A 42565-nucleotide genomic window follows, 5' to 3' on the forward strand; every position below is an offset into this window, starting at 1 on the left:
ATAAATCTGGAAAAAGGATAAGAAAAAATATCCAATTCCCCGGAAATTCTATCTACTCTAAACTTGAGCCAACCGCTAGGATTAACCTCCAGCACCTCCATCAAATCACCATCTTTATCAATCCCCTGCCACCCCGGCCCAAAATCCGGCCCTAATTTCTGTTTTAGCTCACTAAGTAATTCATCACCACCAGCCTTATTAACTACTGTATTAACTTTATTAACCTTATTAACTTCATCATCAATAACATCAGCCCCTTTCTCTTTGTCAGACTTTATCAAATCCCCCTGCCCCAAATCATTCACCAGCACCGTATGCACCCTCTGCCCTGCCGGCAAATTCACGTTCTTCGCCTCTGTCTCCGCCTCGGCTTTTACATCATCAAGCGAGATAATTTTATTTTTAAAAGCCCTCAGCAATCCCTGGTAAGCAAACGAGTTTCTGATGCTCTCTAATATTTCGGGCGTAAAATCCGCCATAGTCACTTTCTTGGACTTTTCGCCTGGCGCTAGGCCCATCTTTCTATTAAGACGGTTTAAATTCTCTTCAGCTATCTTAAAATTTGAGTCAATTTTTAAAGCCGCCTCATAGGCCTCCTGTGCCTTTTCTAATTCGCCCTGGTTTTCAAAAATCACGCCAACATTATTTTTAGCGTCAGCGATTTTATCTATTTTTTGATAACACAAAATCGCCTGGTCAATATTGCCCTCTGCTTGATAAGCCACGCCCAGATTAAAAATAACTGTCTGATCAAGAGGCGCCAATTTCAAAGCTTGCTCATATAATTTTTGAGCTCTTTTATAATCTTGCTGACCAAACGCCTTGTTGCCGCGGTCAATTAATTTTGAGATGTCTTTTGACACAATTTATTATTTATTATTCCAGCCAGAGGGTGCCTGCCCGCCTTTGGAGGGGTCAGCCTTTGGCTGATATTATTCTTTTTTATTAATTTGTTGCGCTTCGCCCTGAACCAGAGGTTCTCGGTTCTGGGCTTCGCTTTTATTGATTTATTAACTTTACCTGTGGTGAGTCGCATCGAACCGTTAACTGTCAACAATTATCAATTAATATCAACTAATTTCTATCAATATCTATAAATTTCTACCATGCACGCCAACACAGTCGTGATATCAGTAGATATTAGTATCTCAATTTCTTCGTTATTAACTTTATTAACTATCATTAGCCATACCCTTTATTTTCCTGGCCTGAGTTTGTCGAATGGCTTTATTTCTCTATTTCTTGCTTTAATGTTTTTTTGCTTTAATGTTTTTTTGCTTTAATGTTTTTTTGCTTTAATGTTTTTTTGCTTTCTTGCTTTAATGTTTTCTTGCTTTAATGTTTTCTTGCTTTAATGTTTTCTTGCTTTCTTGCTTTAATGTTTTCTTGCTTTCTTGCTTTAATGATTACTCTTCCATTATAATTATACCACATCTCACCTTTACAAGCTACATGTGGACAAAAATTAAGCAATATGCTATGGTGTATTTATCCTGGGGTCGTAGCTCAGCTTGGTTAGAGCGTCTGCCTGTCACGCAGAAGGTCGAGGGTTCGAGTCCCTTCGGCCCCGCCACACTTCGCTCCACTAAAGTGGAGCTTCGTGTGGCTTTCAGCCATCACTTCTAAAAGCAAAATTGTTAATGTTTTGAAAGCGAAGCGTGTCACCCGACCTGTCCCCCGAAGCGCTCCGTCGCGCTCCGTCGCCAGAGCTTTGGAGCGTCGGTGACCAGAGCTTTGGAGCGTCGGTGACTTTAGCGAAGGGGGAAGCTTTAGTAAAGGGTGACAACGAAGGGTGACAGTATATCTAATATATTTTGTTATGTATTTTGTTTATTTGCTAAAATTAGTAAATAGAAAAATTTATACTGGATCAACTCCTGACATCAAACATAGAATTAAAGAACATAAACTAGGAAAATGTAAAGCGACAAAAGACTTTCGTCCAGTAAAATTAATTTGGTGCTGTATTTTTCCTAAGAGACTTCAAGCAAGACGCTTTGAAAATTATTTAAAAACTGGATCAGGCCAAGCATTCCGAAATAAAAGACTGATTTGCAACTAAAAACGCCTGTGTATATCTCTCCTTGCCTAAAATCCCCTAAAACGCTATAATAAACAAAGAAACCAAGAAATAAAGAAATATAGAAATAAAAAGAAATAACTAAAAAAACTCCAATGACTAGTCTTCATTTCTTAATTTCTTTATTTCTTAATTTCTTTTTCCCTAAAATCCTCTCACTAATAATAAAAAATAAGCTGTTTTTAATCCCCACCAGGCATTAAATAATTTAAATATTAACATTTTAATTTTAAGAAAAACTATGGCAGAAGACACATTAGTCGTAGGCTCAAAAGTTAAGGCCTACATCAAATCAAAGGGTTGCCATACATCTAGTGACGCACTCGGGGCTCTGAACGAAAAAGTTCATGAAATCCTCGATAAGGCCACCGCAAGATGTCAAGGCAACAAACGTTCAACAGTGAAGCCGCAGGATATGTAAGTTTGAGCGCGGATTCGAGGTCCTCCTATGTTTTGAGGACCTAACTAAAAAATCCTCTTTTTTATGAGGATTTTTTGGTTGGCTAATATTAGCCAATTTATCCTTTAAAAAAACAGATATCCATTATTTTTAAACCTCCACCCTTGACTTTTTAAAAAATCTATGCTATATTTAAACAATTATAAATCGTACTTCCCTAGGCCCTATTTGGGGTAAACAGGGATGTTTGACAACCGAAAAACTTCAATAATAAGGAGGCATGAAATGGCAAAGGAAAAAACTGGAACAATGGCCGGTGCTGCTGTGATAGCCGGAGCAGGCATTGAAGCTGGCAAGGGAATAATCCGTGACCTTGCTAAAAATGTGGGGGAACATCTAACCAGCCAGTTCAAAGAAAGCATTGGCGGACTCGGCGTAAAAGATGAAGGCAACTACAATGCCGTCATCAACGCCTGGGCCACTGCCACGGGAAAAAAGGAAAATGATCAGGGTGAAAAAATTGAAGTCCTGGTATTTTCTGATGGCGTAACTAACGCCAAAAAGCTGGAAACATGGATGAAGAAAAAGTTAACCTCACGGCAACAACGCTGGTTCATAAGAGTCATCGCCAATATGCTGGCCGATGAACTTGCAGTTCGGGAAAAGGGCACTGAAAAAAAAGATGCCTTATCTGTCACCGAAGCCGCGATTGTTATCGCCCGTGAACTTAATAGCCTAGTAAAGGATTATCCTGACGAAAATGAATGGATAACCGCTCTCTACGCGCGACGGCTTATCAAGCAGGACTATCTTGATGAGGGCTACCAGCTTTTCAAGCAATACCTCATTGCCGCGGGAGAGGTGTGGGAGGAAGTTATTGAAAAGATGCGGGACCGAACCAAAGAAGCCGAGCAAAGATATCAAGTTTTTATGTTAGAACTTGCTGGAGCCGAGATAATTGACGATTGGCTCGACTCTTCCGATGGATCCGCATCAAAATCCTTTCGAACAAGTATCGGCTCTATGACTCGGGAAAAGGCCATAAAAACCCTAGGGCAGTTAGTCGCCTTGCCTAACGATAAACAACGCACGAAAATGGCAAGTGTCCGAGGGTTAATGAAAGTTAATACTCTCGCCGCAAGAATGCGAGCCCGCGCTAAAAAGGTGAGGCAGGAAACCAAGCGCCTCAAGAAAAAATAACGGAACAGAAAAAACGGTTAAGCAAAGGTAAAAAAGGGGGTTTATGATGCCTGACAAAGATGGAGTGGAAGGAACGATCGATAAGGTGGCCGAAGAAACAAAAGCCTTCTTCCAAAAGCTGGAAGATTGGCTAAAAGAGGGAAAGGTGCCATTGCTGGCCTTTATCCTCGCGGCCATTTATGTGGTAGGGAGAAAATGGGGCGATGAGATTGTTGAATGGCTTGAAGGATTTATGGACATTGCGGGCGCCTACAGCGAGCGTCTCGCTCTTCATGGAAAAAGGATAATCAGAAGAGTAAGAGACAGGGCCAAGCGATATAGTATAATCTATCGCTGGGCGGCCTTGATTCTCTTGGGCGTTGCTATTATATTCCTTCTGATCGGTTCTGGCTGGCCAGGATATTGGGCAGGCGGGACTGTTGTGGGAATATTCCTGATAGTTCTTGCAATCCTCTACCCAGTATTAATAGGTGTAATCCTTGGTTCCGTTGCCAATGGTTTAAGTAAAATCAATAAAAAATGGACTGCCCTTCAACTGGCAATCAGATGGGTCAACGGACTCATGCTTGCTGTCTTGCTTTTTCTGACTCTCTGGGCAATTCATTTGGATATTGGCAGGGACTTCTATGGCCTGGCAGTACTGGCAGTTTGCACAGCACTGGCGGTTACAATCTTTGCTGTTATTGTTGGTAAATCTGGCAATCTGCTTTACTACCTAGCCATAATTACGCTGGTGGCTAGCGTGATAGGTTATGCCTTTTTCTATGGTTTCTTTGAGGCCGGCAAAACAGAGGCCGACTTGGCAAACATCATACAAGCGGGTGGCGCTAACATTTATGGCCAACCCCGAACTAGCCAAGTTCAACTGCCCCTTCACAAGCGGGAAGGCAAGAATAGAATTGCCTCCACTGTCTTGAAAGACAGCACTGATGTCGGAGAGTTCATGGTGTTTGACCAAGAGGGCTTTAAGCCAAACGGGAAAGGAGAGCTCCTAATTGGGATAATTCGTAAAACTCCCAAGGGTTACTTAGGAAGGGAACAAGATAAGTATTATGTTCCCAGTCGACTAGTAACCCTCTATCGATTAGGAGGCCCGAAAAGGGAGGTTACAAAGCCCCCTCCGCCTGACGATGACTCCACGAGCGCCCAGGAGGAGCGCGGTGATGTCGAACCAAGACCGACTCCTGCCACGACTCCGTCGACTTACGCCTCTGGCACCCCGGTTCACCTCGAACCCCATGAAGTCAAATTCTTTGGCTTGAGGGTCCGGGCGAACCAGTTAATAACGTTTAGGACCAATGTGGCTGACTGGTGGTTATTAGACAGCAACGGAGACATCCATTTTGCCAAAACCCGAGTTCGTTGGCGAGTTGACACTCCAGGTGAAATAACCGTGAAGGGGGGCAACCGTCCTATGACACTCTGGGTAGATCTTTAAACCCAAAATAAGGGGCGTTCGATAATAAAAAAATCGAACGCCCTCTTTTTATTATTCTCTCTATACAAAATATTCTATTTTGCCCCCACAAAAGCCTTAAACACGAATGTCAAAATCGCATAACTAGTAAAAATAATTAACAATCCCAAAGTTGACCAGACCAAAATATCTTTGCCTTTTTTTATTCTTTGCTCATTCCCGCCGGAAAGCATCCACATAAATCCGCCATAAATAAACATTACTAAAGCTAATGAGCCCACAACACCTAACAAGGTTTGAATAAAATTACCAATACATTCCTGAACTGAATCGCATTGCAGGGGATTTGAGATCCCATTCCCCGATTCTTCGTGTCCTGCGGCCTGCTCCTCTGCCCCCGCAAAACCAAAACTTCCGAAAAAGAGGACGAGGCAGAGAAGGCAAGCAATGGATAATTTTAATAAAAAGGTTTTTTTGGTTTGCATGGGGGTCTAATAATTGATAATTGATAATTGATAATTTTTTCTGTGTTTTTATTATAGCATGGGTCATGAAAACATAAAAATATAAGCTACAGGCGTATAAGTTACAGGCTGAGCAATGAGAGGAATCTTCTATAAAGATCCTTTTTACCCCGATGATCTATTTTAGTAATCAAGATGCTTAAGCCTTTCCACTTGAAAATAATTCGAAAATCGCCGATTCGGAAACGGTAAAAGCCACCGCCAAGGGGTTTAGTAAAACGCAAAGGTTCTTCCCGAGTGCAGTAGTCTTCGATTTTATTGACAATCCTTTTCTGAATATCAACCGGCAGTTTACTCAAACGTTTATCAACTTTTTTGGCGAAGTTATAACCAATCATAGGCCGAGCCTTTTCTTAACTTCTTCGCCAGAGACTACACCCGAGGCAATAGATTCTTCCATTTCTTTTTGAAACTCCGGAGAAGCGGCTTCAATGTCTTCTAAAAGCTCATCTAATTCTTCTAAGGATTTAGCGCCAATAAAAAAGCCGCAAGTCAAACCTTTATCATCAACAAATTTAACTAGCCCTTTGGAATTTTTCCAAGGTAAAGACTCAAGCATTGACACAGGAGCAGTTTTAGTTTTAAATGAGGCCGGAAGAGCCATAAAAATAAAATTAAAGATGATACAGACTTTTCTTTGTTTTTATTATAGCATGAATCATTAAAGCATAAAAACATAAAAACAATATAGCAGTACAACAATTAAATCCTTATTCCCCTGTTTTTGCAAAAGTTTTTAACTTCTATAAGCAGGACTTTCTTAACTTTTGACCAAGTGGCGGTTTTATCAAATAACTTTATTCTTGTATCTCTTCCTTCTCCATCAGCATCTTGAAAATAAATCAAGGCTCGCAAGCAAGTATAAATATCATACTCTGGATGTTTCTCCTGAACAAACTCTAAAATCTGACCCAATGTATATCTTTTCAAAAGATAGTAAATGTCAAAAAAATCTCTTTGCCTGCCCCGCTGAACTATAGCAATTATTTTCATGGCGGTGATATCTTCAACACTCGCCAAATTGATATCTGAAAACTTAACAAAATCTCTAATCAGAGGATACGGATAATAAAAAGCAGTAAGATCAACATTCCTGATGACAGTTCTAAAATCAGAGGATGTGGCTTCGGTAATTTTTATTTTAGTGTTTATAAAATTTTTCTTGAACTCTGATAATAAAATAAGCGGTCTTATTTTTGTTTCTTTATAAAAATCAAAATCCACTGAAGTCCGATGCCCAATCTGCAAAGCTAAAGCCGTGCCACCAGCCAGATAAAATTTATACTTCTTAAAAAAAGAGAGTGTCTCTAAAATTTCTTTCTGACTTTTGGATAATATTTCTGGATATAATTTATCGATAGTCATGACTTTAAAACTTTGGATTAATATCTAAAATCGCCTCCTGGTATTTTTGAGTCGGTACTTTGACATCTAAAATTCTAGTCCAAAAATTTAATGACCGCGGATACCAAGTGCCTCTTCGTGGTTCTTTTAAAACTCGCTTGATTTCACGAGGTTGATAGATTTGGAACAGCCATTTGACCTGTTCTTCCGTGCCACAATTCAAAACCTGCATGATAATTTCTTTTTTATCACGAGGATTATCAATCCGCATCTTGGAAATATTATTTGACCAAAGCGCTGACTGCAAAAATTTTGGCGGTTTTTTATTTTTTCTCATATTTTATCTTCTCTAAATAATCAGAGACATAGCCCAAAAATTCCTCAAAATCGCCCAGGTTATTTTGCATTTTATCATGCAATTCTTCTTCAGTAACATGATAATAATCGTGAACCAGGCGATTACGATAACTTGCCATTTTTCGAAAAACTACTGCTCTGTCATCTGGGATAATGCCTAACTTTGACAAACTCAAAAATATTGAACCATAATCTTTTTGAATACCTTCACCGGGTGTCTTTGCCAAAATATGCGTACCCAAACTAATCATGCCTTCAATGGCTCGCTGGAGCCGATAAGCAACCTGGTCAATTGCTGTTTGGTTCTTTTGAAATTCTGCCAATGACAAATCCTGATACTTTTTAAGAATATCAATAGACTTTTCAATATCATTCATTAATGTTTTAACCTTTTCTATGTCTAGGTTAAGCTCCATAGTTTTGAAGTGAATGTCTTTTAATTGTTTCCTCGGTAAACATTCTCAAAATTGGTTTAAAATCTAAGTACCGTAGGGCAGTCTGTTCTTCATAATCAGTGGCTTTATTATAATTATCAACATAGATCATTTTGCTTTGATTGATTGCCCTAAATTGCAAAGCAATCGGTGCTTGATGCAAAAATACAATATCAGCCTTACTCCCTTTGCCAGCAACTTCTTTGGCAAAAATTTCCTCAAAATCAGCATACGCTAAATCTTTATCTTTTGGATAGCCCTTTTTAAATAAAAAACCAAAATCATAATCACTGCCAGGATGAGCGGTTTTGTCTGTTTGCGAACCAAAAAGGTACACTGCTTGAACGCCGTGTTTTTTTAGTAATTTTATGACTCTTGAAGAAGTTATCTTATGCATTGTCTATATTATATCACAAAGCAAGAAATCATGAAAGTCGGTGAACAAAATTTAAATTGCTATAGGCTAAATTGTTACGATTTTGACAAGCTTTCTTAACAATTTAGCAATTTAACAATATAATAATATAACAATGAAACAATAAGACAATCCTATCCACCATGAGCTAACTCTCTACCCCGAGCGATCTTCCACGCCATCAGCCCCGCCCCCGCCAAAACCAACACCCCGCTGGTCCAATGGCCTAAACGTAAACCTAAAATAATTGGTTGGACGTCTAAGCGCAAGAACTCCAGAAAAAATCGGCTTAATGAGTATGAAGTGAGATAAGTGAGAAAGATGGTGCCAGGTATTGATAATTGATAATTAATAATTGATAATTCTTTTGTTTGATTGCTTGATTGTTTGATTGTTTGATTGCTTTTTATCCTTCTTGCATGCATCCAAATCAACACTCCAAAAATTATAAAATTCAACAAGCTCTGGTATAAAAATGTTGGATGGAAAAATTCAAAGCCTTGATAAATCTCGGGCCGGGCTAAAGCATTGATTGGAATGCCCCAGGGCAAGCTGGTTGGCAAGCCAAAAATCTCTCCATTAAAATAATTACCCCACCGGCCAAAGGCTTGGCCAAGGATAAGGGCTGGAGCCAAGATGTCAGCTAAGAGCCAAAAGGTGTTATTAACTGATAATTGATAATTGATAATTGATAATTTTTGATTGCCCTCTTTCGCCTTCTCCGCCCCCTTCGCCTTCTTAAGCCTTCTTAAGCCTTCTTCTCCTTTCTTACTATAAAACCAAATCACCAAAACGCCCATTATCACCGCGCCGTAAATCCCCAGTCCCCCGTTCCAAACCTTAACAATATCTATGGGATTGCTAAAATAATGCTGCCATTCGCATAACACATGATAAATCCGCGCGCCAATCAAACCAAAAATAATCAACCAAAAATATAAATCTACAATCTGGTCTTTTTTTATTTTATATCTCTCGGCCAGCCTCAAACTTACCAAAAAACCAAAAATCACGCCGCAGGTAATAATAAAACCATACCAATGAATAGAAATTGGACCTAAGGAAAACATAATAGGTTGGGGGTGGTAAGTGTGGAGAAACATAAATAAAGTTAATACAGTAGTTAATAAGGTTAATAAAGAAACTGCTATGTTTTACAAGCTTATTAACTCTATTAACTTTATTAACAATTTATTAACTATAGATTTTTAAGATGATAAATGAAAATATAACAAACGAGTCCTAGTATCAAACAATGACACCAAGACTCGCATTATCAGTCAAAAAATCAATAAAAATCATTTCAATAACTCTTCAATCACTGCCCTAAACTCTGCTTCTTCGGCAACCAAGTCTTGCTGGGACTCATAGCCATTGCCGATGCGCCAATATTTGCAGCCGAAAACAAAAGTCGGCACATAGCCTTCGGGATTAAATTTTCTATAGATAGCCAGTTCAGCAGTTGGCACACTGGTCTCCGGGGTTTGCGTAAGGGTGTTATCATTCATATCCAATTCCCAATGATAAGCAATGATTTTGCCGCGGGTCATATACTCCCGCATGAGCTCATCAAATGTTTCTTTAATCCAAGTACAATGCGGACAACTTGTTGTTGAAAAAAGCCGAATCACAGGCTTGCCGCTTTCTTTGCAGGCTGGCTCGCCGCTATCCATAAAAGTATCAATCCCGGCCGCGCCAGAAGGCAAAGCTTGAACCTGGGGCGCTGGAGGTTGTTGTTGGGCGCTCTCACTCCCCTCGGCAGTCTGCTCGGTAACCACGGCCGGAGCTTCGCCTGCTTGCTCATCCTTAAACATAGAATAAAGCATCACAAAACCAACCAAGCCAAATATAACTAGACCCGCTGCTAAACCCAAAGCAAAGCTAGTTTTTGCTGAGATGCTTTTCTTTTTTTCTTTTTGCTCATTCTCCATTATTTTATTAATTTATTGGTTTATTGATTTATTAACTTTATTAACTACTATATTAACCCTATTAACAAGTTTAGTTACACTCCCCGCCGCTATCCGCTCCTTCACCTCCAAAACCAAATCCCGGGCTGGGCGTGGTGGTTGAAAGCTCCCCGCTGCAAGCTTGGGGCGCTTCGTTAAAAGCCGAGCAGATTACTGTGAGCAAAGCGGCTGGCGAACGGCCAGAAGCGACTTTAGTGCTGTTAACAACTAATCCTGGGGAACCCTGGATTTGGTACTGGGCAACTGCTCCTTTGTCAACTTCAAAAACTGGAAATTGTCCATTCATCCAAGTGGCTTTATCATTAAATTTTTCTGTCACTTGAAACTCTTTATCCGTAGCCGCCACGCATTGATTTAAATTAGTTTGATTGATTCCTAATTGCTGAACACATTTAGCTGACTGGTTGGAGTCATCAACCTCCAGAAAACATTCTAAATAATCAGGTAATTTCTGGGGCTCATTCTTTTGGATGCAATACTGCCTCATTTGTTCATTAAGCTCTTTTTGGCCATGCATGGCATAATCGCAAAATTTTAATTCAAAATCAATCGCCTCGCCTAAAGCTTCCACCACCGGTAAAATGCCTTTTTCTATCTGCGTGCCATACGGGCAATGGCTCATCACAAAGAGCTCTATTTTTGGCTTGTCGCTTTTCACGACATCCGCTGGCTGAACTGTATCCCCGCCTTCTTGAGCTTGGTTCTTCCCTTCAATCTCTTCAATATCCATCACCTGTGGAAAAAATTTCTTGCCGTCTTTGGTCATAAAAGAATCTATGATCTGGCCGTTGCCAAGATTAATAGCCAGCTTATAAAGACCCCCCTCTTCTGTAACCTCTTGAACAGCGGCCGTAGTGCCGGGTTGCATCAAATTTTCATTAATAAATTTTTCTGCTTTTGTTTTCACTTCCTCCGGGCTAAGGATAGCGCTGGTTTTTGACAAGCTGCAGCCCGTCAAAACAGCTAACAACACTAGACTAAGAATAACTGCTTTTTTCATAATTTATTGAATTAATAATAAAATGCTAATATAAAAGTCTTATGTCATTGCGAGCGTCGTTCTTTGCTGTCATTGCGAGCGGAACGGAGCGACCCGCAGGGAGCGGAGTGGAGCGTGGCAATCCCGTTTTCCACGCTGTCATTGCGAGCGACTCTTTGTCTGTGCCAAGTAATACTGGCCAGGGCAATGAAGAATAGGGTGGGCAGTAAGGGTGGGGGGAGCGAAGCAATCCCGTTGATTACCTGTGGACGGCGTTCCACGCATTCCTGTATGGCTGCGTCTACAGGATTTACCACGGGATTGCTTCGCTCTTTTTATCTTTAACTGTCTGCGCCTTGTCCTTCTTTTGACAAAGCTGCTCTGGCTTGGCAAGTCCTACAGTCGCTCGCAATGACAAGGAAAAAGAATGTCATTCCGGAATGACAGCTATTACAACACCGGTCGCTGCTCTCCCCACGCTGTCGCCTTTTCATAATGCCAGGCCGCTCGCAGAATCGCGGCTTCATCAAAGTGCTTGCCAATAAGCTGCAGTCCGACTGGCAGACTGTCCACCCCGTTAGATAATTTTTTACCCTCGTTATTATTTCCAATTTTATCTTTATCTTTTAAAGTAGTGCTTTCTTTTTTTAAAGAATATCTAACGGGGTCAATAAACCCGCAAGGAACAGAAATCCCTGGCCCGCCATAAAGATTAAGAGAAACCGTATAAATATCCGCTAAATACATCTGTAGGGGATCATCTGCGCGCTCGCCTAATTTAAAAGCGGTGGTTGGTGAAGTCGGTGTTAATATTACATCAACTTTTTCAAAAGCATTCTCAAAATCTCTTTTAATCAAAGTCCGAACTTTTTGAGCCTGAAGATAATAAGCATCATAATACCCGGCAGACAAAGTATAAGCACCCAGCATAATCCGACGTTTGGCTTCAGCCCCAAAACCTTGGGCTCGCGATTTTAAATATACATCTAATAAATCTTTAGTATCTTTAGCTGAATGGCCATATTTAATGCCATCATAACGAGCTAGGTTAGAAGAAACTTCTGCGGGTTGAATTATATAATAGCAAGCAACCGCATACTCTGTCAAGGGCAAGGAAATATCAATAATTTCCGCGCCAAGTTCTTTAAATTTTTTGATTGCTTCCTCAACCCGCTCCTTGACTTGGGCATCAATCCCAGTAATAAAATATTCCCCGGGAACACCGATTTTTAGGCCGGCAATACTTTTCTTTAAATCCTCCAAACAATCAGCAACTGGAATTTCTGGGGTAGTGGCATCATTTTCATCATGGCCGGCAATATATTTTAAAACAATCGCCGCGTCTTCAACAGTTTTTGTTAAATGACCAATCGTATCCAGCGAAGACGCCATGGCAATCACGCCATAGCGCGAAGTCCGGCCATAGGTTGGCTTGAGGCCAACGACACCACAGAAACTCGCTGGCTGCCGGATGGAACCGCCAGTATCAGTACCCAAAGCATAAACACATTCATCTGCGGCCACGGCTGCGGCTGAACCGCCAGAAGAGCCCCCAGGCACTCGTCCGAGATCCCAAGGATTATATGTTGGCCCAAAACCGGAATTTTCCGTTGAAGAGCCCATGGCAAATTCATCCAAATTAGTTTTGCCAATAATGACAGCATCTTGGGCTAGCAGTCTTTGAGTAGTAGTTGACTCGTAGGGCGGCAAATAGTTCTCTAAAATTTTTGAGCCAGCCGTAGTTTTAATGCCTTGGGTACAAAATAAATCTTTAACCCCAACCGGAATGCCGGCCAAGATGCCCAGCTCTTCTCCCCTACTAATCTTTTTATCAACTTTTTGCGCCTGTTTTCGCGCTTCTTTCTCACTGACTGTAATAAAAGCCTTGACCCGAACATCAACTTTCTTAATGCGCTCCAAATACAAATCTAAAAGCTCGGCTGCGGAGACTTCCTTATTAACTAAAAACTCGTGGGTTTTGGAAATTGTTAAATTATTTAACTGCATTTTTCCCCTCTATTGTTATATTGCTATATTGTTATATTGTTTTTTTATTTACTTAATTTTTCATTTGTAAACCTGATGAGATGATGGACTTCTTGCGGTAATTTTTGAAGTTCTTGAAAAATATGATTATATTGTTCATTTGTCAACAATCCTCGTCTTTTGGCTTTCTCGTTCCAATCTAAAGATTCGCCGATTGAACCGAAATTATAGCGATAAAATTGAACTTTTTCTTTCTTGAAATATCTAAAGAATCCTTCAGCGATATTTGCAGATATCGAATCTACTGCCCTAGTAAATTGTGAACCAAAGCTTTTTTTAACAAACCAATCCCACTTGGCTACAACATCCCAAACATAATTTGATAGTTGAAAGGCAATTACGTATGCTCTAACATCATTAAGTTTGAGATACTTCTTGTTAATCATGGAATTTCATTTTAACAATATAGCAATATGACAATATAACAATTCGTTTTCAAAAAACAGACCTAACTTTAAAAGAATCCCCATCTCTTTCCGGCGCGTTATCTAAAATCCCCTGCCTGGTTTTCTTTGACTGTTGTTTATTAATTTTATCAGCCCGCATAACATTTTTAAGGCCAGTTACTTGGGCCGTAGGTTCCACGCCCTTGGTCTCCGCTCCTTGCAGTTTTTCAATGTATTCTAAAATAGAAGAAAGCTCACCGGTATACTTGGCTTTCTCCTTACTGGTTAACTCTAACCGCGCTAATTTTGCAATTTTTTGGATATCAATCATACAAATTTATCCAGCACCTTTTAAAAATAATCGCGATAAAGGTGTCTGGATTTATAGTATATCAAAATTAATTTTTTAGCAAACGCGTTATTCGCATATGCCCCCGGTCGCCTTTCAGCCCCGAGCTCTCCTCAAGTCTGAGCGGCCTCGGAGTCGAAGACAAGGCCGAGGGGCAGGCAAGGCAGGCATACAATAAAAAAGCGGGCTTGTGCGTCACAAATAGCCCGCTAAAACGCATTTATCTTTATTATGCGCGCACCCCAAATGGCGCACCCACAACCGGACGCCCCGCCTGACGTTCATTCGGGTGGCTTGCGCCTTCTTGCCGCTGTAAAAGAGCCAAGGATGCTATTCCTTCTAATCGCCTCTTTATCTCTTCAGAGCGGCCGCCATTGCCGTTAACCTGAAGGTTTCGCACACCATGACGTGATTCGCTATGAACCCGAACACTGCCATGTTGCTTTACTAGTTGGACCAGAGCCTCAAACGAGGACCAATGTCCTCTACGCCATTGATTGTTGTCATCAAGCCAGTAAACACAAACCCGGTTACGTGGTTTTCTGCCGCGATTACGCCGATGAGACATTCTTTCCCCCCTCACGGTTGTTGGTAATATTTTCTGGACAAATCTATCGCTGCACTACCGCAAAGGAGTTTTCACAACCGTTTCCACATATAATCCCACCTCCTTCCGCGATTGAAATTTTAAGCCCTGCAAATATAAAATAATTTTTATGTTTTTATCCCCAAGCTTTGGGCAGTTCTCTTTCTTATCTCGGCTAAATCTTCCCTTGATACCCTGCCCTGTTTTACTATTGCCGACTCCTTGTAAATCAAAACTGGCTGATCACAAATTACCTTACTCAAAAGTGGCATTATTCCTTCTGGCAAAATATAATCATGGGGATAAATTTTATCAACCCTCCTGCTCGTAAGTAAGGCCGCATTAAAAGTACTCTTATATTGATGTATCCTCAATGGTTCTAAATTGATAGCATACTTTTTACTGTGCGAGTCCGAACAATAAAACAAGACAATATCCCCCCTCTCGAGGATGAATATTAGGCCTTGGCATATTGTTGATACATTTTACTAATTAGTTCAGCGTGCTCCTTATAAATCGCTTGCTGTTCTTTATCTTTTTTAAATTCCTTCCAAGTACCACGCTTTACTCTTAGTTGTTTGCTCTTTTTATCCATTTTAGCAATGTTAAAAATCTTAAAAAATATTTCCTCCCAACACTAATATCTATACTAACTCAAAATAAAAAATCTGTCAATCCCACTGCCACAAAAGCACAAAATGCCACAAAAAATTATCAATTATTAATTATCAATTATTAATTATTAACCCCTTGTGACATTTTATAAACTTATAATTATCTTATCAAACATCAAGCTTCACATCCTCAGCGCCCGCTCTTTCTCAAGCACCTTAACCGTGGTCTTCACGACAGTATCCGAAATCAAAGAAATTGAATCAATGCCGCACTCTACTAAAAACTGGGCAAAGTCCGGAAAATCACTCGGCGCTTGACCGCAGATACCAATTTTCTTGCCGTTTTCTCGCGCCGCTTTTATCACCTGTCTCACCAGATCTTTGACGGCTTTATTTCTCTCGTCATACACGTGGGCCACAATTTCGCTGTCTCTATCCACGCCAAGCACCAGCTGGGTTAAATCATTAGAGCCAATGGAAAAACCGTCAAAAATTTTAAAAAACTCTTGAGCTAAAATTACATTGGAAGGGATCTCGCACATCACATAAACTTCTAATCCGTCTTTACCGCGTTTCAAACCGCATTTTTCCATAATTTTTAAAACTTTCTTGCCTTCTTCCACTGTTCGGCAAAAGGGCACCATTATTTTTACATTAATAAGTCCCATCACTTCCCGCACTCGTTTTAAAGCATAACACTCCAGTTCAAATGCTGGCTTAAATTTCTCATCATAATAACGGGAAGCCCCGCGCCAGCCGATCATGGGATTTGACTCTTCGGGCTCAAAATATTTTCCGCCTAAAAGCGTAGCGTATTCATTAGTTTTAAAATCGCTTAAACGGACAATCACATCTTTAGGATAAAAAGCCGCGGCAATTTGGGCAATCCCTTCGGCCAATTCATAAATATAATAATCCGTCTTTTTCTTGTATTCACGCGTTTTCTCCTCAATCTGTTGCCTCACTGATTTGTCTTTAATCTTGTCAAAATTAACCAAAGCCAAAGGATGCACTCCTATATAACTGGAGATTATAAATTCCTCCCTAGCCAGCCCCACGCCGTCATTGGGAATAAACGATTCCCGCATCGCTTCTTCTGGATTTCCAATATTCATCATTATTTTTGTTTTTGGCTGCTTTAAAGTTTTAAGATTTGTCTTATTGACCTTGTATTTTACCTTGCCCTGATAAACAAAACCCTGCTCGCCGCCAGAGCAATCAACCGTGACTTCCTGGCCAGTTTTCAAAACTTTAGTGCCGTCTTCTGTTCCCACGATACACGGGATACCAAGCTCCCGGCTGACAATCGCCGCGTGGCAAGTTCTACCCCCGCTATTCGTCACAATCCCGGCGGCAATCTTCATAATCGGCTCCCAGTCCGGGTTAGTCATCTCGGTTACTAAAACTTCGCTCTTCTGAAAAGAATGAATCCCCCGAGTATCTTTAATCACATTCACTTTGCCCGCACCTATCTTATTACCAACACTTTTACCTTGAATTAATATTTTTCCTTTTTGGATCAGCCGATACTCCTCAAGCACATTAACATCACGAAGTGCCTGTACTGTTTCTGGCCTAGCTTGCACAACATACAATTCGCCGGTAATCCCATCTTTAGCCCATTCAATATCCATTGGTTTTTTATAATGCTCTTCAATCGCCATCCCCCATTTTGCTAACTTTAAAACCTCGTCATCGGTAATAGCATATCTCTTGCGTAAGCCTTTGGGAACCGGGATATTCTTTGTTGGACCTTTACCCGGCACCCTGCTATACACCATCTTAATTTTTTTATCGCCCGGTCGTTTAGAAATAATCGGTTTGAATCCTTGCTTAAGGGTAGTTTTAAAAACATAATATTCATCCGGGGTTACTTTGCCCTGAACAATATTTTCACCCAGACCATAGATGGAATTTACTAGAACTACATCCCGAAAGCCAGACTCGGTATCAATCGTAAATGTTACCCCGCTCGCTCCTTTATCCGCCCGCACCATTTTCTGCACCCCGATGGAAAGGGAAACCTGAAAATGATCAAAACCCTTATCCTCGCGATAACTAATGGCTCGATTTGTAAAAAGTGAAGCAAAACATTTCTTGCAGGCAGAAAGTAAGTCGTGCTCACCCTTAATGTTTAAATAAGTCTCCTGTTGCCCAGCAAAAGAGGCTGAATTATGAGTAATTATCCCTCCAATCCCTGCAGCAAAATTTTCAACCCCCGGAACTACAAAATCATACACTGGCTCACTATAATCTATTGGTTCAATCTTCTTGATTTGGTCCCAAAGCACTGATTTGCTTGCCAACAAATTATCAAAAAATCCTATTTTATAAGATTTGACAACTTCTCTTAGCTTCTTCGTTCCAAAACTGCCGGAAAAAATTGCCTTATTCCAAGGGCTCATCCCTTTCTTAAATCTACCCCTTTTATCATAGTATATGTATCTTCCTTGAATCTGCTTAGGTGTCTCGTAAAATGTCTTGTGACAAAATCGACAATAAAACCTTTCTTTACCCTTATAATAACTTGACCTCTCTATTTCCTTCTTGCAACTTGGGCATACATTAATTTCAGTCTCCTTTTTGGGTAAACTATCTATAAAGTGTTCTTTAATTTCTTTTGACAAAAATTCATTGATATTTATTCTATTCTTAAATTGAATATTCTTGGTCTTCTTGTAATTCTCAATCAGCTGATCCAACTTACAAACCTTGCTTTTAACTGTAAAGCCAACAAGATTTCTAAAACTCTCTGCCTCATGATAAGGAATCACAATATCAATACTCTTGCTCCTTTTTCGCAAATAAAACTCAACTCCCAGTATCTCTAACAACTTTACTATTCCGCCAATCAACATCTCGGATGTAGAAGTGTAAGATATTATTCTATGAGAAACATAACCATCGCCATCAAAACATCCTCTTAAAAATTCCCCAATCAATTCTATGTTCCACTCAAAAACAAATTCTGGAATTTTTTTAATACGACAAGATCTTCCCTTTCCCTTTTGACTGCCAATAGGCTCCCCTGTAACTATGTGCAAAAATCTAACCAACGACTTGCAATAAACCCTTAAAGTGCTTCTATTAACCTTTTGTCTATTATATAATCTTAAAGATTTGCAAAAACTAATTACCCGACTCATTACTTCTCTGTCACTGTTTGTAATCATCACACAATTATTTCTATAAGTAGAACCTTCGGCTAAATAAATACCCAAAAAATAAGCAAAGTCTTTGGTAAAATAAATTCTACTTGGCAGCCCATGTTGAATTTTCCAGTTGCTAGACTTATTTTTAATCTTTATTAAACCATTATCCTCTACGACATCATCGCCTTCTATATAATCTAAAAAATCTAAATAATCATCTATACTTAAAGTCCCTTCAGGTAATTTTTTTATCACCGGTAACTTCTCGTTGCCCTCCAAGTCTCCGATTGAAGCCACTTCGCTTGGCTTTAATGTTCTCTCATCTAAAACAATTAACGTATGATTTGGTGAAACTGTTATTTCTCGACCCGTAACAGTAGTTATTTTATACAATCTATCCTCACTTGTTTTATGCTTATAAATTTCTTTGACTTTGCACCATCTAATCTCATTATCATCTAAAGCTGGAATTTCAATCTCATAACCTCTACCACCACCAACCAAATCATAAATCTCTTTCATCTTCCGATAATAAATTTTTCCGTCAATTTTAACTATGATATGTTCATCTTCAGATATACTCGGCAAATCCTCTGCTGTCGCGCTGGAGCGGACAGCAACATCTACCCGCGAGCTCTTGTATTCCCGACTCAACTTTTTATAAGCTTGGGTAATTTCTGTTTTTAGCTGCTCTGGCAATTTGGCTTTTAAAATCGCCTTTCGCACTTTAGCGCCGCGCTCCATCAAATTTCTGACGTTATGCGTGTCTAAATCTTTCAAAATATCTTTTATCTCTTGTTCAATCCCGGCTTCCTTTATAAATTGCTGATAAGCATACGCGGTAACAGCAAAACCATTAGGAATTTTAATTCCCTCTTTTGTAAGTTTTGAATACATCTCACCCAATGAAGCGTTTTTGCCGCCAACTGCGGGAATGTCTTTAATAGTGATTTCCTTGAACCAAAGGATGTTGGATTTTCGAAGACCCCGAGCTTGTTGAGGAGTATTTTTTTGCATGGAAAATTTTTTGATTAATAAAATTGTTTCAGTCAGAGCTAAGCTCATCTGTGTCAGCTTTGCCTTTGGCTGAAATAAGGTTAACAAAAATAACAAAATTATTAACTTTATTAACTACTGTATTAACCTATTAACTACTGCGATTGTTCAAAATGTTGCGTGTTGCGTGTTTCGTGTTTCGTGAATCGTGATTAAAACTTAAACTTCTTTGCATACTTCCCTAACACCGGCATCTCCCACATCTTACCAGCCAAGGCATTTATAATACCCATTACCGAAAACAGGACAGCAACGATCCAACCGAGAAAAGATAAAAGCCAACCAAGCAAGGGCACCACGGCAATAATAATCAAAGCAATCTCACCAATAAAAAGCACTAGTCCTTGTCTGGCGTGGTGCTGGGCAAACTTGCTTTGTTTCTTGACCAACAAGGGAATGATGCATAAAATCCCAATGTAGGAAATCACGCCCATGGCCCGGTCAATGTCAATCTCCGGGGTTTGAATAGGTTTTTCTTCTGGCATAAAATTAAGGTTATTAGTTAGATTAGTTAGATTAGTTAGATTAGTTAGATTAGTTAGATTAGTTAAATTAGTTAGACTGATGAAGTTCTTTAACCAATAACCAATCTAACTTATAACTCTCTTTATTATACAACAATAAAAGAATCTTGACAAACATTTCTGTAACCAAAAAGCGCCCCAGTTTCCCAAGGACGCTTTTTTATTATGCATGCATCAATTTGCAGCTATTCGCAATTTTTAGCTATTCGCAATTCGTATCTATTCGTCTTCAATTCGTATCCGTTCGTGTCATTACATCATCCCCATTCCACCACCCATGCCAGCAGGCGGCATATATTCTTTCTTCTCCGGCAAATCAGTAACCACTGCCTCGATCATCAAAAACATCCCAGCAATAGAAGCTGCGTTTTGCAGGGCGCTGCGAGTCACCTTAGTCGGATCAATAATACCAGCCTGAACCAAATCTTCATATCTATTTTCTGCCGCATTATAACCGAAATTACCTTCATGCTTTTTGACTTCTTCACAAACTACAGAACCTTCTTTACCGGCATTTTCAGCAATCATTTTAACTGGATCTTCTAAAGCCCGGCGTAAAATATCAATGCCAATCCTTTCCTCATCAGTTGCCTGAACATTATCTAAGGCAGAACTTGCCCGAAGCAAGGCAACACCGCCTCCAACTACAAAACCTTCTTCAACTGCGGCCTTGGTTGCTTCTAAGGCATCTTCAACCCGGTGCTGTTTTTCTTTTTGTTCGGTTTCCGTGGCTGCGCCGACTTTAATTACAGCCACCCCGCCGGAAAGCTTGGCCAAACGTTCTTGGAATTTTTCTTTATCAAAATCACTATCGCTTTGTTTTAATTCTCTTTTAATTTGCTCAATGCGCTCCTTAATCTTTTGTTCATCGCCCTTGCCTTCAATAATAGTAGTATTTTCTTTGGTAGAAACCACCCGGCGCGCCTGACCCAAATCTTCAACTGTAACATTTTCTAATTTCAAACCCACCTCTTCGGTAATAACCTTGCCGCCGGTAAGTATGGCAATATCTTGAAGCGTTTCCTTGCGTCTGTCGCCAAAACCCGGAGATTTGACTGCTAAACCGTTAAAAGTGCCGCGCAGTTTATTAACCACTAAAGTAGCTAGGGCTTCGCCATCAACTTCTTCAGCAATAATTACTAAATCTTTTTTGCCGGACTGCGCTAATTTTTCTAAAAGAGGCACAATATCATTAACACTGGAAATCTTTCGGTCAGTGATTAAAATATAAGGGTCTTCAAAAACCGCTTCCATCTTATCAGCATTAGTAATCATGTATGGTGAAACATATCCTTTATCAAATTGCATGCCTTCCACATATTCAATTTCTGTGCCAAAGCTTTGAGATTCTTCAACTGTAATTACTCCGTCTTTGCCCACTTTATCCATGGATTCGGCAATGATTTTACCAATTGATTTATCATTAGCAGAAATTGAAGCTACTTGTTCAATTTCTTCATGACCAGAAACCGGCTTAGAAATCTTTTCCCTAAGCTCTTTGACGACAGCTTCCACTCCTTTATCAATGCCCCGTTTAATAGCCACTGGGCTAGAGCCAGCCACGACATTCTTCATGCCTTCATGAATTAAACTTTGGGCTAACAAAGTGGCGGTAGTAGTACCGTCACCAGCCACATCATTGGTTTTACTGGCGACCTCCTTAACAAGTTCGGCTCCAACATTCTCAAACTTGTCTTCAAGCTCGATTTCTTTAGCCACAGTAACGCCGTCTTTCGTAATGGTTGGTGAACCAAAACCTTTGTCCAAAACCACATTACGTCCTCTTGGACCCAAAGTAGCCACTACGGCTTGAGCTAATTTATCAACCCCCCTTAAAAGCGCTTGACGCGATTGTTCATTGTATAAAATTTGTTTAGCCATATATTTTCTCCACAGATAGCCACGGATTTTATACGGATAGCCACTGATCACGGATATCCTATCCATAGCAATTTAAATTTATTGATTTATTAGTTTATTAATTTATTAACTTAAGAAGATAACAATTGTATTACTATAAGTTACGCGAAGGCTGGGCGCAGCCCTGAACCTAAGCGTTAGCGCATGGTTCGGGGCGCAGCGAAACCGAGCTTATTACAACAAGTTACAAATTACATCCATGCTCATATGCCCCACAAGTATTATTCTAAAATCGCAATAATATCCGATTCAGAAATCACTAAGTATTCCTCTTCATCAACCTTTATTTCGTCAGGTGAATATTTTTTGAACATCACCTTGTTGCCAACAGCCACGCTCATTGGCGCGCGCTGGCCATTGTCTAATAATTTTCCCGGACCAACAGCAATAACTTCGCCTTTTCCGGCTTTTCTTTTTCCGCGGTATCCGGCAAAATAATGCCAGCTTTAGTGACTTCGTCTTCGCCGCTGGGTTTGATCACAACATTGTCGTGTAATGGTTTCAGATTCATAGTTTTTCTCCGAATTTAACGAATACTACTAATATTACTATTTTAAGCAATATTCGTTTTATTAGTATTTATTAGTATTTATTAGTATTTATTAGCACTCTATAGCTTCAAGTGCCAAATAAGGCCATTACATTATTATATATGATTTAAAAAAAATGTCAAGCCCCCTAAATAAAAAGGGCGGAAAACCGTAGTCTTCCGCCACCATGCCATGAATTATAGTGTTATCTCGTCTATCTTCACAAACGAGCAAGAATTAGCTCTCCCAGCCTTGCCATTTTCTCTTGGGTGTCCTCACCGTCATCGGCGCTAAAACCTCGCTGGTCCAAAATTTCCATCAAACGCTCTTTGTTATTCGCAAGATAAATGAACAAACAAAGTAATAGGGGATCACGAATAACCAAAGAATAACTATCAAGTTCGTCAATGAGGCCGAGAGCGCTCTTTATTATCCCGTCGTCACTAAAATCATCCCCATCAAGATGCCCGAATTTTATCAATACGTTCCTCAATGCCTCAAGCTGTGCTCCCTTAAAAATCACCTGTACAATATCATCACTCATGCTTCCTCCTTAATTTAGGTTTCGTCTCCAGCACAGGCCATCTGACAACGATGCACTCTTCCCAACTCAAGCAACACCCGAGTATCATGAAACCCAAAAATAAACTCCTTAAAAACCTTAGCCACTGCTTGGTTGCCGCCAGCTTCAACATGATCCAAAACCCCAAAGGTTGCCATTACGTCTTTCAACTGTTCGGCGTCCTCTTCACTAAAAATGACTACTGCATTCTTAGAAAAAAATTCCTTAAGCCAATTGAGCCAAACCAGGTTCATATCTCTAATAATGCGCTCGCGAGCATCACTATCTAATTACAAACAACGAGACAGCTCCACACCAACTAATTCTTTGAGCGCCTTAACAACATCTTTCATTTCTTGAACAGCCGCAACGCCTCCTTAACTTAAAGTTTAACTTCATGAAAAGAACCGCCTCCCAATATCATAACTTATCACACCTAATTTTCCATGTCAACCCCAAAACTAACCAACCAGCGCATTACCTCTTAAAAAATGAACCGCAACTGCTGCTTAATTTCCCGAAATTCCTCCTTGCTCAAAATCCCAACCCTTTTTTGCAAACGTTCCTTATCTAAAGTCCGAATTTGAAACAACAATACCACTGAATCCCTGTCAAGCCCAGAAATCTCCTTGGATAAAAAATAAGTAGTTAGTCTGCCCTTAGCTTTAAGATTAGAAGTTATTGGCGCAATAATTACCGTACTCAAATTCTTATTCAAAATATTATTCTGCAAAATCAAAACTGGCCTAAATCCTGCCTGTTCATGCCCTTTTATTGGATTAAGATTTGCTAAATAAATTTCTCCTTGATGAATTGTCATAATTTATTTAACTTCTGATTGAATTAAAGTCCAGTCATCTTCACTTGGCAAATCATCAAAATTAATCTGAGACAGGGCTCTGGTGTCCTTATCAAGTTTCTTTTGAAACCAAAACTCTAAAGCCCTCTTGATTATATAACTCTGCGTTAAATTTTCCCTCATCGATATTCCCTTAAGCTCTTTAACCAATAAAGAGGGTAATAAAGCAGAAATCCGAGTTGTCTTTGTCGCTGTATCCATAATTTACTAAATTAAATATTACGATTTCATATTATCATATCGTAATACAAAAGTCAACCCCAAAACCAACCACCAAAGCATCGCTCCAAAATACAAAGACCAGAAATAGTGATCAAAAAAAGATAAAATAATTGCCACTATCAATATTATAAAAAAATTCAAAGCCCAAATATCCTGCCTCGTTTTTCTGATAATTGATAATTGATAATTGATAATTGATAAAAGTATTCCCGCAAAAAACAGCAAACCAAAAATCCCAATCTCCGTCCAAACCAAAAGCCACAAATTGTGCACCGGCTGATAATCCCAAGCCTTTTTCTCTTCCATTCTCGCCTCATCGCCTTCACTCAAAACACCTTTTACGGAAGCAGACATCACAATCTCTCGCTGCCCTGGGGTGTGTCCATATAAATATAAAGTATAGTTTCCAATCCCCACACCCTTAAACCAATTATCCTTGATCAATGACCAGGCTTCTCTGTAACCAGCCAGCCGTTCCGTATTCGACATTGTCTCTAACCGTCCTTGACCAGCCACCCTCGCCATAAACGGCGCTTTGAATGTTATCCCAAAAACCGCAACAGTAAGTATTGTAATAACTAGTAATTTAAAACTAATAATTTTTCTAAGCTTATCTTTTCTAAATAAAGTAATAAAGTAATAAAGTAATAAAGTAATAAAGAACGCCACCCACGCTCCCCTGGAAAAAGTGGCCAGCAACCCAAACAATATAACAATATAACAATATAACAATATAACAATTTTAAAAATTGATGGCCTATCTTTTTCACACTGACCCTCGTACAACCCCACGCACATAACCAGCCCCGCGACCAACCAACCCGCTAACATGTTGGGGTGTGACAAACTGCCATAAGCCCGCAGCCAACGTTCTAGACCGACTTCAACCACGGAAACGCCCAAATCCCTGGCATTATGCAAAGCCATACCCAGCCATTTGCTGGCAAAAGTTTCTTGAAGCAAAAACTGCCAAATACCCAAACCTGCCTGAAACGTCGCTGAAGCCACAATTGCACCAGCAATTTTTTTGTAATCCAGCTTTGTTGAAACAATTAACCAAAAAAGTAAAACCCCCTCAAACAGCCGCAACCAGCCATAAAGCGCTAGCCCCGAATCCTCCGCCCACCACACTGACAGCACGCTCCACATTAAAAACAACAATATAGCAATATAACAATATAACAATTTTTTTGGAATCTTGAATCTTGAATCTTGAATCTTGCCACCGAAAAGTCTCAACACCACCAGCACCCACAACAAAATCTCCGTTCCATACAACGAATACGTCCCATACTCCCACGCCCCGCCGTTCAGCAGGCCCTCATGCCAAATCCATCTTGTCTGCCAAGGCAACAAAAAAACCAGGAGGTACATCCCCCATTCGATAATTTTATTAAGTCTATTTTCCATCTTCATAAATTTTATTAGAGGTATTTGAGTTTATTAGAGGTATTCGAGATAAACACCGCGCGCGCATCACTCAATATTTTGCCCAATAATCCTTCTCTTAAACTCGTCCCTGTAATATCCACGCCTGTCATTATCGTGAAATTTCAACATTCGGTCATTAACAATAACATCAGTATTCTTATTAGCCAAGTCCTTCAATCTCCTCGGCATAATCCTCATCTGCAGCCATCGGTAAAACCTCTCGTCAACATTTAAAAATAGCTTCTCACAAAAACACCTTAACAATTTAGCAATGCCACCCTTGGACCTTTCGACAAAGCTCAAGGCTTGGGGTCTTCGACAATTTAACAATTTTCTTCGCCCAATCATCTCCCACCCATAATCATTTTCACAAACCCACAAATTCTGTCCTCTAAACTTATCATAGATACCTTCGTCAAAAATCGGCGCCACCTGTTCCAGCCAATAATGCAAATAAATATCGTCAGCTAGTTTAATTTTCTCCAAATCCAAACTCTCTTCGGTCGTAAAAAAGCTCGCGCAAATTTTATCTCTGGTCTTTTCTCCTTTTGGGCGTAAGCCTAAAATCTTCAACGCCATTAAAATAAAAAAGCGGCAGCACCAAATTCTGCCAGCCTTACTAACAATAAATAAATCAATATCGCTTTTATCTCGAGCATTACTGTAAGCCAAATTATTGCAAACCGCAATCATCCGCACAAAAGGAAGCGACTTTAAAATTTTTAACACTCGCAAAGCTCGTCTAAACTTTCTTTCAGCAATATTATATCTTTGCATTCGCTGACTCACTAATCCATGCCTGTCTTTCAAAAAATAAAATCCATCACGACTCATGACCAATCCCTCATGACTCAAATACTCCAAGCACTTTCTGACCTCTGACATCCAACTTTTGGTATCTGAATACCGCCCCACCTCCATCAATGTTAACGGATAATCAAAAATATCAAAATACACAATCACTGATAAAATTGATTTTTCTAAATCGGACATATTTTATCCATTACTTAATTACTTTATTACTTTGTTACTTTTCTAAGCCACTGCCCTGTATAACTTTTACTCACATTTTTCACTTCATCCGGCGTTCCCTCCGCAATCACGTATCCACCCTTATCCCCGCCTTCCGGACCTAAATCAATAATCCAATCCGCATTTTTAATCACATCCATATTATGTTCAATTACCAAAACACTGTTGCCCCTATCAACCAGCTGGTGCAATACCTGGAGCAAGCGGTCAACATCAGCAAAATGAAGACCGGTTGTTGGTTCGTCTAAAATATATAAAGTTTTACCAGTAGCCCGGCGGGAAAGTTCAGTGGCTAATTTCACTCGTTGGGCCTCGCCGCCGGAAAGCGTGGTCGCGGATTGGCCCAGATGAATATAACCCAAACCCACATCATAGAGGGTTTTTAATTTTTGATAAATAATCGGAATGTTTCTAAAAAACGCTATTGCTTCCTCTACGGTCATTTCCAAAATATCAGCAATATTTTTGCCTTTATAATGAATCTCCAAAGCTTCTCTATTGTATCGCCTACCATGGCAAACCTCGCACTCCACATAAACATCCGGCAAAAACTGCATTTCTATCCGCACCATGCCATCGCCTTGGCAGGCCTCGCATCTTCCGCCCTTAACATTAAAACTAAACCTGCCGGCTTTATAGCCCCGAATTTTGGCTTCCGGCACTTGGGTAAAAAGATCTCTGATATAAGTGAAAACACCGGTATAAGTCGCCGCGTTTGAGCGTGGGGTTCTGCCAATTGGCGACTGATCAATATTAATCACTTTATCAATATGTTCTATCCCCAAAATCTCTTTATGTTTACCGGGCAAGTCTTTAGCGTGATATAGCTGCTGACTTAAGGCTTTAGCTAAAATTTCTATCATCAAAGTAGATTTGCCGCTGCCCGAGACTCCAGTCAAACAAACAAACCTGCCCAAGGGAATCCTAACATTAATATCTTTTAAATTGAACGCGCTTGCCCCTTCAATCTCAATCGCCTTGCCATTGCCTTTACGTTGTTTCTTTCTCTTTTCAACCTTAAGTTTACCTGACAAATACTGGCCAGTTATTGATTTTTTATTTTTCTCAATCTCCTGCGGCGTACCTACGGCCACAATCTCGCCTCCGTGTTCGCCAGCGCCAGGTCCGATATCAATAAGCCAATCCGCGCTCCGCATGGTCTCTTCATCATGCTCCACCACAATCACGGTATTTCCAAGGTCTCGCAGATTTTTTAAAGTCTCAATCAGTTTGGCGTTATCCCTCTGGTGCAAGCCAATGGTCGGCTCGTCTAAAATATAAATTACTCCAGTCAGGGCCGAGCCAATTTGCGTGGCCAGCCGAATCCTCTGCGCTTCGCCCCCGGAAAGCGTCTGCGCCGCCCGATCCAAAGTAATATAATTCAAACCCACGTTTTCTAAAAACGAGAGCCGATTAGAAATCTCTTTCAAAATTTGGTTAGCTATTTTTTTGTCGCGAGGGGATAATAGACTTGACATTAATTTTAAAATCCGTAAAATTAAAGAATCAACTCGTTCGTTTTGTTCTTTAAACCATCACTGGGAGATAAATATGAATTTCAAATACGGGATCGCGCCCGGGCAACACCGACTTTCCTTATCAGAAGAAGATATTAAAGAGCTCAAACTTGGAAAAACCCTAAGATGTGTTATTGACGAAAGTTCACTTTGGGTAAAAGTATTCAAGTCAGCAGAACATCTCAAAAATCAAAATGTTGTTCCTGTTCTAGACTCAGCCAATAACTACTGCGGTTTCGGTTTTAAAATGTCATTTCTGAAAGACCTTGTTTGCGCCGCTGACCACTGTTTAAGGGTACCTATTGAGGACGAGGTACTGATAATCTGTTTAGTCTAAAGCAGGGCGAGGCTTCCTCGCAAGCCAGGATAAATTATTATTCTGGTTTTTTTACTTCGCCAATCCCGCAAAAAACGCCTTGCATTCTTCCACCGTCATCTCTGTCACCTCGCTAATATTCTTCCCTCCCACTGTCACTGCTAAAGCCTCGGGCCTTAAACGTTTACCCCCGCAGCTTGGGCATAATTTTACTCGCATATATTTCTCTATCTCTATTCTGATATAATCAGATTGAGTTTCTTTGTAACGTCTCTCTAAATTTGGAATCACGCCTTCATATTTAGTACTTAAATCGCCATCAAAACTTTCCGACGTATAATCAACTTCATATCGTTTATTCCCGGTCCCATAAAGTACAATCTCCAGCTGGTTTTTCGTTAAATTCTTAACTGGCTTATTGATAGAAAAACTATTATCTTTGGCCACGGCCTCTAAAATTTTAAAATACCAGCCCTGATTCACGGAAATCCGGGACCAAGGCCGAATTGCGCCCTGGCTAATGCTTAAATTTTTATTAGGAATCACCATATCCGAATCCACTTCCAGTTTTGTGCCTAATCCGCTGCAAACCGGACAAGCTCCATACGGTGAGTTAAACGAAAAACTCCGAGGCTCAATTTCTGATAGGTTAATATCGCATTTTGGGCAAGAAAAATGCTGACTAAACAAAAATTCCTTATTATCGTCAGGCAAGCATACTATGACCAAACCATTACCTAAATCTAAAATAGTTTCCAGTGATTCAGCCAGGCGAGACCGCTCTTGTTTAGTTGGTTTAGAATTAATTTCCAAACGGTCAACCACCACTTCCAAACTGTGTTCTTTCATCTTATCAACTGTTAAATCTTCTGCTTCTTCAATAGAATAAATTGTGCCGTCAAAACGCACCCGCACATATCCGGCTTTCCGCACCTCTTCTAACACATGCTTATGCTCACCTTTTTTATCCCGAATAATCGGTGCTAAAAGCATTAACTTGACTCTTTTTTCCCGCTCTGAAGCAATTTTAAATATCTTCTCAATAATTTGGTCATTAGATTGCCGGCTAATCTCATCCCCGCATTTTGGACAATGAGGCTTTCCAATTCGCGCAAATAAAAGACGGAGATAATCATAAATCTCCGTAGTTGTTCCAACTGTTGACCGCGGGTTATGGCTTACGTTTCTTTGGTCAATGGAAATCGCTGGCGCCAAACCGTCAATTTGGTCCACATCCGGCTTATCCATCAGCCCCAAAAACTGGCGGGCATAAGAACTCAAACTTTCCACATATCGGCGCTGGCCCTCAGCATAAATCGTATCAAAAGCCAGAGAGGATTTACCGCTGCCCGAAAGCCCGGTAATCACCACAAATTTATTCCGCGGAATTTCCACATCAATATTTTTAAGATTATGGACCCGGGCGCCTTTGATGACAATGGAGTCCTTTGTCGCGGTCGTCTTATTATTTTTAATATTATTCCTGGGCATAGTATATCTAATGATAACTCGTAACTAGTGACTCGTCACTGGCCATTGGAAGTCTAGACCCTAATTACGAATTACGAGTTACTAATAACCAACATTAACACTCATTATACAGTAATTTTAAAATGAGGTCAATAAACAACAGTGGATATAAAAAGCAGTGAACCGAAATGATCCACTGCCCAAAACCTGCTCGAACGACTTGCTTGTTGCTTAAGCGGCAACTTTGGGTGTAGTTATAAAAAACCAGCTCCTTTTACCGCAAGTATCACAGGGATAGCTCACTTCCCTATTCCCTCCGATACCTTGGTACTCCGCGACTTCTTCCCTTATATCAAGCTTCCCGCCACACCCAAAGGAACATGAATACTTAACTTTCTCATTCTTGTCAGAGCGCATGACAACTCTCCTCCTTAATTATGTGTAAATATTAACCGTCACTTTGTTTCATGTTGTATGCATCATGCCTCATAAAAAATGATACCTAATTTTCAAAAAAATGTCAAAAGTGCTGTGGTATAAAAAAGAGCGCCTGCCAAATTACAACAAGCGCCCTAAATCTCTTTTTCCCCCAATTTACACGAGGGTAATGATCACCTTCCTCCCCTCGCGCCGGACCTCCAGCCGAAAGGTGTCCCTGCTCCAGTGACGCAGGAGAATTGGTTCAAACTCCTTTTCCTGCGCCTCTTCGTCTTCACTGTCCGGGAACACCCTAAGGTTATTGACATACCCCTTCCCGTCAGAAGCCACCCTTATCTCAAACGGCTTCCGTTCCGACAACCGCCAAACTCTCTCAAAAACTAATCCCTGCGAGTCCTGTCCAATCCGCAAAGACAAACCCATACGGACATCTTCAGCTAACTCGTCAGGAATTGAGAAGGCCAACTCACCATCCTTCTCTTCCACCGCCTCCAATAAATACACCCAGTTTAAATCCTTACTCCCGGTCTGATGCACGACATACTGGGACGAGGATTCAAACTGCTCCACCATCTCATCACCTACCCTGCATGAGACAGCGACAGCTAAACCTCCCACTTCTTTCTCCTGCACCACAAACATACGCCATTTCTTCGAATTCATAACTCCCTCCTTTCAAAAAATGATTGTGAGTGGTTGAAATGCCAATATTACTAAACTTAATCAATATTTAACACTATCATAAATCCAAAAAAAAGTCAATGGTTGTATCTTCGCTAACATTAGCAGAACTAAGCTCAGCTTTGTCAGCTTTGCCAAAATTTACAGGTAATCATAAAAATGCTATATTATAATCATGAATACCTTATTATCTAAAAAAATCAAAATATTACCCCAAAAACCCGGTATTTACCTTTTTTTGGCCAAAGGCCAATCCACCTCTGGCGGAAAAGGCAAAACCGGAAATATTATCTATATTGGTAAGGCTAAAAACCTGAAAAAGCGCGTCAGTTCATATTTTCAAAAAAGTAAGAACGTAACGGCTGACAAATTAGTAATGATTAGTAAAATTGCTGGTTTAGAATATATAATCACAGATAACGAGGCGGAGGCGCTTTTATTGGAAGCCAACCTCATTAAAAAACATCAACCCCAATTCAACATCATTCTCAAAGATGATAAAAATTTCCTCTATATAAAACTAAACCTCGAGCAAGAGTGGGCCCGCGTAGAATTCGTCAGAAGGCCTCAAATCGTCGTCAATAAAAATAATAAAATTAATAAAGTTAATAAAATAGTTAATAGAGTTAATAAATACTTCGGACCCTATGCTTCAGCAGACTCGGCCCGTCGCACTGTCAAGTTGCTCTCCCGCATCTTCAAATTCTGCACTTGTAAAAATTTCACCAAAAAGTCCTGCCTCAAGTTTCATCTCGGCTGGTGCGTTTGCCCGGCAGAAACAAAAATCTCTAATTCTGACTACAGAAAAATTTTTGTTCACGTCGCCAAATTTTTAAAAGGCCAAACAAATGAAATTCTTCGCGAACTAAAAATTGAAATGAAAAAATCCTCAAATCAAAAAAAGTATGAAAAAGCCGCCCATCTTCGCGATCAAATTCAAGCCATTAAAAAAGTAACCGCTAAACAAAAAGTTATTACTCTTAAAAATGAAAACTATGACATTGTGTCCCTAGCTCGTAAAGACGACCTAACATGCGTAAATTTATTTATTGTCCGCCATGGTAAATTGATTAATAAACTAAATTTTATTTTAGAACATACCAAAAATTCAAAAGACGCCGAAATCATTGAATCATTTATTTCTCAATATTATGCTAATTCTAATGATATTCCCAAAGAGATAGTCGTCCCCAAAAAATTATCAATTATCAATTATCAATTATTTGACCAGGAAAAATGCAAAAAATCAACTATCTCAACGCCATCACGCGGTAAAAAATATCAACTAATCACCCTCGGAACCCAAAACGCCCAGGATTATCTGAAACAACAATTGAACAATCAAACAATCGAACAATCGAACAATGAAAAGGTATTAACCGAATTAAAAAAGCTTCTCCGTCTTCCAAAACCCCCACGCAGAATTGAGGCCTACGACATCTCCAACATCCAAGGCACTGATGCCACCGGCTCTCTGGCAGTTTTTACCAATGGCCAACCCGATAAATCCGAATACCGCAAATTTAAAATTCGCACGGTCAAGAGTGCCAGCGACGTCGCCATGATGGCCGAGGTCGTCTCCCGCCGATTGCAAAACAAAGACTGGCCAAAGCCCGATCTAATTCTCCTGGACGGCGGCAAACCCCAGCTAAACGCTGTTTCAAAAATCAACACCGTAAAATTATTAATTATCAATTATCAATTATCAATTATCTCCCTCGCCAAAAAAGAAGAACATATTTTTCTGCCTAACCGCAGCCAACCAATCGTCCTCCCCAAGTCATCGTCAGTTCTCCAGCTCCTCCAGCGCATCCGCGACGAGGCTCACCGCTTTGCCCGAAGCTACTATCTTAAACGACATCAAAAAACATCTGTTCATTCTGCGCTTGATGATATTCCGGGCATCGGTCCCAAAACCAAAAAGGGCTTATTACAAAAATTTGGTTCGGTTGGGGGAATAAAAAAAGCGACTCTCGCGGAAATCACGAAAGTCGCCGGAAAGAAAAGGGCGGATGCAATCCAAGAACTATTGTAAAACCAGTCGACTTACACTCCTTTCCTCGTGAATATTATGAATCGCTTGAGCAATCATTGGGGCCACTGAGACAACCTTAATTCTCCCGCAATCTATTGCCTCTTCACTTAAAGGAATGGTATCTGTGACATAAAGCCTCCTAATCCGCGACTGCATCAAACGTTCAATGGCTGGGCCGGAAAGCACTGGATGAGTGCAAAATGCGTATTGCTCTTCTGCGGGAACCGCTTCCGAAGCTGCAAATAATGATCCAAAAGTATCCACCACATCATCAACAAATATACCAATTCTCTTAATTTTACCAACAACATTCATTACCTCGGCCTTATTAGCTTCTGGCCTTCTTTTATCTATAAAAGCGACATCCTGCCCCAAACTCTTGGCATGAAAACGGGCGATCTTGAGACCGCCAATATCCGGACTAATGATAGTAAAATCTTCACGTAAACTGATGCATTCGTCTTCCTTAAGGCGTAAAGATTTAATGAAAGGCACGAATACATATGATGCGTACAGCTTATTTACCGGAGCATCGAAAAAACCCTCAATTTGATCAGCATGAAGCTCATGTAATAAATACTCCCGGCTAATCGTATTAAGGAAAGAAGCTTCTAAAACATCAGCTACCAATTTAGCAGCAATCAACTTTCCCGATTTATCTTTTCTGTCCTGTCTTGCATAACCTAAATAAGGTATAACCGGCGTGATTCTCCTCGGCGACCTATGAGATACCGCCCTAATCAAACAGCATAATTCCCAAAGGTTTTCAGCCGGAGGTTGGATTGACTCAATTATGAATACATCCCGCCCTCGGGAATTATCTACCCATTCTTCATTATCAAATGAATGAACGCCAAGTCTTACAGCCACTTCGCCATCGCTAAACCTACCCACGAAAGCTGGCGATAACCCAATGTCTTCACCCCTAATCTTTGAGAGTTCTCGACAAACTTTTTCTGCCAAAGGCCGGTTGCTGGTTCCGGTGAATACGGAAATTGGTTCTTGCATCACCATTCCTCCTTCTGCTAAGGGTGAAATTTAGAACCTCCCTATTTAAAAAGAACTATTGAGTATTTTATTGTAACATACCTGATTTTTTTGCAAAATTTTATTCCACATTATTCCTTTCCACCAGTTCCTCCGGTACCTCCTCTAAAAATCTTGATGGCGGATTCACCTGAATATTACCGTACAACATCCGCTGACGGGCATAAGCCAAATATAAACGTTGCTTTGCCCGAGTAATGCCGACATAACACAACCGCCGTTCTTCTTCCACTTCTTCTAAAGATTCCATGGAATTAGAATGCGGAAACAACCCTTCTTCCAAACCCACCACGAATACAACTGGAAACTCTAATCCCTTGGCCGCGTGCAGGGTCATCAAAGTAACGGCCTGGGAACTCTCTGTTTCTAAGGCATCAATATCAGTCATCAAAGCCGCTTCTTCTAAAAATGCTTCCAATCCTTCTTGTCCTTGGCGCGAATCATATTTCGTAGCTACGGTTTTCAACTCCTGCACGTTTTCCCAGCGGATTTTATTTTCTTCACTGCCGTCAAGAAGATAATCTTTATATCCTGATTTGGTTAAAATCAAATCAATAATCTCGCTTACCGTCAAAGATCTCATCTTAATTTGCACGTCCCTTATTACAATTCCAAACCTTTTAAACGCCTCGCGCCGTTCTCCCCGCAAGGTACCCAGTTTTTCTAAGTTATCGCCCAAAGTAAAAATGTCCATCATCTGCTCTTTGCATGCCTGCTCTATTCTATCAACACTCCTGACCCCAATGCCTCGCGAAGGTTCATTAATAATCCGCCGTAAACTTACAAAATCATCAGGATTATTAAGTAAACGCAAATAAGCCAAAGTATCTTTTACTTCTTTGCGCTCATAAAACTTTACTCCGCCAATAATCCGATACGGCACCCCATAATCCATAAAAACTTCTTCTAAAGCCCGCGACTGGGCATTAACCCGATAAAGTACCACGTATTTGTTCCATTCAATATCAGCCTTAGCAAAATCAATATCAAGATGATGCTGGCGCACATCTTCATCTTTCCGAAACCTTTTTCCTTTCAGCTCCGCCAACACCCGATCAAGCAATCCAACCTTGGGCTCCTCCTCGTATTCATATGTCAACTCCTCATCCAAGTTTTGAATTTTGAATTTTGAATTTTGAATTTTTTTAGAATTTAGGATTTCGGATTTAGGATTTATCAGGCCTTCACATTCCACTACCTTCCTCAACACCAGCTCTCCTTCTCCCCATTCATCTTCCACTTCCCAAACTTCTGGCTTGAAACCCTTATCATTGCGAGTCCATAAATCCTTTTGCTTTTGCCGGGTATTATTTTTGATAAGAGCGTTCCCCAGGTTCAAAATCGCCTGGGTAGAGCGATAATTTTGTTCTAAAAAGACCACCTGCGCTTCTGGATAGTCTTTTTCGAAATTTAAAATATTTTTCATATTAGCTCCGCGCCAGCCATAAATTGACTGGGCGTCATCGCCAACCACATATAAATTCCGATGCGCTTGAGCTAACATTTGCGTCCAGACATATTGCGCCTGATTAACATCTTGGTACTCATCAACCAAAATATACTTAAACCAATGCTGATACTTGGCTAGCGCCTGGGGGTGCTTTAACCAGAGCTCAACCAGCTTCATAATCAAATCATCAAAATCAAAAGCCTGGTTTTCTTTAAGCTGATATTGATACAGGCGATAAACTTGGGCTGTAATTTCCTGGATAAAATTTCCCACCCGAGATTCGTATTCATCAACATCAATTAAATTATTTTTGGCTTTAGAAATCAGGCTATGAATCGCCCGAGGCGCAATTTCTTTAGGGTTAAGTTGGAGTTCTTTCATGACCCTTTTTATTAATCCCAATTGGTCAGTGCTGTCATAAATCGTAAATGATTTTTTATAACCTAAAAGCTCGGCTTCTTTTCTTAAAATTCTAGCGGAAACCGAATGAAAAGTGCCTATCAGAGGAAAAGAACCTCGGAAGGCTTCGGAAGGCGGCATTCGCGAATGCCGCCTTCCGAAGCCTTCTATTTTCAATAAATCATCCACCCGCTCTTTCATCTCCCCGGCCGCTTTGTTTGTAAAAGTCACCGCCAATATATTGCCCGGACGCACTACCCGATTTTGAATTAAATAAGCAATCCTGTAAGTTAATGTCCTAGTTTTTCCGCTCCCTGCCCCGGCCAAAACTAAAACCGGTCCCCTTGACATTTGGACCGCTTGGGCTTGTTTAGCATTCAGTTGATTTAATAATTCATTCATAATAAAATAACTTGAAGGGCAACACTATTATAACCAAACCCCGCCAAAAACACAAACCTAGGGGGGAACTAAAAACATTGACAACTTTTCCGCTTTCTGGTAATATAAAAACATAATCATAAACTTATGCAAATCCTGCCTATTATTCAAATTATCGTCTCTGTATTGCTTATCGCCTCTATCCTGCTCCAACAGCGCGGCAGTGGCCTAGGAGCGGCTTTTGGGGGTGGTGAGATGGTTTATAGAACTAAAAGGGGCGCGGAAAAAGCTATCTTTGTTTCCACTATTATTCTCTCTACCGCCTTTTTGGGATTAGCCCTGGCTAATATTTTGCTGGCCAGTTAATTCTATCTTAAAAACAGATTTTACCCCAACTAATCTTAAAACATTTGTGAAAGACTCTTCTCAAGATACCCCGAAAGATTTAAGGGAAAAACAACTAACTCAAGCTGCAAACCCTGCAAATAGCGAAAAGATTGCTAATGACGCCTTGATTGCTAAAAATTCTTCCAAATCCCCATTCTTAAGAAAGGTTATTTTTTTTGTTAATGACACTTTCAAAAAATACAAAAATAATAAATCCAATCAACAAAAACTGCCATTTAAAAAAATCCCCACCATCAAACAGCTCAAATATTTACCGAGCATCTTGTCTTCTCGAGAAAAACTAATTACCAAAATCTTTTTGGGAATTATCGCCTTAAACCTTCTTTTTTTAGGAGCCCGGTTCTATGTAACTCACCTGCATCTGGTTCCAACAATTGGCGGCGAATACACCGAAGCCACGGTCGGCTCGCCCCAATTTATCAACCCCATTATCGGCGTTACCTCGGATGTTGATAAAGATCTTACCAAACTGATTTATTCTGGCTTGCTTAAATATAACAAAGAGCAAAAGCTGATGCCCGACTTGGCCTCTAATTACATCATCTCCGACGACCAAAAAACCTACACTTTTTTTCTTAAAAAAAATATTGTTTGGCATGACGGCGAACCTTTAACCAGTGATGATGCAGTTTTCACCATTAAAACTATTCAGGACCCAGATTACAAAAGCCCGCTTTTTGTCAGCTTTAAGGGCATAAATGTTGTAAAAATTGATGACTATACGGTTGAATTTATCTTAGAAAAACCCTTTGCTCCCTTTCTCTCAATCTTAACGGTTGGCATCCTGCCAAAACATATCTGGGGAGCTATCCCAGCCGAACAATTTCAACTGGCTGTCTATAACACCAAGCCAATTGGTTCTGGGCTTTTTAAATTCAAATCTCTGACCAAAAACAAGGTTGGTGAAATCAAAGCCTTTAAGCTGGAAATTAATGAAGATTATTATGAAAAGTCGTATCTAAAAAATATTACTTTTAAATTTTATGCTGATTTCAATGAAGCGGGTGAAGCCCTGACCGGTAAAAATATTGATGGCATCAGTTATTTGCCTAAAGAGCTTAAAGAAAAAATAAACCTAGATCCTGATGCTAATTTTTATTCTCTGCTCCTGCCCCAATATACAGCCGTCTTTTTTAACCAAAATAATAATGAATTTTTAAAAACCAAGACTATCCGCCAAGCCCTGGCTTATGCGATTAATAAAGAGAAAATACTAACCCAGGCCCTAAGCTATGAAGGAGAAATTATTTACGGACCAATCCTGCCCGGCTCGATTGGTTACAGTCCAGATATTAGAACTTATGATTTTGACACTGAAAAAGCTAAGGAACTTTTAGAAAACGCCGGTTTTAGCCCAATCACCCCCAGTGAATACCAAGAACTCACAGCCAAGGAACAAGAAAAAACAGCTGAAACTGCTGGGCAGTCAACAACCACGGTGCTTAATGATTCGCAAAAATTCTACCTTAAGAAAGGCCAAAAAATATTAGAAATTAAATTAACCACAGTCGACCAGCCGGAAAACCAGAAAGCCGCAGAAATAATCAAGCAAGCCTGGCAAAATATTGGCGTCAAGACAACCCTGAAGATTGTTTCCAATATAGAAATCAAAAACATTATAAAAGAGCGTAACTATGAGACCCTGCTTTATGGTGTTATTACCGGCTTTGATCCGGATCCTTATCCTTTTTGGCATTCCTCTCAAAACCAAGCCCCTGGCCTTAACTTAGCTGTCTTTTCTAACAACGATGTTGACCATGTTTTAGAAGACGCCCGCAAAACCAACGACGAGCAAATACGGCATGATAAATATATACATTTCCAAAATATTTTGGTTGAAGAACTGCCAGCCATCTTTTTATACAGCCCAACTTACACTTATGTTTTAAGTTCAAAAATCAAGGGCTTTGAAATTACCCGAGTTGCGCAACCGTCGGATAGGTTTGCGAATATTGAAGAATGGTATATTAAGACAAAGAAGGTGGTGAGGTGGTGAAATAAAATTGTTGCGGCATTTCAATATACCTAACAACAAATAAAGTTCAATATTTTCATATATTCATATTCTCATTTATCATCTTTTTATTAATTTATTTGTTTATTAATTTATTAAATTTATTAATAAACTAATAAGAGCGAAGCGCAATAAATCAGTAAAAAAATATGTCAGATAAATATATGACTATATGAAGATATTTACAAAGGCCGCAGTGGCGGAACTGGCAGACGCGTACGGTTCAGGGCCGTATGTCCTTACGGACATGTGGGTTCAAGTCCCACCTGCGGCACCATTGAAAAATCAAAAATAAAAGATAAAAAATTAAAAACACAAACTTAAAAATTTTAAAACTAACTTCTCAATTTCTGAAAAAATGTCTCAACCCGTTAAAAAATCCCCTCAAAAAATAACAGAACCTTTTAATTACTCTTTTACAACAGCTCAAGATGGACTTTGTGCTATTTTTATTTCAGCTCGCTGTAAGTCAAAAAAACAAATCAAATCTAATATTGATGAGGATTTACGAATAGAAATTAATGGCTTGCAATTTAGAGAAATCCTCCCAGAGAAACATGAGCAACTTTTTAATATCCCTCCAACATTCAATGGTTCAAAGCTTAAAGGATTAAAAAAGACGGTTGTACTTCTGACGGTGTTGTCCAAGGGTAAACATATTCTTAGTTTGATTCCTAAAAATAGTGCATGCATTGAAGAGATAAAAATCCAGAGATTGGATGGCGGCGGGGAGATTACTTTAGATATAGAGGAACAGGCTGAGGATGGTAATGGGCGGCCTTGGTTCACTTTTGTTTTAACAGATTTACCTTTGAGTCAACTGGGGGTAGAAATGACCGTGAAGAAAAGATTGTGGGATAGTGATGATGTTAAAATAATAGTGAATGGGAAAGTGAAGCGAAATATAAAAGGAGGAAAGTATAAATTTTGGTATCTTGTGGGCGGCGTACTTGGTTGGATATTATGGAGAGTAAAGGGAAAACAGAAAAAAGTGAGCTTATCTTTTGATGAATCGTTTGATAATGGAATTCATTATATAGAGTTCTACGCCGACAGAATGCCAATTTTACATCAGATATTTTTTAGTTTATTTTACAAAGAGACAAAAGCAGAAATTAGGGCGGGTAATATTATCAAAGAGTATGCTTCATTAGTTCATCAGGCAGCCAAAGACTTTGAGGTCAACCCAATTATTGTGGGAGCGGTTATTTATCAAGAACAAGCCATGAATGTAAATTTTGTCGATGTTCTCACTGATTATATAGGAGGCCTCCTACATTTAAATACATCCATCGGAATTGGCCAAATCAGGGTAAATACTGCTAAAGCGCTGGAAGAGCAATATCCCCAACTAGACCCGCATCGCAGAGAAAGTATTTTTATAGACTATACTATAGTTCGAGTTGAACGGCTTAAAGATCCAGTAACTAATATTAGATATGTAGCAGCAAAACTCCATTTTACTCAAAAAAGGTGGAAAAGTGCGGGAATTGATATAACGGATAAAGCAGATATTTTGGGTACTTTATACAATATTGAGGACATAGATAGTCCAGTTGAACCACATCCTAGTCCACAACCCAATGAGTTTGGAAAAGGAGTAAAACGTAATTATAACAAAGTTAAAACTTTGCTAGGACTATGAAACCAAAACACAAATTTCTGAAAGTTTTTGTAATAGCGGTCATGCTCACAATAGGAGGATTCATTGGTTTATTGATTTCTATTTATTATCATTCGGGCATTGATAATGCAAAGGAAGCAGACGCCATAGTTGTCTTGGGAGCCAGCCAGTGGAATGGGACGCCTTCCCCAGTGCTTAAAGCTCGCCTAGACCAGGCCTATTTATTGTATCAGAAGGGATATGCTCCGAATATTATCTTAACCGGTGGCATAGGCAGAGAAGAAAACATATCAGAATCTCAAGTTGGAAAAAATTATCTTATAAAAAAAGGCCTTCGAGAAGAAGCAATTTTAATAGAAGAGAAAGCACATACTTCCTGGCAAAGCCTCAACCAAGTCGCCCAAATTGTTCAAACTAATAATTTTGATTCTATTATTTTAGTCAGCGACGGATTTCACCTGATGCGGCTTAAAAAAATGGCAAAAGATTTAAACCTTAAAGCATTTGCTTTTCCAGTCCAAGAAAGCCCTATCGCTCAGAACAAGTTGGAAAAATTTAAATATGTAATAAGGGAGGGAGTAGTGCTTATAATGTATTTATTATTTAAAGTATGATCAAAACCAGGGCGCTGTCCCGCTTTGCGGGGTGGAGGTTTTTACCCCGTCGGATGACGGGGCAAGTCCCTCCTCCGGCACCAGTTAATCATAATTCACGATTCACATAACACAATTCAAAAATTAGTATCATTCGTATACCATTAATAATTAACAATAACATATGAAAAAAACAAAACAAAATCAAAAACACAAACTTAAAAATTTTAAAACTATAGTTAACTCTTATGCCTGAAAAAATAGAATCACACAATTTAGATCCTGCTCAAAAAGAAACAACTAAATTACCAGAAAAAATTGAAAGTGAAGAAGCAAAAGATTATGACGAAACGAAAAAAAACGAACCAATTAAAAAAAACGAAGTTCACCAAAAAGATTCTATTGATATTTATGATAAAAATTTAGACGAAGAAATTAAAACGCTTGAAACATCAAAAAGGGAAATAGAATCTAAACTTGAATCCTTAAGCACCATCAAACGCGATTTAAATGAAAGATGGAAAAATCTTATGGGAGGACTTACAGGGGAACTTGATGATTTTGGTGAATATAAGGTTTTGGATAAATTAAAATTGGATGAATTTAAAAAAAATCCCATTAAAAAAGAATCAATGGTCATTTTGAAAAAATTAAAACGTCAGAACCGAAATGAGCGTGAGATATTAAGCGATAAACGCAGAGACTTGATTCAAGAAGACATGGCAATTATTCAAACAAAAAAAACTTTTGTAGAGGCAGAGACCAAATGTCCTACTATTGAAACAGAAAAGGATAGAGAAAAAATTGAACAAATAAAAGACAAGATAATTGATATAAAAGAATACCAAGGGCTCGTACATCGTACCCAATTATCAAATTTGGAACCTATATTACTTGAAGGATTTACGCAAAAAACTCTTGAAAAAATAAAGTGGGGTTGTTCTGGCGGGTACAAAAAAAGATATCATGAATTCGGCGACCACTTATCCCTAACTTTATTTATAAAACCATTCTGTTCATTTTTAAAAGAAGGTGGAAGTCAACACTGGATAGCCGGACCTGCTATGCTATTTTTTGATTATAACAAACTTAAAAACGTTAGATATCATATGGAATCGGGTGGTCTATTTAGGGGGGATAACCTAAAAAACGGTATTGATGATGCGATTGAAAAACAAAAAAAATATAAAGGACCGAAAAAATATCAGGAATACCGAGAAGAATACTTTGGCACCAACGAACTTCATATTGATAAAAAAGACGAAATTTTGTTAAAAGACGCAATTCAAGGAATAGTTCTTTGGCCAGGTGGAGCTCAAATGTTATCGCGAGGAGGACCAGAAAAGACAAAAAAACGGCCAGGTAACGTTTTTTATATGTCTGATCAAGAGTTGGAGCGAAGATCAAAAATGATAAAAGAACCAATATCGCTTTCCAGAAAACAAATTTACGAAATTGCAACAAATAGACTTTCACGTATTTTTCACCAACCAGATGCTCATCTTGTTCCCGTTTATGATAACTATGGAAATCTTCTGTGGCCAGAAAAGATTCCTTATGAAGAAATACAAAAAATAGCCGAAAATAATATGGAAAATCAAAGTAAAAATCCTTAATTTCTTAATTTCTAATTTCTCAATTTCTAAAAACAATGACTTTCACAAAAAGAAAAAAATTTATCAAACAAAATCAACAACCATCTCCTCAAAAAAGGAGCGGTTTTACTGCCCGCAAAATTTCATCTCATGGAACGCCACAAAACAAAATAAGGCAAACCAATCAAATCCAGCAAAAACCGCAAAT

At 39.5% G+C, this 42565-nt stretch carries 44 protein-coding genes, 2 tRNA genes and 2 pseudogenes; 14 read left to right on the forward strand and 34 right to left on the reverse strand.

Going from position 1 to position 42565, the window contains the following annotated elements; all coding sequences use genetic code 11:
* A partial coding sequence (locus tag KKD20_05400) for a tetratricopeptide repeat protein (protein ID MBU4332525.1) occupies positions 1-863 on the reverse strand: 863 nt, incomplete at its 3' end.
* Positions 864-1495: 632 nt separating this feature from the next.
* On the opposite strand from KKD20_05400, the gene KKD20_05405 reads away from it, so the two are divergent.
* The 5 genes from KKD20_05405 to KKD20_05425 all read left to right on the forward strand — a co-directional run bounded on the left by KKD20_05405 (position 1496) and on the right by KKD20_05425 (position 5118).
* Positions 1496-1573: transfer RNA gene (locus tag KKD20_05405), tRNA-Asp, on the forward strand.
* A gap of 246 nt (positions 1574-1819) precedes the next feature.
* Entirely contained in the window at positions 1820-2062 is a 243-nt protein-coding gene (locus KKD20_05410; protein MBU4332526.1) for a GIY-YIG nuclease family protein, read from the forward strand.
* 244 nt (positions 2063-2306) lie between these two features.
* Positions 2307-2501, forward strand: a complete 195-nt coding sequence (locus KKD20_05415) for a hypothetical protein (protein ID MBU4332527.1) — start codon at positions 2307-2309, stop codon at positions 2499-2501.
* Positions 2502-2765: 264 nt separating this feature from the next.
* Positions 2766-3680 (forward strand): hypothetical protein, encoded by a 915-nt coding sequence (locus KKD20_05420; GenBank protein MBU4332528.1) that lies wholly within the window; start codon positions 2766-2768, stop codon positions 3678-3680.
* A gap of 43 nt (positions 3681-3723) precedes the next feature.
* A complete protein-coding gene (locus KKD20_05425) occupies positions 3724-5118 on the forward strand; it encodes a hypothetical protein (protein MBU4332529.1) in 1395 nt (464 codons plus the stop codon).
* 74 nt (positions 5119-5192) lie between these two features.
* Here KKD20_05425 and KKD20_05430 read toward each other — a convergent pair whose 3' ends face one another.
* The 10 genes from KKD20_05430 to KKD20_05475 all read right to left on the reverse strand — a co-directional run bounded on the left by KKD20_05430 (position 5193) and on the right by KKD20_05475 (position 11141).
* Positions 5193-5582 (reverse strand): pilin, encoded by a 390-nt coding sequence (locus tag KKD20_05430; protein MBU4332530.1) that lies wholly within the window; start codon positions 5580-5582, stop codon positions 5193-5195.
* Between the two features lie 101 nt (positions 5583-5683).
* On the reverse strand, positions 5684-5959 hold the full coding sequence (locus tag KKD20_05435) for a type II toxin-antitoxin system RelE/ParE family toxin (GenBank protein MBU4332531.1): 276 nt from the start codon (positions 5957-5959) through the stop codon (positions 5684-5686).
* The gene (locus tag KKD20_05440) at positions 5956-6225 is read right to left on the reverse strand and encodes a hypothetical protein (GenBank protein MBU4332532.1); all 270 of its coding nucleotides are present in this window, start codon (positions 6223-6225) and stop codon (positions 5956-5958) included. Before KKD20_05440 ends, KKD20_05435 begins: the two co-directional genes overlap by 4 nt.
* A gap of 98 nt (positions 6226-6323) precedes the next feature.
* Positions 6324-6986, reverse strand: a complete 663-nt coding sequence (locus KKD20_05445) for a nucleotidyl transferase AbiEii/AbiGii toxin family protein (GenBank protein MBU4332533.1) — start codon at positions 6984-6986, stop codon at positions 6324-6326.
* 4 nt (positions 6987-6990) lie between these two features.
* The gene (locus KKD20_05450; protein MBU4332534.1) at positions 6991-7302 is read right to left on the reverse strand and encodes a hypothetical protein; all 312 of its coding nucleotides are present in this window, start codon (positions 7300-7302) and stop codon (positions 6991-6993) included.
* Positions 7289-7738: a DUF86 domain-containing protein gene (locus KKD20_05455; GenBank protein ID MBU4332535.1), complete on the reverse strand. Its 450-nt coding sequence runs from the start codon at positions 7736-7738 to the stop codon at positions 7289-7291. The genes KKD20_05450 and KKD20_05455 overlap by 14 nt, the downstream gene beginning before the upstream one ends.
* Positions 7728-8153 (reverse strand): nucleotidyltransferase domain-containing protein, encoded by a 426-nt coding sequence (locus tag KKD20_05460; GenBank protein ID MBU4332536.1) that lies wholly within the window; start codon positions 8151-8153, stop codon positions 7728-7730. Before KKD20_05460 ends, KKD20_05455 begins: the two co-directional genes overlap by 11 nt.
* A 152-nt stretch (positions 8154-8305) precedes the next feature.
* Complete coding sequence (lgt, locus tag KKD20_05465; GenBank protein ID MBU4332537.1) at positions 8306-9241, reverse strand: prolipoprotein diacylglyceryl transferase; 936 nt, start codon at positions 9239-9241, stop codon at positions 8306-8308.
* A 228-nt stretch (positions 9242-9469) separates the two neighbouring features.
* Positions 9470-10102 carry a thioredoxin family protein gene (locus tag KKD20_05470; protein MBU4332538.1) on the reverse strand — a complete coding sequence of 211 codons (633 nt, stop codon included), beginning with the start codon at positions 10100-10102 and terminating at the stop codon, positions 9470-9472.
* A gap of 70 nt (positions 10103-10172) precedes the next feature.
* Positions 10173-11141: a hypothetical protein gene (locus tag KKD20_05475; protein MBU4332539.1), complete on the reverse strand. Its 969-nt coding sequence runs from the start codon at positions 11139-11141 to the stop codon at positions 10173-10175.
* A gap of 41 nt (positions 11142-11182) precedes the next feature.
* Between KKD20_05475 and KKD20_05480 the strand changes: the two genes are divergently transcribed.
* Positions 11183-11338 carry a hypothetical protein gene (locus KKD20_05480; GenBank protein MBU4332540.1) on the forward strand — a complete coding sequence of 52 codons (156 nt, stop codon included), beginning with the start codon at positions 11183-11185 and terminating at the stop codon, positions 11336-11338.
* Between the two features lie 232 nt (positions 11339-11570).
* Here KKD20_05480 and gatA read toward each other — a convergent pair whose 3' ends face one another.
* The 18 genes and pseudogenes from gatA to uvrA form a co-directional block, all read right to left on the reverse strand.
* Complete coding sequence (gene gatA, locus KKD20_05485; protein ID MBU4332541.1) at positions 11571-13127, reverse strand: Asp-tRNA(Asn)/Glu-tRNA(Gln) amidotransferase subunit GatA; 1557 nt, start codon at positions 13125-13127, stop codon at positions 11571-11573.
* Between the two features lie 44 nt (positions 13128-13171).
* On the reverse strand, positions 13172-13549 hold the full coding sequence (locus KKD20_05490) for a four helix bundle protein (GenBank protein ID MBU4332542.1): 378 nt from the start codon (positions 13547-13549) through the stop codon (positions 13172-13174).
* 52 nt (positions 13550-13601) lie between these two features.
* Entirely contained in the window at positions 13602-13883 is a 282-nt protein-coding gene (gene gatC / locus KKD20_05495; protein MBU4332543.1) for an Asp-tRNA(Asn)/Glu-tRNA(Gln) amidotransferase subunit GatC, read from the reverse strand.
* A 247-nt stretch (positions 13884-14130) separates the two neighbouring features.
* On the reverse strand, positions 14131-14469 hold the full coding sequence (locus KKD20_05500; GenBank protein MBU4332544.1) for a hypothetical protein: 339 nt from the start codon (positions 14467-14469) through the stop codon (positions 14131-14133).
* Between the two features lie 146 nt (positions 14470-14615).
* A complete protein-coding gene (locus KKD20_05505) occupies positions 14616-14861 on the reverse strand; it encodes a type II toxin-antitoxin system PemK/MazF family toxin (GenBank protein MBU4332545.1) in 246 nt (81 codons plus the stop codon).
* A gap of 83 nt (positions 14862-14944) precedes the next feature.
* Positions 14945-15082, reverse strand: a complete 138-nt coding sequence (locus KKD20_05510) for a DUF4198 domain-containing protein (protein MBU4332546.1) — start codon at positions 15080-15082, stop codon at positions 14945-14947.
* A gap of 201 nt (positions 15083-15283) precedes the next feature.
* Positions 15284-17392, reverse strand: a complete 2109-nt coding sequence (gene ppsA, locus KKD20_05515) for a phosphoenolpyruvate synthase (GenBank protein ID MBU4332547.1) — start codon at positions 17390-17392, stop codon at positions 15284-15286.
* Between the two features lie 1443 nt (positions 17393-18835).
* Positions 18836-19318 (reverse strand): annotated as a pseudogene (locus KKD20_05520) (phosphoenolpyruvate synthase).
* 143 nt (positions 19319-19461) lie between these two features.
* Positions 19462-19794: a DUF4870 domain-containing protein gene (locus KKD20_05525; GenBank protein MBU4332548.1), complete on the reverse strand. Its 333-nt coding sequence runs from the start codon at positions 19792-19794 to the stop codon at positions 19462-19464.
* A 291-nt stretch (positions 19795-20085) separates the two neighbouring features.
* Entirely contained in the window at positions 20086-21714 is a 1629-nt protein-coding gene (gene groL / locus KKD20_05530) for a chaperonin GroEL (GenBank protein MBU4332549.1), read from the reverse strand.
* Between the two features lie 260 nt (positions 21715-21974).
* Positions 21975-22264 (reverse strand): annotated as a pseudogene (locus tag KKD20_05535) (co-chaperone GroES).
* A gap of 239 nt (positions 22265-22503) precedes the next feature.
* Positions 22504-22827 carry a hypothetical protein gene (locus KKD20_05540; GenBank protein MBU4332550.1) on the reverse strand — a complete coding sequence of 108 codons (324 nt, stop codon included), beginning with the start codon at positions 22825-22827 and terminating at the stop codon, positions 22504-22506.
* 14 nt (positions 22828-22841) lie between these two features.
* A complete protein-coding gene (locus KKD20_05545) occupies positions 22842-23099 on the reverse strand; it encodes a hypothetical protein (protein MBU4332551.1) in 258 nt (85 codons plus the stop codon).
* Positions 23100-23329: 230 nt separating this feature from the next.
* Positions 23330-23665 carry a type II toxin-antitoxin system PemK/MazF family toxin gene (locus tag KKD20_05550; GenBank protein MBU4332552.1) on the reverse strand — a complete coding sequence of 112 codons (336 nt, stop codon included), beginning with the start codon at positions 23663-23665 and terminating at the stop codon, positions 23330-23332.
* A 3-nt stretch (positions 23666-23668) separates the two neighbouring features.
* Positions 23669-23905, reverse strand: a complete 237-nt coding sequence (locus KKD20_05555; protein MBU4332553.1) for a hypothetical protein — start codon at positions 23903-23905, stop codon at positions 23669-23671.
* 18 nt (positions 23906-23923) lie between these two features.
* On the reverse strand, positions 23924-25342 hold the full coding sequence (locus KKD20_05560) for an O-antigen ligase family protein (protein ID MBU4332554.1): 1419 nt from the start codon (positions 25340-25342) through the stop codon (positions 23924-23926).
* A gap of 60 nt (positions 25343-25402) precedes the next feature.
* Entirely contained in the window at positions 25403-26350 is a 948-nt protein-coding gene (locus tag KKD20_05565) for a hypothetical protein (protein MBU4332555.1), read from the reverse strand.
* 26 nt (positions 26351-26376) lie between these two features.
* Positions 26377-27867 (reverse strand): excinuclease ABC subunit UvrA, encoded by a 1491-nt coding sequence (uvrA, locus tag KKD20_05570; protein ID MBU4332556.1) that lies wholly within the window; start codon positions 27865-27867, stop codon positions 26377-26379.
* A 73-nt stretch (positions 27868-27940) separates the two neighbouring features.
* On the opposite strand from uvrA, the gene KKD20_05575 reads away from it, so the two are divergent.
* Positions 27941-28243: a hypothetical protein gene (locus tag KKD20_05575; protein ID MBU4332557.1), complete on the forward strand. Its 303-nt coding sequence runs from the start codon at positions 27941-27943 to the stop codon at positions 28241-28243.
* A gap of 51 nt (positions 28244-28294) precedes the next feature.
* Here KKD20_05575 and KKD20_05580 read toward each other — a convergent pair whose 3' ends face one another.
* From KKD20_05580 to KKD20_05590, 3 genes are all read right to left on the reverse strand, one after another.
* The gene (locus tag KKD20_05580) at positions 28295-29713 is read right to left on the reverse strand and encodes a hypothetical protein (GenBank protein ID MBU4332558.1); all 1419 of its coding nucleotides are present in this window, start codon (positions 29711-29713) and stop codon (positions 28295-28297) included.
* A gap of 210 nt (positions 29714-29923) precedes the next feature.
* Positions 29924-30109: a hypothetical protein gene (locus tag KKD20_05585; protein MBU4332559.1), complete on the reverse strand. Its 186-nt coding sequence runs from the start codon at positions 30107-30109 to the stop codon at positions 29924-29926.
* A gap of 177 nt (positions 30110-30286) precedes the next feature.
* The gene (locus tag KKD20_05590; GenBank protein MBU4332560.1) at positions 30287-30793 is read right to left on the reverse strand and encodes a hypothetical protein; all 507 of its coding nucleotides are present in this window, start codon (positions 30791-30793) and stop codon (positions 30287-30289) included.
* A 193-nt stretch (positions 30794-30986) separates the two neighbouring features.
* On the opposite strand from KKD20_05590, the gene uvrC reads away from it, so the two are divergent.
* Positions 30987-32846, forward strand: coding sequence for an excinuclease ABC subunit UvrC (gene uvrC / locus KKD20_05595; protein MBU4332561.1), 1860 nt, complete (start codon positions 30987-30989; stop codon positions 32844-32846).
* Here the strand turns inward: uvrC and prs are convergent.
* Positions 32838-33854, reverse strand: a complete 1017-nt coding sequence (gene prs / locus KKD20_05600; GenBank protein ID MBU4332562.1) for a ribose-phosphate diphosphokinase — start codon at positions 33852-33854, stop codon at positions 32838-32840. The two genes, uvrC and prs, sit on opposite strands and share 9 nt — an antisense overlap.
* Positions 33855-33954: 100 nt before the next feature.
* Positions 33955-36144 carry a UvrD-helicase domain-containing protein gene (locus KKD20_05605; GenBank protein ID MBU4332563.1) on the reverse strand — a complete coding sequence of 730 codons (2190 nt, stop codon included), beginning with the start codon at positions 36142-36144 and terminating at the stop codon, positions 33955-33957.
* A 126-nt stretch (positions 36145-36270) separates the two neighbouring features.
* Between KKD20_05605 and secG the strand changes: the two genes are divergently transcribed.
* The 6 genes from secG to KKD20_05635 all read left to right on the forward strand — a co-directional run bounded on the left by secG (position 36271) and on the right by KKD20_05635 (position 42378).
* The gene (secG, locus tag KKD20_05610; GenBank protein MBU4332564.1) at positions 36271-36489 is read left to right on the forward strand and encodes a preprotein translocase subunit SecG; all 219 of its coding nucleotides are present in this window, start codon (positions 36271-36273) and stop codon (positions 36487-36489) included.
* A gap of 46 nt (positions 36490-36535) precedes the next feature.
* Positions 36536-38527 carry a hypothetical protein gene (locus KKD20_05615; protein MBU4332565.1) on the forward strand — a complete coding sequence of 664 codons (1992 nt, stop codon included), beginning with the start codon at positions 36536-36538 and terminating at the stop codon, positions 38525-38527.
* A 208-nt stretch (positions 38528-38735) separates the two neighbouring features.
* A tRNA-Leu gene (locus tag KKD20_05620) sits at positions 38736-38822 on the forward strand.
* Positions 38823-38903: 81 nt separating this feature from the next.
* Entirely contained in the window at positions 38904-40190 is a 1287-nt protein-coding gene (locus tag KKD20_05625) for a hypothetical protein (protein MBU4332566.1), read from the forward strand.
* On the forward strand, positions 40187-40783 hold the full coding sequence (locus tag KKD20_05630; protein ID MBU4332567.1) for a YdcF family protein: 597 nt from the start codon (positions 40187-40189) through the stop codon (positions 40781-40783). The genes KKD20_05625 and KKD20_05630 overlap by 4 nt, the downstream gene beginning before the upstream one ends.
* Before the next feature lie 227 nt (positions 40784-41010).
* Positions 41011-42378, forward strand: a complete 1368-nt coding sequence (locus KKD20_05635; GenBank protein ID MBU4332568.1) for a hypothetical protein — start codon at positions 41011-41013, stop codon at positions 42376-42378.
* Positions 42379-42565: the final 187 nt, after the last annotated feature.

Source organism: Patescibacteria group bacterium (genome assembly GCA_018896645.1).
Lineage (GTDB): Bacteria > Patescibacteriota > Patescibacteriia > UBA2591 > JABMQE01 > JAHIMF01.

Bases quoted from the DNA above. Each gene is read 5' to 3' on its own strand.
- KKD20_05445 (MBU4332533.1), bottom strand. From the start codon at position 6,986: ATGACTATCGATAAATTATATCCAGAAATATTATCCAAAAGTCAGAAA.
- KKD20_05560 (MBU4332554.1), bottom strand. From the start codon at position 25,342: ATGAAGATGGAAAATAGACTTAATAAAATTATCGAATGGGGGATGTAC.
- KKD20_05605 (MBU4332563.1), bottom strand. From the start codon at position 36,144: ATGAATGAATTATTAAATCAACTGAATGCTAAACAAGCCCAAGCGGTC.
- KKD20_05500 (MBU4332544.1), bottom strand. From the start codon at position 14,469: ATGTCTCATCGGCGTAATCGCGGCAGAAAACCACGTAACCGGGTTTGT.
- gatA (MBU4332541.1), bottom strand. From the start codon at position 13,127: ATGCAGTTAAATAATTTAACAATTTCCAAAACCCACGAGTTTTTAGTT.
- KKD20_05455 (MBU4332535.1), bottom strand. From the start codon at position 7,738: ATGGAGCTTAACCTAGACATAGAAAAGGTTAAAACATTAATGAATGAT.
- KKD20_05420 (MBU4332528.1), top strand. From the start codon at position 2,766: ATGGCAAAGGAAAAAACTGGAACAATGGCCGGTGCTGCTGTGATAGCC.
- KKD20_05480 (MBU4332540.1), top strand. From the start codon at position 11,183: ATGTCATTGCGAGCGTCGTTCTTTGCTGTCATTGCGAGCGGAACGGAG.
- groL (MBU4332549.1), bottom strand. From the start codon at position 21,714: ATGGCTAAACAAATTTTATACAATGAACAATCGCGTCAAGCGCTTTTA.
- KKD20_05450 (MBU4332534.1), bottom strand. From the start codon at position 7,302: ATGAGAAAAAATAAAAAACCGCCAAAATTTTTGCAGTCAGCGCTTTGG.
- KKD20_05625 (MBU4332566.1), top strand. From the start codon at position 38,904: ATGTCTCAACCCGTTAAAAAATCCCCTCAAAAAATAACAGAACCTTTT.
- KKD20_05510 (MBU4332546.1), bottom strand. From the start codon at position 15,082: ATGGATAAAAAGAGCAAACAACTAAGAGTAAAGCGTGGTACTTGGAAG.
- KKD20_05410 (MBU4332526.1), top strand. From the start codon at position 1,820: ATGTATTTTGTTTATTTGCTAAAATTAGTAAATAGAAAAATTTATACT.
- uvrA (MBU4332556.1), bottom strand. From the start codon at position 27,867: ATGTCAAGTCTATTATCCCCTCGCGACAAAAAAATAGCTAACCAAATT.
- KKD20_05590 (MBU4332560.1), bottom strand. From the start codon at position 30,793: ATGAATTCGAAGAAATGGCGTATGTTTGTGGTGCAGGAGAAAGAAGTG.
- KKD20_05440 (MBU4332532.1), bottom strand. From the start codon at position 6,225: ATGGCTCTTCCGGCCTCATTTAAAACTAAAACTGCTCCTGTGTCAATG.
- KKD20_05630 (MBU4332567.1), top strand. From the start codon at position 40,187: ATGAAACCAAAACACAAATTTCTGAAAGTTTTTGTAATAGCGGTCATG.
- KKD20_05470 (MBU4332538.1), bottom strand. From the start codon at position 10,102: ATGGAGAATGAGCAAAAAGAAAAAAAGAAAAGCATCTCAGCAAAAACT.
- KKD20_05585 (MBU4332559.1), bottom strand. From the start codon at position 30,109: ATGCGCTCTGACAAGAATGAGAAAGTTAAGTATTCATGTTCCTTTGGG.
- KKD20_05475 (MBU4332539.1), bottom strand. From the start codon at position 11,141: ATGAAAAAAGCAGTTATTCTTAGTCTAGTGTTGTTAGCTGTTTTGACG.
- KKD20_05635 (MBU4332568.1), top strand. From the start codon at position 41,011: ATGCCTGAAAAAATAGAATCACACAATTTAGATCCTGCTCAAAAAGAA.
- secG (MBU4332564.1), top strand. From the start codon at position 36,271: ATGCAAATCCTGCCTATTATTCAAATTATCGTCTCTGTATTGCTTATC.
- prs (MBU4332562.1), bottom strand. From the start codon at position 33,854: ATGCAAGAACCAATTTCCGTATTCACCGGAACCAGCAACCGGCCTTTG.
- KKD20_05550 (MBU4332552.1), bottom strand. From the start codon at position 23,665: ATGACAATTCATCAAGGAGAAATTTATTTAGCAAATCTTAATCCAATA.
- KKD20_05555 (MBU4332553.1), bottom strand. From the start codon at position 23,905: ATGGATACAGCGACAAAGACAACTCGGATTTCTGCTTTATTACCCTCT.
- KKD20_05525 (MBU4332548.1), bottom strand. From the start codon at position 19,794: ATGCCAGAAGAAAAACCTATTCAAACCCCGGAGATTGACATTGACCGG.
- KKD20_05540 (MBU4332550.1), bottom strand. From the start codon at position 22,827: ATGAGTGATGATATTGTACAGGTGATTTTTAAGGGAGCACAGCTTGAG.
- KKD20_05580 (MBU4332558.1), bottom strand. From the start codon at position 29,713: ATGCCCAGGAATAATATTAAAAATAATAAGACGACCGCGACAAAGGAC.
- lgt (MBU4332537.1), bottom strand. From the start codon at position 9,241: ATGTTTTCCTTAGGTCCAATTTCTATTCATTGGTATGGTTTTATTATT.
- KKD20_05430 (MBU4332530.1), bottom strand. From the start codon at position 5,582: ATGCAAACCAAAAAAACCTTTTTATTAAAATTATCCATTGCTTGCCTT.
- KKD20_05435 (MBU4332531.1), bottom strand. From the start codon at position 5,959: ATGATTGGTTATAACTTCGCCAAAAAAGTTGATAAACGTTTGAGTAAA.
- KKD20_05545 (MBU4332551.1), bottom strand. From the start codon at position 23,099: ATGAACCTGGTTTGGCTCAATTGGCTTAAGGAATTTTTTTCTAAGAAT.
- KKD20_05425 (MBU4332529.1), top strand. From the start codon at position 3,724: ATGATGCCTGACAAAGATGGAGTGGAAGGAACGATCGATAAGGTGGCC.
- gatC (MBU4332543.1), bottom strand. From the start codon at position 13,883: ATGATTGATATCCAAAAAATTGCAAAATTAGCGCGGTTAGAGTTAACC.
- KKD20_05460 (MBU4332536.1), bottom strand. From the start codon at position 8,153: ATGCATAAGATAACTTCTTCAAGAGTCATAAAATTACTAAAAAAACAC.
- KKD20_05575 (MBU4332557.1), top strand. From the start codon at position 27,941: ATGAATTTCAAATACGGGATCGCGCCCGGGCAACACCGACTTTCCTTA.
- uvrC (MBU4332561.1), top strand. From the start codon at position 30,987: ATGAATACCTTATTATCTAAAAAAATCAAAATATTACCCCAAAAACCC.
- KKD20_05565 (MBU4332555.1), bottom strand. From the start codon at position 26,350: ATGTCCGATTTAGAAAAATCAATTTTATCAGTGATTGTGTATTTTGAT.